At 48.9% G+C, this 57,671-nt stretch carries 43 protein-coding genes and 1 CRISPR repeat array (1 of these 44 running past the window's edge); of the genes, 24 read left to right on the forward strand and 19 right to left on the reverse strand.

Annotation, left to right across the window (positions count from 1 at the left end):
* Window positions 1–347 precede the first annotated feature (347 nt).
* Both K384_RS13905 and trpA read left to right on the forward strand, forming a co-directional pair.
* Window positions 348–1,370 (forward strand): helix-turn-helix domain-containing protein, encoded by a 1,023-nt coding sequence (locus K384_RS13905; RefSeq protein WP_084147204.1) that lies wholly within the window; start codon window positions 348–350, stop codon window positions 1,368–1,370.
* An 18-nt stretch (window positions 1,371–1,388) separates the two neighbouring features.
* Entirely contained in the window at window positions 1,389–2,183 is a 795-nt protein-coding gene (gene trpA / locus K384_RS10265; protein WP_038032052.1) for a tryptophan synthase subunit alpha, read from the forward strand.
* A 347-nt stretch (window positions 2,184–2,530) separates the two neighbouring features.
* Here the strand turns inward: trpA and K384_RS10270 are convergent, their stop codons facing one another.
* The 5 genes from K384_RS10270 to ung all read right to left on the reverse strand — a co-directional run bounded on the left by K384_RS10270 (window position 2,531) and on the right by ung (window position 7,574).
* Window positions 2,531–3,121 (reverse strand): DUF5606 family protein, encoded by a 591-nt coding sequence (locus K384_RS10270; protein ID WP_038032055.1) that lies wholly within the window; start codon window positions 3,119–3,121, stop codon window positions 2,531–2,533.
* A gap of 107 nt (window positions 3,122–3,228) precedes the next feature.
* Entirely contained in the window at window positions 3,229–5,436 is a 2,208-nt protein-coding gene (locus K384_RS13470; protein WP_051633319.1) for a GAF domain-containing protein, read from the reverse strand.
* 13 nt (window positions 5,437–5,449) lie between these two features.
* Window positions 5,450–5,977 (reverse strand): hypothetical protein, encoded by a 528-nt coding sequence (locus tag K384_RS10280; protein ID WP_038032057.1) that lies wholly within the window; start codon window positions 5,975–5,977, stop codon window positions 5,450–5,452.
* A 98-nt stretch (window positions 5,978–6,075) separates the two neighbouring features.
* Window positions 6,076–6,852 carry an enoyl-CoA hydratase/isomerase family protein gene (locus tag K384_RS10285; protein WP_038032060.1) on the reverse strand — a complete coding sequence of 259 codons (777 nt, stop codon included), beginning with the start codon at window positions 6,850–6,852 and terminating at the stop codon, window positions 6,076–6,078.
* A 65-nt stretch (window positions 6,853–6,917) separates the two neighbouring features.
* The gene (gene ung / locus K384_RS10290) at window positions 6,918–7,574 is read right to left on the reverse strand and encodes a uracil-DNA glycosylase (protein WP_038032112.1); all 657 of its coding nucleotides are present in this window, start codon (window positions 7,572–7,574) and stop codon (window positions 6,918–6,920) included.
* A 201-nt stretch (window positions 7,575–7,775) separates the two neighbouring features.
* Here ung and K384_RS10295 point away from each other — a divergent pair, with 201 nt between their 5' ends.
* Window positions 7,776–8,072 carry an SCP2 sterol-binding domain-containing protein gene (locus K384_RS10295; protein WP_038032063.1) on the forward strand — a complete coding sequence of 99 codons (297 nt, stop codon included), beginning with the start codon at window positions 7,776–7,778 and terminating at the stop codon, window positions 8,070–8,072.
* 186 nt (window positions 8,073–8,258) lie between these two features.
* Window positions 8,259–11,051, forward strand: a complete 2,793-nt coding sequence (gene acnA, locus K384_RS10300) for an aconitate hydratase AcnA (protein WP_051633320.1) — start codon at window positions 8,259–8,261, stop codon at window positions 11,049–11,051.
* A gap of 469 nt (window positions 11,052–11,520) precedes the next feature.
* Here acnA and K384_RS10310 read toward each other — a convergent pair whose 3' ends face one another.
* The 6 genes from K384_RS10310 to asnS all read right to left on the reverse strand — a co-directional run bounded on the left by K384_RS10310 (window position 11,521) and on the right by asnS (window position 17,104).
* Complete coding sequence (locus tag K384_RS10310) at window positions 11,521–11,964, reverse strand: hypothetical protein (protein ID WP_038032066.1); 444 nt, start codon at window positions 11,962–11,964, stop codon at window positions 11,521–11,523.
* A 130-nt stretch (window positions 11,965–12,094) separates the two neighbouring features.
* The gene (locus tag K384_RS10315; protein ID WP_038032067.1) at window positions 12,095–12,661 is read right to left on the reverse strand and encodes a hypothetical protein; all 567 of its coding nucleotides are present in this window, start codon (window positions 12,659–12,661) and stop codon (window positions 12,095–12,097) included.
* Window positions 12,662–12,724: 63 nt separating this feature from the next.
* Entirely contained in the window at window positions 12,725–13,240 is a 516-nt protein-coding gene (locus K384_RS10320) for a hypothetical protein (RefSeq protein WP_038032069.1), read from the reverse strand.
* A gap of 81 nt (window positions 13,241–13,321) precedes the next feature.
* Complete coding sequence (locus tag K384_RS10325; protein WP_038032071.1) at window positions 13,322–14,890, reverse strand: bifunctional GNAT family N-acetyltransferase/carbon-nitrogen hydrolase family protein; 1,569 nt, start codon at window positions 14,888–14,890, stop codon at window positions 13,322–13,324.
* Window positions 14,891–15,008: 118 nt separating this feature from the next.
* Window positions 15,009–15,665: an NUDIX hydrolase gene (locus tag K384_RS10330; protein ID WP_051633321.1), complete on the reverse strand. Its 657-nt coding sequence runs from the start codon at window positions 15,663–15,665 to the stop codon at window positions 15,009–15,011.
* Window positions 15,665–17,104 (reverse strand): asparagine--tRNA ligase, encoded by a 1,440-nt coding sequence (gene asnS / locus K384_RS10335; RefSeq protein WP_038032072.1) that lies wholly within the window; start codon window positions 17,102–17,104, stop codon window positions 15,665–15,667. The genes K384_RS10330 and asnS overlap by 1 nt, the downstream gene beginning before the upstream one ends.
* A gap of 238 nt (window positions 17,105–17,342) precedes the next feature.
* Between asnS and K384_RS10340 the strand changes: the two genes are divergently transcribed.
* The 19 genes from K384_RS10340 (at window position 17,343) to nuoH (ending at window position 38,992) form a co-directional block, all read left to right on the forward strand.
* The gene (locus K384_RS10340) at window positions 17,343–18,278 is read left to right on the forward strand and encodes a helix-turn-helix transcriptional regulator (RefSeq protein ID WP_038032073.1); all 936 of its coding nucleotides are present in this window, start codon (window positions 17,343–17,345) and stop codon (window positions 18,276–18,278) included.
* A gap of 77 nt (window positions 18,279–18,355) precedes the next feature.
* Window positions 18,356–19,156 (forward strand): CRISPR-associated endoribonuclease Cas6, encoded by an 801-nt coding sequence (gene cas6, locus K384_RS10345; RefSeq protein ID WP_038032075.1) that lies wholly within the window; start codon window positions 18,356–18,358, stop codon window positions 19,154–19,156.
* Between the two features lie 23 nt (window positions 19,157–19,179).
* Window positions 19,180–20,997: a hypothetical protein gene (locus K384_RS10350; protein ID WP_038032076.1), complete on the forward strand. Its 1,818-nt coding sequence runs from the start codon at window positions 19,180–19,182 to the stop codon at window positions 20,995–20,997.
* Window positions 20,998–21,064: 67 nt separating this feature from the next.
* Window positions 21,065–22,036: a type I CRISPR-associated protein Cas7 gene (locus K384_RS10355; protein ID WP_038032077.1), complete on the forward strand. Its 972-nt coding sequence runs from the start codon at window positions 21,065–21,067 to the stop codon at window positions 22,034–22,036.
* On the forward strand, window positions 22,033–22,866 hold the full coding sequence (locus K384_RS10360; RefSeq protein ID WP_038032078.1) for a hypothetical protein: 834 nt from the start codon (window positions 22,033–22,035) through the stop codon (window positions 22,864–22,866). The genes K384_RS10355 and K384_RS10360 overlap by 4 nt, the downstream gene beginning before the upstream one ends.
* 13 nt (window positions 22,867–22,879) lie before the next feature.
* The gene (gene cas3 / locus K384_RS10365; RefSeq protein ID WP_169737646.1) at window positions 22,880–25,567 is read left to right on the forward strand and encodes a CRISPR-associated helicase Cas3'; all 2,688 of its coding nucleotides are present in this window, start codon (window positions 22,880–22,882) and stop codon (window positions 25,565–25,567) included.
* Between the two features lie 9 nt (window positions 25,568–25,576).
* Entirely contained in the window at window positions 25,577–26,116 is a 540-nt protein-coding gene (gene cas4, locus K384_RS10370; RefSeq protein ID WP_038032080.1) for a CRISPR-associated protein Cas4, read from the forward strand.
* 5 nt (window positions 26,117–26,121) lie between these two features.
* Window positions 26,122–27,126, forward strand: coding sequence for a type I-B CRISPR-associated endonuclease Cas1b (gene cas1b, locus K384_RS10375; RefSeq protein ID WP_038032081.1), 1,005 nt, complete (start codon window positions 26,122–26,124; stop codon window positions 27,124–27,126).
* A gap of 1 nt (window position 27,127) precedes the next feature.
* Window positions 27,128–27,391: a CRISPR-associated endonuclease Cas2 gene (gene cas2, locus K384_RS10380; protein ID WP_038032082.1), complete on the forward strand. Its 264-nt coding sequence runs from the start codon at window positions 27,128–27,130 to the stop codon at window positions 27,389–27,391.
* Between the two features lie 253 nt (window positions 27,392–27,644).
* Window positions 27,645–29,263: a CRISPR direct-repeat array (repeat unit 30 nt; unit sequence CTTTTAATCGCACCAATGTGGAATTGAAAT).
* 83 nt (window positions 29,264–29,346) lie between these two features.
* On the forward strand, window positions 29,347–29,898 hold the full coding sequence (locus K384_RS13475; protein ID WP_051633322.1) for a hypothetical protein: 552 nt from the start codon (window positions 29,347–29,349) through the stop codon (window positions 29,896–29,898).
* 159 nt (window positions 29,899–30,057) lie between these two features.
* Entirely contained in the window at window positions 30,058–30,444 is a 387-nt protein-coding gene (apaG, locus tag K384_RS10390) for a Co2+/Mg2+ efflux protein ApaG (protein ID WP_038032121.1), read from the forward strand.
* Window positions 30,445–31,170: 726 nt separating this feature from the next.
* Window positions 31,171–32,256, forward strand: a complete 1,086-nt coding sequence (locus K384_RS10400; protein ID WP_051633323.1) for a c-type cytochrome — start codon at window positions 31,171–31,173, stop codon at window positions 32,254–32,256.
* 4 nt (window positions 32,257–32,260) lie between these two features.
* The gene (locus tag K384_RS10405) at window positions 32,261–33,586 is read left to right on the forward strand and encodes an OprD family outer membrane porin (RefSeq protein WP_038032084.1); all 1,326 of its coding nucleotides are present in this window, start codon (window positions 32,261–32,263) and stop codon (window positions 33,584–33,586) included.
* 46 nt (window positions 33,587–33,632) lie between these two features.
* Window positions 33,633–34,217, forward strand: a complete 585-nt coding sequence (locus K384_RS10410) for a YeeE/YedE family protein (protein ID WP_051633324.1) — start codon at window positions 33,633–33,635, stop codon at window positions 34,215–34,217.
* A gap of 29 nt (window positions 34,218–34,246) precedes the next feature.
* Window positions 34,247–34,711 (forward strand): DUF6691 family protein, encoded by a 465-nt coding sequence (locus K384_RS10415; protein ID WP_051633325.1) that lies wholly within the window; start codon window positions 34,247–34,249, stop codon window positions 34,709–34,711.
* A gap of 169 nt (window positions 34,712–34,880) precedes the next feature.
* Window positions 34,881–35,705: a DUF4905 domain-containing protein gene (locus K384_RS10420; protein ID WP_038032085.1), complete on the forward strand. Its 825-nt coding sequence runs from the start codon at window positions 34,881–34,883 to the stop codon at window positions 35,703–35,705.
* A 27-nt stretch (window positions 35,706–35,732) separates the two neighbouring features.
* Window positions 35,733–36,845 (forward strand): LysM peptidoglycan-binding domain-containing protein, encoded by a 1,113-nt coding sequence (locus K384_RS10425; RefSeq protein WP_038032086.1) that lies wholly within the window; start codon window positions 35,733–35,735, stop codon window positions 36,843–36,845.
* An 84-nt stretch (window positions 36,846–36,929) separates the two neighbouring features.
* Window positions 36,930–37,877 (forward strand): succinylglutamate desuccinylase/aspartoacylase family protein, encoded by a 948-nt coding sequence (locus K384_RS10430; RefSeq protein WP_038032088.1) that lies wholly within the window; start codon window positions 36,930–36,932, stop codon window positions 37,875–37,877.
* A gap of 20 nt (window positions 37,878–37,897) precedes the next feature.
* Complete coding sequence (gene nuoH, locus K384_RS10435; RefSeq protein WP_038032089.1) at window positions 37,898–38,992, forward strand: NADH-quinone oxidoreductase subunit NuoH; 1,095 nt, start codon at window positions 37,898–37,900, stop codon at window positions 38,990–38,992.
* Here nuoH and K384_RS13850 read toward each other — a convergent pair.
* From K384_RS13850 to K384_RS10445, 3 genes are all read right to left on the reverse strand, one after another.
* Entirely contained in the window at window positions 38,972–39,124 is a 153-nt protein-coding gene (locus K384_RS13850; protein WP_169737647.1) for a hypothetical protein, read from the reverse strand. The two genes, nuoH and K384_RS13850, sit on opposite strands and share 21 nt — an antisense overlap.
* A 343-nt stretch (window positions 39,125–39,467) precedes the next feature.
* Window positions 39,468–40,856 carry a dipeptidase gene (locus K384_RS10440; protein ID WP_038032091.1) on the reverse strand — a complete coding sequence of 463 codons (1,389 nt, stop codon included), beginning with the start codon at window positions 40,854–40,856 and terminating at the stop codon, window positions 39,468–39,470.
* Window positions 40,857–40,895: 39 nt separating this feature from the next.
* Window positions 40,896–41,867, reverse strand: a complete 972-nt coding sequence (locus tag K384_RS10445; RefSeq protein WP_038032092.1) for a polyprenyl synthetase family protein — start codon at window positions 41,865–41,867, stop codon at window positions 40,896–40,898.
* Between the two features lie 237 nt (window positions 41,868–42,104).
* Here K384_RS10445 and K384_RS10450 point away from each other — a divergent pair, with 237 nt between their 5' ends.
* A complete protein-coding gene (locus tag K384_RS10450) occupies window positions 42,105–43,520 on the forward strand; it encodes an MFS transporter (protein WP_038032093.1) in 1,416 nt (471 codons plus the stop codon).
* 11 nt (window positions 43,521–43,531) lie between these two features.
* Here the strand turns inward: K384_RS10450 and sov are convergent, their stop codons facing one another.
* The 5 genes from sov to K384_RS10475 form a co-directional block, all read right to left on the reverse strand.
* Window positions 43,532–50,725 (reverse strand): T9SS outer membrane translocon Sov/SprA, encoded by a 7,194-nt coding sequence (gene sov / locus K384_RS10455; protein WP_051633326.1) that lies wholly within the window; start codon window positions 50,723–50,725, stop codon window positions 43,532–43,534.
* A gap of 59 nt (window positions 50,726–50,784) precedes the next feature.
* Window positions 50,785–51,384, reverse strand: coding sequence for a Holliday junction branch migration protein RuvA (gene ruvA / locus K384_RS10460; protein ID WP_038032094.1), 600 nt, complete (start codon window positions 51,382–51,384; stop codon window positions 50,785–50,787).
* 111 nt (window positions 51,385–51,495) lie between these two features.
* Complete coding sequence (locus tag K384_RS10465) at window positions 51,496–54,567, reverse strand: ATP-binding cassette domain-containing protein (protein WP_038032095.1); 3,072 nt, start codon at window positions 54,565–54,567, stop codon at window positions 51,496–51,498.
* A 135-nt stretch (window positions 54,568–54,702) separates the two neighbouring features.
* Complete coding sequence (locus K384_RS10470; RefSeq protein WP_038032096.1) at window positions 54,703–55,659, reverse strand: hypothetical protein; 957 nt, start codon at window positions 55,657–55,659, stop codon at window positions 54,703–54,705.
* Between the two features lie 106 nt (window positions 55,660–55,765).
* Window positions 55,766–57,671, reverse strand: the 3' portion of a protein-coding gene (locus K384_RS10475) for a WG repeat-containing protein (RefSeq protein WP_084147203.1). It continues 722 nt past the right edge of the window; 1,906 of the gene's 2,628 nt are visible here — the last part of the coding sequence; the start codon falls outside the window, past its right edge — the gene reads right to left on this strand; it ends in the stop codon at window positions 55,766–55,768.

The raw sequence follows: 57,671 nt of genomic DNA on the forward strand, positions 1-57,671 counted from the left end.
CAACTGAGATTTTCCATTACCGGCAAACGAGGTCAATGCCATTCCTCCTGTAAGAAGACACAAAAGAGCTATCTTTTTCATCTTTTTACTGAATTTAGTTTACAATAATACAACCCCACTTTTACACCGTGGGCCAGGTACCCTTTCAGGGAGTAAAGACGGTCATTGAGCTGCGCAGCGGGAAGCTTCCCTTCTTCAATAACCGTTGCAAAGAAAAAAAAAAAAAAACGAGTCAATACTTACAATGTATTTTTTCCATCCACAACCATCAACAAAATACTTTCTTCGGGGCAGCATTTTCAAAAAGCCGCCCGTCTGATTATATTTGTGAAAGACCCTTCAAGATTATGAGCTTAGTAAGCCAAAACATACGCTACTTGCGCCGTCTGCACGGCTATACTCAAGAACGCCTTGCCCAAGCCATAGGCATCAAACGCTCGCTGCTGGCAGCCTATGAAGACGGACGTGCAGCGCCCAACTTAAAGAACCTCGTGCGTTTTGCCCGCCTCTTCGGCATTACTGTAGATGAGCTCATCACCATAGATTTGGCAAAGGTGAAGCGTGCGGCAAGTGTGGTGCCCGAAGGTATTCCCAAAGAAGGCGCACCTGCCCCCGAGGCACCTCTTTTTGAAGAAGAAACGGAAGAAGCAGACCCGGCAGAAGACGACGACGAACCACAGTGGTTGGAAGACGATGACGATGACTTCCAGGAACCTCCGGCACCCCGCTTCAAAAAAACAAACAAAGGGCACAGCGGCAAATATTTGTTCGACGATGATACGGAAGAAGACGAACCCTCTTTCAATAAAAGAAGCACGCACGAAAAGAAACGCCCTTCGGCTACCGAGCGCTATCCTACCTTAGACGAGTTGTTTGAAGACAGCCCTGTCAGTACTTCCGCAGATATACCTTTGGTGCGCAGCCATCAGCTACCCGACTATTTGGCTTATTTTGAAAACAATGACTTCGTGCAGGCACTGCCCAAAATACAACTCAGCCTGCTGGACCGTGGCAAGCAATACCGTGCCTTTGAGAGTACCGAAGAGATGGGCTTTAAAAATGCCCTGTTTATAGGTGAATATACCCGCAACTGGTACCGCCTGCACGACCGTACGCCCTGCCTGCTGCTTACCCAACGGCACGGGCTGGTATATGGGCAAGTAGAAAATCACCTGCGTGACAAAGGCTACCTGCTCATGCTCGATGGTGAATGGGAAGGCATGCGTTTCAACCTGCGCGAAATCTTTGAAATATGGCAGGTTGTCCTGTTTATCAGCCGCGAAGTGCCCATGCCTTCGGCACAAAGCGAAGAGCTGATGGACATGTGCATGCACTTACAAAAGCAATTGCAACGTTTCTTGAAAAAATAAACCGAAGTATCAACAGCTATGAACCGTTTACAAGATGTGTTCTTGCAGAAGCAAGGCAATTTATTGAATGTGTATTTTACTGCCGGCTATCCCACCCTCCACAGCACGCGCCCTCTGTTGCGTGCACTGCAGGCAGCCGGCGCCGATTTGGTAGAAATAGGCATGCCTTTTTCCGACCCTTTGGCTGACGGCCCGGTCATACAAGACAGCAGCACCCAAGCTCTGAAAAACGGCATGACCCTATCGCTGCTGTTCGAGCAGCTGGCCGGCATGCGCGATGAAATACAGCTGCCGGTTTTGCTGATGGGCTACCTCAACCCGGTGATGCAGTATGGCATGGAGCGCTTTTGTGCCGACTGTGAAAAGGTGGGCATCGATGGTCTTATTTTACCCGACTTGACGCTTGATGAATATGAGCGTGAGTTCAAACCCCTTTTTGAAAAGCATGGTTTGGCGGCTGTTTTCCTGGTTACGCCACAAACCGACGAAGCGCGCATCCGTAAAATAGATGCCCTCAGCAATGCCTTTATTTACTTGGTATCGACAGCCAGCACCACGGGCACCAAAAACGCCGCCCAATCTGCCACCGAAGCCTATCTGCAAAGAGTGGCTTCCATGCAGCTGCAAACCCCTGCAATGGTGGGCTTTGGCATCAAAGACAGAAGTGGTTTTGAGTTGGCTTGCCGCTATACCCGGGGCGCCATTGTGGGCTCGGCGTTTATCGATGCACTGCAAGGGGCAAGCGAAGAGGACTTCCCGGCGCTGTGTAAAAGCTTCGTAGAGCGATTTAAATCGCCGGTATCAACCACTTAAATGGTATTTAGCAGAAGGCTTTGCTCTTTACAAGCAGTGTTGCACAAAAAAAGGAAGGAGTACTCCTTCCTTTTCTCTTTTTGGGGATGTTACCCAAAGATAGGCTTCTTGCCCAAGTTATGTCGATTCCGGTCTTTCCGTTCCCACGGTGTGAAAAGAGGCTTGTCATTTCGAACTTCACGTAGCATGCCATCTCAAACGAGCGAAGGGAGTGAGCGATCTCAATCCTGCCAAGCTACGAGAAGCAATAGATTTCTCGCTTGCGCTCGAAATGACAAAGAAGAAAAGCCTCAAAAGGATGGAACCTTCCTATTTTCAGGCTATACATATTCTCTTCTTAATGCCGCTTATTCTTCGCTTCCTTCCGATTTCTTCTTTGTAGTGCGCTTACGGGTGGTTTTTTTCTTAGGCTGTGCTTCTTCGGCTGCCGCTTCTTCTGCCAGGGCTTCTTCGGTAGCTTTTTTCTTGGTGCTTCGCTTGCGCTTGGGCTTTTCTTCAGCTGCTTCGGCTTGCTCCTCGGCAGGTTTTTCTTCTTGCGGGCGCTCCAGCACTGCCGGTGCTTCTTTCAATAAGATTTCATACCACTTCAGCAGCTTGCGCACGTCGGAAGTAAACACACGCTCACGGCTGTATTGGGGCAGCACTTCGGCAAAGAAAGCCATTACTTCTTCATCACTGCTTGTTTTGTGATGCACGGGCAGCTGCTCACCATATTTTTCTTTCATGGTATAAAGCACCTCTACCAAAGGATAAGCCCCTTCGGCATCATCGGTATAGAATGTAATTTCTTGCAAGATGGCTACTTTTGCAGATGGCCCCAAGGGAAGCTTCTTTTTTTGCGCGTCGAGGCTTTCCACCAAAATACCATTGCGCATAGGCTTCAATACGCGATAGAGCCCGGGCTTTCCGGTTACACAAGCAATTTCTCTGAACTCCATAGAATCTTGTCTGTTTATGACTTCTCGTTTAATTAGCTCACAAATTTAATAATAAAACGCAGAGTAAGCGTTTCTTACTCTGCGTTTTTAAGTTGAAAAGGCGCTTCTTAAATACGGATGGCGTCGTCATTGTCGGTGCTGTCGTCGTCGAAGAAGCTGATATCGATGCTATCTTCTTCGCCCACGGGCACTTCGTTGAACAAAAATACATACACAATCTTGGTATCGATTTCCAGCTTGCCGGCCATCATCTGCACAGGATGCACCTTGCCTTCGGCATCAATGACTTTGCCGGTGACGCTCTGAGTAAATGACTTGTAACTTAGCTGAAAGCGTCGCTGGCGCAAGTCTATGATGTTACTGTAGTTGGTCTCTATAAGGATGTCCACAGGCTGCCCTTCCAACTCCATGCGGCGGTAACCAAAGCGCTTCAATACATAACGGTTCACTTTGGTAATGATAAAACGCTCGTTGGTAAGGATGATGCCCTCGTAAATGCGATTGATAATGCTGCGGTAAACATGTGCTTCTTCTGCAACGGCATTGAGTTTTTTCTCCAGCTCGCGAATCCACTGATCGTATTGCTGCACCTTGACCTCCAGCTCTTTTTCTTTGTTTTTGAGCTCTTCGGCGTATTTGCGTGAAGCCTCCAGCAGTTTTGCGTTGCGTTCGTTGGCGCGCACCGCCGCAATGGTCGAAGCAATACGGCTCGAAAGACGCTCTATGAACTCTATTTTATCTTCTTCTATGATGCGGATGGCGGCCAGCTCAATCACGCCCACAATACCGGTGGTATCGCTTTGCAGAGGCACCACCAGCACGTGTTTGGGCTTGCCTTCAATGAGGCTGCCCGTGATGACTTTGGGATAATCTTCCGGTATGTCTGTCAAACTTATTTTATCGCCTTCGCGCCAGGCGGCCCCCACAATACCTTCTCCCCATGCCACTTTTTTCTTCAAGTGTTTGGGGCGCCCGTAAGCATAGCTTGCTTTCAATTCCAGATAAGGGGGCTCTTCTTCATCGTTCACAATAAAGAGCGCGCCCATCTGACATTCGGTGTATTCTACCAAAGTGGAAATGATTTCATAAGCCTGCCGTTCGAGGTCGTTGTAGTTGGAACGCAAAATTTCGCCAAAGATGGCCAAGCCTTCGGTTGCCCACTTACGCTTGGCTTCTTCACGAATATATTCTGCCAGTTTTTCGTCGCGGCTTTTGGTTTCTTCCACACTTGCTTTCAGCTTGGTGACCATGGCGCTGAAGTTCTTGGCTATTTCGCCCACTTCTGTTTCATCGTCGAACTCAGCCAATGCCTGCGTAGCTTCTTCGTTGTTGATGTCTTCGGTCACGGTAGAAGTAATGGCATCGAGACGACGGATAGGACGGGCCACGGCATAGTGCTGATAGACAGCTACGGCCACGCCCATCATGAGCAGCAGCAACAGGGCGGAACCAAAGATAAGCTTGGCGCGCCACCAAAGCGTGTCGATATGGCGGGCGGTGCTTCCGGCCAGCAGGCGGCTGTCGTTGTGCAGCTGAATCATCCATTGTTTTGCTTCGGCACGCAAGCCGCTGTTGTCATCAAGCCCTATTTGTTTTTCCAAGGCCACTGCCCTGCCAAAAGCTTGCAGGTAATCGTTCAGGTTGTCTTTGATGGTCATGCGCAAGGCTGAATTCATGTTTGCCGGCAGGGCAGCTTCCAGCTCTTGTGCTGCCTTTTCTACCCTACGCACCAAACGGGCATCTTTTTTTAAAAAGAAGTCTTTTTCATAGTGGCGCATTTTCTCAAACAGCGCCAAAGCCAAAGTGTCCTGCTCTTTGAGTATAAGGTGCAGCTTACGCGCAGCCACATGCATTTGTCCCAGGGCACCGCTTGTCACAAATCCTTTTTCTTTGACACGCTCCTGCAGGCGGGCAAAGGTTTTGTCAAAGGCACGCCATTCGGCGCCGGTCCGGCTCAAAAGAGAATCGACGCCCAGCTCTACCGCCATGCGCTCATGTTGCACACCTTCTTTCTGTTCCAGCTGTGAGAGCAGGCGGTTGCCTTCCTGCTTCACTTTTTCGTATTCGAAGAGCACATGGCTTTTGCCGGTTTCCATATAATGCTCGTTGCGCTGCTCTGTTTCCAGGAATGCCTGCATAAGCGCATAGGCTCGATGAACATGGGCATTGAATTGCTCGCTGTGGGACTTAAAATCTTCATAGTGGGCAATATAGCGCACATAGAAAAAGGCAGCCCCCCCTACTGTCATGCTTACCAACAGCAGCAGCAGTGCACTTACCCACAATTTTGATTGAATATGCCTAAATTTCCACATACATTGCTTTGTTTTACTCTATCTCTTCTTCAAAACTGTAGAAGTTGGGATCCAAGGATACCGATTGCCGCCGGTATGCCTGCACAAACCAATCAATGGCAGGCACGTCTATGGCTTCCTTATTTAAATATACGTCTATTTCTTCCAAGCAGTTCGCTTCATCGCGATAAACCTCCACACTTTCCTGTACTTTCACTTCGCCTTCTTCTATCAACTCCTGCACTATTTCATCATACAAGGCCTGTGCTTTGGCTTGCATGGCTTCGGGCAGCTCGGCAAAAGCTTCCCATCCACGCCAGGCAGGCATCAGCGCTTTCAAACGCATTTCGGCTTCTTCGTGCAGCTGATAGTGGTAGAGTGTTGCCAAGGTATGCATCACCGCATCGCACACCCACTCTTTCCCTTCTTCATCGCGGCGCAAGAATAGTATATGGGCATACAGGCCGTCGTCTTCAGGTTCAAACTCGGGATGCCAAATCCATGTTTTTTCGCCTGTCTTCAGCGGCTCGAGCCAATGTGTTTCTATTCTGCTTGTTTCCATTCGTTCAGTCTTGTAAGCAATTGAAATTTAGGCATTTTACAAACAAACTCCAAATCTACCCAATTTATGAACAAAAGCGCAAGCGAGCATTCAAAAAACTACCATTCCAAAGGCTTTTTTTCAAGGAAAGCAGCGATGCCGCGGCGGCAATCATCGGTTTCGCGTGCCATGGCATTCATTTGGGCTGCATACTGCAAGCCTTGTTCAAGCGTACGTTCCTGTATTTCGGCAATCATGCGTTTGGTAAGCTCCATGGAAGAAGCCGAATTTTGTGTGCACAGCTGCAAAGCATAAGCTTTCACTTCGGTTTCAAGACGGTCTGCCTCTACCACACGATGCACCAAGCCCAAAGCCAGTGCTTCTTGTGCATCAATCAAGCGCCCCGAAAGCAGCAGCTCTTTGGCACGCCCCTCGCCTATCTTGCGCAGCAAAAACAAAGAAACGATAGCCGGAATAAAACCTATTTTCACCTCGGTGTATCCGAACTTGGCTTCGGGCACGGAAAAGGTTACGTCGCAGACGGTAGCCAGCCCGCAACCTCCGGCAATGGCATGCCCCTGCACTTGGGCTATCACCGTTTTTTTGAGCGTGTAAATCTTATGAAACAGCGCTTTCAGACGCGAAGAATCGGCCAGGTTTTCTTCATAACTATTTTTTTGAAGCTGCTGCAAATAAGCCAAATCGGCGCCGGCACAAAAAGCCTTGCCTCTTGCACGCAACACAACCACCTTTGCCTGCTCATCTTCTTCGGCACGGCAAAAGGCTGCATACAAAGCTTCTACCATTTCATCATTCAGCGCATTGCGCTTATCCGGGCGATTCAGCGTGATGTAAGCAATGCGCTCCGACACTTCATAGAGTACCATCGATTCCATATTTTTTCTTTTTAAAATTCAATACCAAATAAGAAAAACACAACAAGAGGTGCAAACCAAAGGTTTTACCACACTATAGGTGTTTGCCCATGAGCGCGGAGGTAAGCATTGGCTTTGCTAAAATGGCGGCAGCCGCGAAAACCTCGTGCCAAGGGCGAAGGATGCGGGGCTTCCAGCACCAAGTGCTTGGTTTTGTCTATCACCCTGCCTTTTTCTTGTGCATAACGCCCCCACAACAAAAACACCAAATGCTCTTTTTGCTCCGAAAGCGCTTTGATGACCGCGTCGGTAAATTGCTCCCATCCTTTGCCGCGGTGCGAACCGGCTTCACGCGCCCGCACCGTCAAGATGGCATTGAGCAGCAAAACGCCCTGCTGCGCCCAACGCTCCAGATTGCCCGATGCGGGCGGCGGTGTGCCCACGTCTTCGTGCACTTCGGCAAATATGTTGCGCAATGAAGGGGGAATGGGCACCCCATCGTTCACGGAAAATGCTAAGCCATGAGCTTGTCCCGGTCCGTGGTAAGGATCCTGCCCTATGATGACCACTTTGGTTTGGTCGAAAGGACAGGCCTCAAATGCCCGGAATATCTGCCTCCCCGGCGGATATACCGTGTGCTTGCGGTATTCTTCCTTGACAAACTGCACCAACTCATGAAAATACGGCTTGCTAAATTCCTCTTTAAGGGCTTCTTTCCAAGAAGGCTCTATTTTTACGTCTATGGCTTGCACGATACACGGTCGTTTGAATGCAACATTTTAAAGGTCAAAATTAAAAAAAGCCCGGGCATTGCATGGAAAGCGCTCACACACAAGCCAAGTTTCTATTGACAATGGCAGGAAAATTTTGCACAAATCATTGAATAAGTGATAAAATTTTGCTTTTTTTGAATGCTTCAAAACCTATTATAAAACAAAACAACTATGAGTTTAAACACACTGACTGAACGAATGAAAACCCTTTTGGGCGACAACAGCTCGCTGGGCTCCACCATCAAGTTTGTAACCGATGCAGGTGTGGTATATGTAGATGCCACCACCACCCCGCCCCAAGTGCACAATGAAGACAAAGAAGCGGAATGTGTGGTGGAACTTTCTGCCAATGATGCACAAAAACTGTTGGATGGCGACCTCAACCCCATGGGCGCTTTTATGATGGGCAAGCTGAAAGTAAAAGGCAATATGGGCATTGCCATGAAGTTCATGCAAATTGTCGGCTAAAGCCGTGGCATGCTTCCGTTCAATACATTTAGTATGCATTCCTAACTTCAGCCGCTGTGGTGACCACAGTGGCTTTTTTATTGTCTTTTTAGTGGCAAAAAATTGCTTCTCTGCTAAGAATTTTTATCTTTTGTTTTTGTTACTACAGTAGCATGAATGAACGATTAAACTTAAAACATGAATACTATGGACCTGCAAAAGTTATCACAAGAGGTACGCCGCTCTCTTGAATCGGGCGGCAAAAAGTATGATTACTATTCACTGCCTGCAGTAGAAGAGAAAGGCTTTTCTGTTCGCCGCTTGCCTTATTCCATCCGTATATTGCTGGAAAATGCCCTGCGCAATTTCGACAACTTCGGCATTACCACCGAGCACTTGGAGACATTGCTCAACTGGCAAGCAGCCGGAAGCGACAAGGAAATTCCTTACAAGCCGGCGCGCGTCTTGATGCAAGACTTCACGGGCGTGCCTGCCGTCGTCGATTTGGCTTCGTTGCGCTCTGAAATGCAACGCAAAGGCAAAGACCCGAAGAAAATCAATCCACTTATTCCCGTGGACCTGGTCATTGACCACTCCATTCAGGTGGAATATTTCGGTACGAGCTATGCCTTCCGCCGCAACGTGGAGTTGGAATACGAGCGAAACAAAGAGCGCTACCAGCTGCTCAAATGGGCACAAAAAGCCTTTAAAAACTTTTCGGTAGTGCCTCCCGGCATGGGCATTTGCCACCAAGTAAACCTCGAATACCTCGCCAAGGGCGTCATGGAAAAAGATGGCGTGCTCTTTCCCGACACGCTGGTAGGTACTGACTCCCACACGCCCATGGTCAATGGTATTGGTGTATTGGGCTGGGGCGTCGGTGGCATAGAGGCAGAAGCTGCCCTGCTGGGACAACCCATTTACTTCCTCACACCGCAGGTCATAGGCTTGAAGCTTACCGGTGAGCTGCCTGCCGGCACCACCGCTACCGACCTGGTGCTGACCATCACCCACTTGCTGCGTCAATTCGGGGTTGTGGGCAAGTTTGTGGAAGTATTTGGCGACGGGCTGGATAAGCTCACCGTTCCGGATCGTGCGACCATCTCGAACATGTCGCCCGAATTTGGCTGTACGGTTACTTTCTTCCCCGTAGATGACCGCACGCTCGACTATATGGCTCTGACCGGACGCCCCGACGAGTGGATACGCGTGGTAGAAGACTACTGCAAAGCCAACGCCCTGTGGCGCAACGCGCAAGACCCCGTAGAGTATTCACATGTGCTGGAGCTGGACTTGGGCAGCGTGCAACCCACCGTTTCAGGTCCGAAGCGTCCGCAAGACAAAATCTTGGTAAAAGACCTGAAAGAAAGCTTCAAAAAATTATTGAAAGAAGAGCATCAACGCGATTACATAGAGCCCGAAGAGCGCCAAGAGAACACATGGCTTAATGAGGGGGGCAGCCAAACGGCATTTACCGACCACCCGCAGTACAAGCCCGCCGGTGCCGAAGTAGCCGTTGAAGAAGTAAAGAACAAACAACGCACGGTACGTGTCCGCCTCAACAATGAGGAATATCTGCTGAGCGACGGTGCCATTGTCATTGCTGCCATCACCTCGTGCACCAACACTTCGAACCCAAGTGTGATGCTGGGTGCCGGGCTGGTTGCCAAAAAAGCCATTGCGCGTGGTTTGGATGTGAAACCATGGGTAAAAACAAGCTTGGCGCCCGGCTCGAAGGTAGTTACCGATTATCTGGAGCGCTCCGGCTTGCTGGAAGAGCTCGAAGCCCTGCGTTTCCACGTAGTAGGCTACGGCTGTACTTCTTGTATTGGTAACAGCGGTCCGTTGCCTGCCCCCATTGCCGAAGCTATTGAAAAACACAACTTGGTGACGGCCAGTGTGCTGTCGGGCAACCGCAACTTTGAGGCGCGGGTGCATCCGCAGGTAAAAATGAACTTCCTGGCTTCGCCTATGCTGGTGGTGGCTTATGCCATTGCCGGACGCGTGGATATAGACCTGCTCAACGAGCCCTTGGGCTATGACCCCAACCTTGAACCGGTGTATTTGAAAGACATATGGCCTACCCAAGAAGAGATTTTCGAGGTAATGAAAAAAGTAATTACCCCTGAGGATTTCCGTAAAAACTACGGGCAGATATTCGAGGGGGACGACTTGTGGCAGTCTTTGCCGGCTCCTACAGGTGAAATTTATCAATGGGACGAAAACTCTACCTATATACAAGAAGCCCCCTTCTTTAAAAACCTGCCGGAAAAGCCCGAGCCTATCGAGTCGCTGGAAGGTGCACGCGTGCTGTTGTACTTAGGCGACAGCGTTACCACCGACCACATATCGCCTGCCGGCTCGTTTAAGCCCGACTCGCCCGCCGGCCAGTACCTCACCGCCAAAGGCGTGCAACCCAAAGACTTCAACAGCTACGGTTCGCGCCGTGGTAACCACGAAGTGATGATGCGCGGCACTTTTGCCAATGTGCGTATCAAAAACAAGCTGGCAAAACGCGAAGGCGGCTACACCACCTACCTGCCTACGGGCGAAGAAATGACCGTCTTCGATGCGGCAATGAAATACCAATCGGACGGCACCCCGCTGCTGGTACTGGCAGGTAAGGAGTATGGTAGTGGCTCGTCGCGCGACTGGGCGGCCAAAGGGACCTACCTGCTGGGTATCCGGGCAGTGATAGCCGAGAGCTATGAGCGCATCCACCGCAGCAACCTGATTGGCATGGGTGTGCTTCCGCTGCAGTTCAAAGCGGGCGAATCGGCGGCAAGCTTAGGGCTCGACGGCACCGAGACCTTCAGCATTGAAGGGCTGGATGACAACATCAAGCCGCAGGCTGTTTTACGCGTAAAGGCACAAAAAAGCAATGGCGAAACCATCGAGTTTGACGTCATTTGCCGCCTCGATTCGGAAATAGAAGTGGAATATTACCGCCATAAAGGCATATTGAACTACGTGCTGCGGCAGTTCTTGCAAGAGGCGTAAACATATGCTATGCCAAGCCCCTCACATGAGGGGCTTTTTTGTTTTTTGTTTGCCCCAATGGAAATGCCCATCGGAAACGGCTACGAAGCTGTTTTCTTAGGCATGTTCAACGAAACCAAGCGGGACTGTTATTTCAAGGGTCACAAAGCCTGTCATTTCAAATCAAATTTAGCTTGTCATTTCGAACCGAATGCAGCTTATCCTTTCGAACGGGCGAAGCATAGCTTGTCATCTCGAACGAGCGAAGCGAGTGAGAGATCTCATCAAACCAAGCGACAAGAAGTAAACGAGATTTCTCGCTGCGCTCGAAATGACAGACAAAGGAAAAAGCGAGAAACAACAAAGCAGGACATTTAAAATGACTAAAGGATGAAAACAAAACAACAAAAGCGAAGCAGGAAGGAAGAAAAGACGAAATGAGCAAAGGCTTAGAATAAAAAAGCCCGGACCAAGCCGGGACAAATGTGTTTCATAGAAGTTTCAGGTCATAAAATGCAATACTGCTTTGATCTTCTTTATCGAACACCGCTATCATAGATATAACGCTTTGCTCCTCACTTATTTGTCTTTTGTAGAGAAAGATAACATACGAGTCAGACTTCTGGTCGATGGCATTCATCACCCACACTTCCCTTGATTCCGCTTCATCTTCATCTTCATTTTCCATCTTTTGCGCATCAAGGATAGCAAAACGCCAATCCACATTATTGCCGGTAATTCTAAGTATCGAATTGTCTATGTCGAGGCGAATAACATGACGCACACGGGAAGAATCCAATATTTCACCTTCGATGCTAACTACGGCAACGCCATCCGAAATAAGAACCACTTGCTGCGCCCGGGCGTGCTGCCACGGCCTTTGGCACAAAAGCGCCACCACAAGGAAAGTTACCAAACGAATAGCTGCTGTCATGGCTGTGTGTGTTTTATTTGAACATACACACAAAAGAAGGCATTTTCACCTTCCGCCATGCAGCTTTGCAAGCTTGTTAGCGGGGTTCGCAACAGAAAAAAGGTGCCGCAGAGGCACCCTCATTGCTTCTTTAATTCAAAAATTCCAGGCCGACATCATCGAAACGCACCGCGGGGGCATTGATTTCCTCGCTCCACAGGTAAACGACAACCTCCAAAGTCTCCCGGTTCTTGATCCGGTACATTTCTATTACCATAGAAACGGCTTTGCCGGTAGTAGTAAGCAAAGAAGCATAAAAAGCGTCTGTGTATTGCTCTGCGTTTGCGGGGGGCGGTCCGATGGGCTTATGATCTTCCTTGTGATCCATGGAAAGCAGTACCAAGGAGACAGGCAACGAATCACCTTCTATGTAAAACTCTGCTACTCCCCGGCTTATATTCAATATCCATATCGAAGATTGCTCTACAGACATGCTTAGCGCATTGCCGGATTGCCCGGTATTTGCTTCTCTGAAAGAGGAGGCAGCCAAAAAAATCACTTTCTGACCACGATAGGCATCAAGAAGCGAATCAGATTCTGCCTTTTGCTCGCTTTCATGCATATCTTCCGGAATTTGCCCCCAAGCAGACGGCACACACATCATGCTCAAAGCCATACAGATGGCAGTAACAAACCGGTGAAGACATTTCAAGTTCATATGAATGACATTTATATTGTTTGCATACCAATGTTTATACATGGAAGTTATTTATCCGGCTGATTAAAGAAGCGACACATAAACGCTGCCAAAGCAAAACAAGGCTTGGTCAGTATCCGGCAAATAACAGATTAGGCACACAGGACGTTTTTCACCGGATTCTTTTTTAGAGTATGTCTCCAAGATTTCCCCCTCATCCATGAGAAAACGTGTTACATCGCAAAAACTGCCATCATTTAAAAGAGCTTTTCCAATACTGATTTCATTCAAATTTTTTTCAAATAACAGCTTACCATCGTAATAGACTCTTAGCTGCCCGGTCTCTATGTTGAGCACCCAGCGCATAGAGACTGCTCCGGGTCCTTTGACAAACTCTCTCCGGGTAATCGAAGCGGCGTCCAAGGAGCCGGTAGCATTGAATGTTATTTTTAAAATGCCCACAGAGTCAGCGCTCATCACCAAGGTGCTGGCTCGCCCCTTACGAAGGGAGTCAAGCAAGGCGACTTGCGCCTGCGCCTGTTGCACCCAAAGGGAAGCAGAGGCAAGCAACAGGAGGAGAAGAAAACGAATCGCTTTCATGGCTATATGTATTTTTGAGTGAAATCATACAACAAATAAAAGCGTTTCTCCCCCTGAGGCTGCCTCTTTGCAAGCTTGCAATCAAACAGCTGGGTGCTCCATGCCGGAACCGGCAGACACTTGTTCTTGCTTCACACGCTCCACCCGGTACACATCCGTACGGCGGTCTTTGAGGTTGCGCACACTGCCGTACTGATGCAGTTCACGCAGCAAGTCCAAGTCCACGTCGGCAATCAATATCATCTCGGTATTGGGGGTGGCTTCTGCCTTCACGCCATTGGCAGGAAAGGCAAAGTCGCAGGGCGTGAACACCATCGATTGGGCATACTGAATATCCATGTTGTGCACTTTGGGCAGGTTGCCCACGCTGCCGGCAATTGCTACGTAACACTCATTCTCAATGGCACGCGCCTGTGAGCAGTGGCGTACACGCGAATAGCCGTTTTGGGTGTCGGTGAGGAAGGGTACAAAAAGAATTTGCATGCCTTCGTCCGCCAACAGGCGGCTAAGCTCGGGGAATTCTGAATCGTAGCATATAAGGATGCCTATCTTGCCACAGTCGGTGTCAAAGGCACGCAGTTGTTTTCCTCCTTCCAGCCCCCAAACCTTTGCTTCGTCGGGGGTCACGTGTATTTTTTCATATTGCTCCACCTTACCATTTCTGTGGCATAGGTGCCCTACGTTCAGCAACTTGCCTTCGTCTGTAAGCAGGGGCATGCTGCCCGTGATGATGTTGATGTTGTAGCTGACAGCGAGCTCTGAAAAGCGCTGCGAAATCACCGGTGTATATTCAGCCAAAGCGCGGATGGCATCGGCCTCGGACAGGTGGTTGTAAGCAGCCATCAAGGGGGCGTTGAAGAACTCGGGGAAGAGGGCAAAGTCTGCACGGTACGCCGACAGTGCATCCACGAAGAATTCGGCTTGCTGCATGAGGTCGTCCAGTCCTTTGTAGAGGCGCATTTGCCATTGTACCAGCCCCAAACGCACCACCGTTTTGTTCAGTTTGGGTTTTCGCTGCGGCGGCGTGTAATAGATATTGTCCCATTCCAACAAAACGGCATATTCTTGCGAAGCTTCATCACCTTCCAGATAGCCTTTCAGCACCCGTACCACATGGAAATCGTTGGACAGCTGAAAGTTCAGCACGGGGTCGTGTATTTCTTTATGCTTTACTTTTTCGATGTATTCCTTGGGGGTCAGCTCATTCGCATATTGATGATAGTTGGGAATGCGTCCGCCAAAAACTATCTTTTTGAGGTTCAGTTGTTCACACAGTTCTTTGCGGTAGTCATAGAGGCGCCGTCCCAGACGCAGGCCGCGATAGTCGGGGTGAACAAACAACTCAATGCCATACAACACATCACCATCAGGGGTATGGGTATCGAAGGTGTAATTCCCGGTAATTTCACGGTAAGTGTGATGCTCTTCGGCCAAGTCGTCTTCTACAATAATGGCAAGGGCACAGGCAGCAAGCTTGCCATCGACACGCACCACTACCTGCCCTTCGGGAAAGAGTTTTACGAGGCGCTCAATATGGCGGCGTTGCCATACGCCCGGCATGGAAGGATAGGCTGCGCGCATGGCTTCGCTCAGGTCTTCATAGTCTTCTATACGTAAAAAATCGAGTTTTACATTGTCAATAGAATGCATAAAAAAAGAGGTTGATTGATTGTTTCAATATAGAAAAAAAAGTGGTTTTTACAAGCTGCGTCCTGCCCGGAGGCGGCTTTTTTGTTTTCGTTCAGTGAAAAAAATGTAGCTAAGCGGGTCAGGAAGTTATTTCCTTCCAGATTTGCAAAAACTCATTGAGCATCATGGCAGTGGCGCCCCATATGACATGCTCTCCTACACGGAAACAAGGGATATGGTACGTTTGCCCTTGCCACCGGCGCGGGTAGGTGTCGCGGCAAGTATCGAAGCGGTGCAAAGGGATTTCCAATATTTCGGCCACTTCGGCGGGTTCCGGTGTAAAAGCAGGTGTATAGTCTATCATTGCCACCTGCGGATAGACCATGAAATTGCTTGGGGGGATATACAGCGGGCTTAGTTTTCCTATCACCTGCTCCGGCGACACAACCACCCCCACTTCTTCGGCTGTTTCGCGCAGTGCCGTATGCACATAACCGGGGTCGGTCTCATCTACTTTACCGCCGGGAAAAGCGATTTGTCCGCTGTGCACACCGGGGTATTTTTGCCGCACGATGAAAGGCATATGCCAGCTGCCGTGTTTGGGATATAAGAGCAGCAGCACCGCCCCCAAGCGTGCACCGGGTGGTGGGGGCAGGTCGCGCGGCTCCTTGTCGGGGAAGCGCTGCGGAGGGGCCATGTCTATATGGGCACGCCAGCCCGGCAGCGGGCCGCGCAGTGCCTGCCATAGTTGCTTTTTCAGATGCTCCGGGGGCGGTTGTGGCTGTCTGTTTTGCATCAGAACTCGGCGTTACCGGGTGTACGGGGGAAAGGAATCACATCACGAATGTTGCCCATGCCGGTGATGAACTGCACAAAACGCTCCAAGCCCAAGCCAAAGCCACTGTGAGGCACAGAACCGAAGCGACGGGTATCGAGGTACCACCACATTTCTTCGGTAGAGATGCCCACTTCTTCCATGCGGCGCTTGAGTTTGTCATAGTCTTCTTCACGCTGCGAGCCGCCAATGATTTCTCCGATACCCGGGAAGAGCACATCCATGGCACGCACGGTCTTGCCGTCGTCGTTCTGCTTCATATAAAAAGCCTTGATTTCTTTGGGGTAGTCGGTCAAGATAACCGGCTTTTTGAAGTGTTTTTCTACCAGATAGCGCTCATGCTCTGCCTGCAGGTCAATGCCCCATGATACAGGAAACTGAAACTGATTTTTCTTGTGCGGCTTCGACTGCAGCAATATATCGATGGCTTCGGTGTAGGTCAGGCGCTCGAAAGCATTTTCTACCACGAAGTTCAGTTTTTCGATGAGCGGCATGGGGCTGCGCTCTTCTTGTTTCTTGCTCTTTTCTTCGTCGAGCAGGCGCTTTTCCAGGAAAGCCAGGTCATCGGCGCAATGCTCGAGCACATGCCGGATGACGTACTTCACAAAGCGCTCTGCCAAATCCATGTTGTCGTGTATGTCGTAAAAGGCGGCTTCGGGTTCTATCATCCAGAATTCTGCCAGGTGGCGGGTTGTGTTCGAGTTTTCGGCACGGAAAGTAGGACCGAACGTATATACACGCCCCAAGCCCAAAGCCATGAGTTCGGCTTCGAGCTGCCCGGAAACAGTCAGGTTCGTCGGGCGCTCAAAGAAGTCTTCTTTGAAGTTTACTTCACCGTCTTCGGTCAAGGGCGGGTTTTTGGGGTCGAGGGTAGTGACCCGGAACATAGCCCCTGCCCCTTCGGCATCGGAAGCCGTGATGATGGGCGAATGCACATAGAAGAAACCTTCTTCATGGAAGAACTTATGGATGGCATAGGATACATGATGACGGATGCGAAACACAGCGCCAAAGGTGGTGGTACGGGCACGCAGGTGTGCGTTTTCGCGCACAAACTCCAATGAGTGTTTTTTGGGTTGGAAGGGATATTTTTCCGGATCGGCCGGTCCCAGTACCTCTATCTCTTGGGCTTGCACCTCCACAGCCTGCCCGCTGCCCTGCGAAGGCACCAGCTTGCCCAACACCCGCACCGAAGCGCCGGTATGCACGTCTTTCAGCTGCTCTTCGGGGATTTGGTTCAAGTCAACGACCACCTGTATGTTGTGAATGGTAGAGCCATCGTTGACAGTGATAAAAGCTACTTGCTTGCTGCCTCTGCGGTTGCGCACCCAGCCCAATACTTCCACGCTCTGCTCTTGTGGCGCCATGGCCAATAGCTCTTTGATGGTTGGTTTTGCCATAGTCTGTGTATATGTTTTTAATTGCCTCGTTTGTAAAATCTTTTCTACGCTTAGGGGCTTAAAGTTAGTGCTTTTTGAAGAAACACAAGCGGTGCCGGCGGGGAAAGTACGGTTTGGCGCTTCCGTCCTTTTCCATTACAAGCTTGCCAAAAAATGTGTAATATTTTGGAAAATCATTATTTTGTCATGCGACAGGGTACACCGTTGCCCACTACCACACACATAAAGGATTGAACCCATGATTGACAAAAATCGCCCCCGTGCGCGCGTGTTACGCCTTTTGGTGCTGCTTATTCAAAGCCCCTATGTCTATACGCTCAAAGAGCTGGCAGAGAAGATGGGCGTCAATGAGCGCACCATAAAACGAGACTTGGAAGAGCTGCGCAATGCCGGTTTTGTTGTCGATTATGACCGCAAATACCGCTATGCGCTGCGCACAGAAGAGAAAGGCAAGGAGTTGCGCGACCTGCTTTATTTTTCCGGCGAAGAGCAGGAGATGCTCTATCGTGCCATAGACAGCCTGCCTTTGCAGGCAAACAAAGCGCGCCGCTTGAAAGAAAAACTGGGCTCACTTTATGATTTCCATAAACTGGGCTTGCTGGCCTACCCCAAGCCTTTTTTAACCAAAATAGAACGCCTGGCAGAAGCACAAAAGCAAAAACGGCAGGTGTTGTTGAAGAACTACCGTTCGGTCAACTCCAACGAAACGAAAGACCGCCGGGTAGAGGTATTCGAGCTGCGGGCAGCCGAAGACCTGTGTTTTGCCTATGACCTGCACCGCCAAGGCAACCGTATTTTCCGCCCTTCGCGCTGTGGCGAGGTGGTGGTACTCGATGAACCATGGCAATATGAACATAAGCACCGCCCCCTGCCTACCGACCCTTTCCTCATTGTAGATGAGGACCAAGTAACGGTGGATGTCCGCCTGAAAACGGGCGGCTATAATCTGCTCATAGAGCAGTTTCCGCTTTGCACCCAATATTGCGAAAGGATAGATGCCGAAACCTATGCTTTTCGTTGCAAGGTCAATCATCAATTTATAGGGCTGACCAACTTCCTTTTGGGCAATCATGAGCACGTCATCGATATTGTGGCACCCGGTGAGCTGGTGGCACACTTGCAGGCACAGTTTGAAAAAATGGTTTTTCTGAAAAAAGGTGAAAAAAATTTTTGAGGTGGGACAGTTTTTGTCATACCTGCAATAGTAGATTTACTTCCATCAATCACAGATAACCAAATAAAATCATCGCAATGAGAATTCAGCTGACACTACAACATTCGAATGAAGCCAAGGTGGATTTCAACTATCAGTATCACCTGTCTTCATGGATTTACAAGACACTGGCACAAGCCGATGGCGACTTTGCCGAATGGCTGCATCAACAAGGGCACGTCTATGGCAAGCGGGCATACCGTCTGTTTACTTTCGGCAAGCTGCAGCCGCGCCGCTACGGCGTTGACCGGCAAAGTAAAATGCTGGTGCTGAAAGAAGCCCCTACCACCTTGACGCTCTCGTTTCATGTGCCGGACACCCTGCAGCACTTCGTAACCGGCTTGTTTGAACATCAACGCTTTTCGCTGGGCAGCAGGCATTACCATGTGGACTTCGAGGTGCAGACGGTGCGTATGCTGCCGCCACCGGCGTTCAAAGAAACGATGCGCTACCGCTGCGAATCGCCCATTCTGATAAGCCGCCTCTACGAGGGCAACCCCTATCCGCAATATCTGGCACCGGACGCACCGGAATATGCTTCTCTGCTGCTGCAAAACCTGCTGCGCAAATGGCGTGCATGGCAGGGCGTCACGGTGCTTAGCAATGAAGCGCCTCTCGAAGAAAGCATGCCCTGCCACCTGCCCTTCGATTTCCGCCTGCTGAGCGAGCCCCGCTCCAAGCTGCTGCGGGTCAAAACCACCGACTTGCGTGGCTATGAGTTCAGCTTCGAACTGACTGCCCCCATCGAACTGCATGAAATAGGATACTACGCCGGCTTCGGCGAAAAAAATGCCGCCGCCGGCATGGGTATGGTGCAGGTGGTGCATGATAACGATTAGAAAACAGAAAACTAAGAAAAAATATGATTACCGAAATTGTCAACTTTGTAGCCTCCCTTGAGCCTGAAGTCTTTACTTGGGGTAAAAAACTCAAAAAAGGTTTATACTTCCGTTTGCGTTTAGATGAAAATGGCACCCCGATTCAGGATGAGGTGCAAGTACGTGCTTTCAGTGCGGGAAAAAAGGAAGATATAGATGAGTTTTTAACATGGTGCATGGCAAGACAAGCACTCAGCAAGCATTCGTTTTCAGCAAACAGAAGCTTTGACTCAAGTAAAAAGATATTTATTTATACCGCATCACCATTTGCTTTTGGATTCAAAAAGAAAAGCCTTAACAAAGCATCGAAGAAAGATATAGAGTCAAGCTTAGATAACTACTTCAGGCGTGCGAAAGAACTCATTGACCCTGAAAATCAAAATCAAGTCAAATGGGCTAAAAACTTCGAGAAATTCTGTAAAGAATCGCTCTTTGATTGGCTTTCTTTATTTCCAGAATATAAGAAAATAGACGATGACACAGAGGTTTGGATTTTCTTGGATAACCCCAGTCTGGAAGATTACCGATTAACACGTGAAAGATATTTACAAGAAATGGTTTTGCTTAAAAGTGAAACCATCAACGAACAGACGCTTGGCATATCAGACAGCATTAGCAAGTTTACCGATAAGAAAATATTTATGGCACATCAGTCTGCTCCATTCTTCTATAACCGGAGAATTAAAGAGACAGAGGGTCGGGCTGTGTGGCAATTCTTTGAACTTCAAAAGAATGGTGTTTTTCCCAATCCACTACCTATCTTCATAGATAAGAAAGAGTTGAATGGTGAAGTAGTAAGACTTTACAATAATGATGAAAAAAAGTTGAGTTGGCATGAGATTATCAAGCGCTTGTTTGAATACCACCAAAGCGACCTTTCAAATTATTACCTAATATTCTTTGAAAAAAAAGCAATAGCAGACATAGATTTTGTATCATCTTTTAGTTATCGTATTGATAACATAACCATCAGCAACTTCTTTAAAAGTGCCAAGAAAAAGGTAGCAGATGTTGCTGACATTAAAATCACTAACATTTTTGAATTTGAGCTAAAAATAGCCAATACCATTTTTGACGGGCAACTCATCAAGAATAACCGCTCCATGTATTTTGCCAACATAGAACCCAAGCATATGTCCGATACGATTTATATTCTGCTACTAAAATATAGAAAAGCTTTTTATGACTATATCTACAAATCCAGAAAACAAGCCATTACCTGGCTTATATTCCATGATATCATGCGGCAAAGCATATTGGATCTCATTCGTCGGGATGAAGATATGAAAAATGACAAAGCTATTCGAGAGAAAATGGACATTTGGTTCAGTCTCTACTCTTACTTTGAGCATTCTAACCAAAATAAGATCGATATGATAAACAAAACAAGAGAAGTACTCAATCACTTGAAGCAAGCAGTTAGTTCAGACAACCAGGCGGTCATTAGAAATGACGATGATTTCGCCTTTGCTGCTGGTCAGCTTATACGTTACTTGCTGCAACACAGCAAGTCTGCACAGCGCACACACGCTCTACTTGAGCCATTTCTACAAAAAGCAAAACCGGAACAATTGAAGCTTGCGATTGCGAAAACGTTTGATACTTACAAACATGAAATCACATTGTACAGTGGTAACACACGGTATGCGTTCGATAAGCTAATGAGTGAGGTTATGGGATATACTACAGACGCCCGTGACGTAAAAACACTCATGCCCATGATACTGGCAGGCTATTTTGCTCCCTCAGTCCTTTTTAGAGACCCAAGCAACGAAACAAGTGAATCGTCCTTAATTAATTGAAAAATAGTAAGCATTCAACTCTTATATTCAGAAATATTTTTCAACAAAACTTAAAAAGAATACAACTATGGCAAAAGAATTTAAAAATCGAGTTTATGGTTTCGCTTTGGTTCGCTCGCTGAACTCAAACTACAATGCTGATTTTACACACCAACCCCGTACTTTACCCAATGGTGTCGTATATGCCACTGATAAGGCATTTAAGTTTGCTGTTAAACACTATTTAGTAAAAGAGTATCCTGTTGAAAAAATCCTCTATTTTAAAAAATGGAAAGAAGACTTTGTGCCCATGAGTTTAGAAGAAGCATATGAGTCTACTTTTCCTGAAGACAAGGACAAAAATAAAGAAACGGTAGCTTATAACCTTTTAAGCTGTCTCGATGTCCGCACCTTTGGGGCTACCTTTGCAATGAAGGGAAGTGAAAACACAAATGTGGCAATTTCCATTCATGGACCTGTACAAGTCAATCACGGCATCAATATATGGATAGAAAATAATATTTTCACAGAGCAAATCAGTTCTCCTTTTCGCAACCCAAATGAAAGGAGTGTAGATAACACTGCTACAACGCTCGGGCGGCAATCAAAGCTTGAAGAGGGGCATTACCTTCATCACTTCTCTATTAACCCACACAACCTGCACCCCATTGTACAAATATTGGATGAAGACGCTCCCGTATTGACTCATGAAGATATTCAAAAAATAAAAGAAGCCTTCCGAGTAGGCGTTAGTTACTACCAGTCTGCACAAAAAGCAGGCACAGACAATGAAGCTTTGCTTTGGGTTACGTTAAAAGAAGGCTCTAAAAGAGTGCTGCCCAACTTTACTCCCCTCGTTTCTTTAAGCAAGAAAGAAGATGGTAAACTTATCATCGACTGCTCCAAAGTAGCCAATATTCTTGACCAAAATAAAGATCAGATTGAGTCGGTAGAAATATACTATTTACCGGAACAAAGCGAGGTTAAAGACTTGCCCCAAGAAAAAGCCAAGCATTTCAACCTTATCAATGGTCAGGAAATAAAAGAGACAAGCCAATGAATAAGCTCATATCAGTAGATTTCCACGCAGACTTTGGCTGCTTAAAAAAAGCAGATACCAATGACCCGGTATATTTGACATATAACATGTTACACAGGCCGGCACTCCTTGGTATCTTAGGCGCTATCGCAGGACTCGGTGGGTTTGAAAGCCCACCGAGTAAAAAAAAGCGTAGCCAAAAGAGCCGATCTGACAAAGAAAGAGTACCAACTAGCCACCGGATAGGTGAATACTATGAGAAATTAGGAAATCTGCAAGTAGGCATACGCCCCTTAAAACACCAAGATGGAAACTTTACAAAACTTATTATTGAATATGTCAACGGAGTAGGTTATGCCAATAAAGATGGTGGTACATTAATTGTGAAAGAGCAAACCCTTTTAGCACCTTCTTACCGCTGCTACATCCTTTTTGATGAAGACAATGAAGCTTACCAAACTCTTTATGAAAATTTACACAAGAAAGATGCAGTTTACTTACCTTATTTAGGCAAAAATGAATATTCTATTTGGTGGGATAATTGGCAGGAATACGACTTTGAGCCATTCAGACCTACCGAGGAGTCTTCATTTGTTATCCACTCCATCTTTACTAAGAATGAGCCTGTAAAGGAAGGTAAACATAGACGGCGTGCCTTTAACCCCGTAAGTTTAGGTAACTTCACTTATTTTGAGCGTCTTCCGGTACGGTACGATCATCAGTTAATGCAGTACGAATTAGACGACTTCGCTTACACAGATACCCCACTAAAAAGTAACTATTCGGTAAAAGGACTATATAAACTCACAGACGAAAAAGGTAATAATGAAATCATTCAGCTCTTTTCGTGAAATATTTTGTTCTATGCCATTACCCCAGGCGTGGCTACCCAATCATCAAAAATATTGGGCACACCTGCCTGGGGCAGTGGCTCAAAAGCCAGAAACTCTTCAGGAACATATCGAATTAGTGAACCACTATGCCCTTCAAATCATAGAAGCGCACAATTTAGATGACGTTGTAAATGCAACTATAGAAGACATAATGACCAAACACGAGCTTGATGAGCAAGCTGGTTCTTACATAAAAGAAATATTTGCTTCTGCCATTCACTTTCATGACTATGGGAAAGTCAATCCTAACTTTCAGGTTCAACGCATGAATAACTGTACCCACTTTACTCCCGATAAGGAATTAAGCATAGGAAGTGAGCACTCACGACTAAGCACTTTCATTTTTTTGCATCATCACATTAAACAAATTCAGCAGAAAGGTTTTGATGACGATACTAAGACAATATTGTATGTAATTGTTTTTCTACTATCGAATGCTATTACCCGGCATCATGCCTCTACTATAGAGAATAAGATAAACCTCGACACCACACATATTCAATCTCTTAGGCAATTTCTCCCCTTATTTGCACTTGACGATATTCACGAGGATGCATCTCAATACATTGAGAAATGGCAAGCATTGTTCAACCATTTTTATGAAGTGTTCAAGCCATCCACTTGTAATTGTTTTTCAGAAGTAGCACTACTCAAGATCTGTTTTTCTATTCTAACAGCAGCAGACTTCTGTGCTACCTTCGAGTATATGAACCAAATGTCCATTTCTGATTGGGGCATCATCTCCAACACAGATAAGAAATGTTATACAAATGCCTTCTACTCAAATAAAAGCTACAATCGTGAATTGTGTCAAAAAATAGACTTCTATAACACACTTCCATTTGATGCACTACAATCAAAGAGCAGTGAGAACTTAAATATACTGCGGCAAAAGCTTGCTGCAGAAGCCATTTCAAAGCTTCGTGCCAATTCAACAAGCCATTTATTTTATTTAGAAGCCCCTACAGGCGGTGGAAAAACTAATCTTTCCTTGGCACTGGCACTTGAACTGCTCAATTTAGACGATAAGTTGAATAAAGTAATATATGTGTTTCCCTTCACTACCCTTGCTACTCAAACCTTCCGAACCATTGCTGAAACTCTTCAATTAGGCAGCCATGAAATTGTTGAATTACACTCAAAAGCAGGATTTAATGAAAAAGAAAATACCATTCACTCGGAAGAAAAGGATGCTTTTTACGGCAATAAGCGCAAAAACTATATAGCCAACTTATTTGCCAATTATCCCTTTACTTTGATGACCCACATTCGATTTTTCGATATATTAAAAAGCAATCGGAAAGAAGTTAACTACTTATTGCATCGAATGGCGAACTCGGTGGTAATCATTGACGAGCTTCAGGCTTATAGTCCAAGCCACTGGGATAAAACTGTTTTTCTGTTGTCGGAATATGCGCGCCTTTTTAATATGCGTGTCATCTTAATGTCCGCTACATTACCCTACATTGACTCACTTCTTCCTCCAAGCTCTCCTATGCGAGGCAAAGCTGTTCGTTTAATTTCCAACCGAAACGCATTTTTTAACAATCCTAATTTTGGACAAAGAGTACAATTCAGCACTGAGCTTTTACAATACTCCAAACCCAAAAGCATTGATGAGCGAGCAGCTTACCTAAAGTTTCTGAAAGAACAGGTATTAGAAAAGTCAGAAGAGTATGCACGAAAAAACAACAATTGCTCCCGAACCATTATCGAGTTTATAAAGAAAAAAACAGCCAACGAGTTTTACCGGCTTATAAAAGAAGATGCTAAAAAATCTGGTTATGAGACCTTTTTGATTTCAGGTGAAATATTGGAGCCACGACGCAGACAGGTTATTCATTTGCTCAAAAAAAATACTCACATCAGTAAAGTTATTTTAGTATCGACACAAGTAATTGAGGCGGGGGTTGATATAGACATGGACACAGGCTTTAAAGACATCAGCATTCCTGACAGCGAAGAGCAACTAGCAGGACGCGTAAACAGAAACGCCCTCAAAGAAGGGAATTGGGTTTACCTGTTTGACTTAGACAGTAAAGAAGCCGTTTATGGAAAGGATCTACGATATAAAACACTTGCCCGGGACCCCGAAGGAGGACAAAAAAGAATAAGTATACTGAATACCAAAAACTTTTCTTCCTTTTATCAGTCTGTTATTAAGCAGCTACAAAAAAACAATCAAGATCCTTTCCGGGCAGGAACACTCCAAGACTATATGAATCATTTTTGCCAGTTCAAGTTTGATGATATACACAAAAACTTTCACCTCATAGAACAATCTTCTATATCTGTCTTCGTCCCTCTTAATATACCAATTGAAACGCTTAGCACTGAAGAGAAAAAGCTTCTGGAAGCATTCCATATTTCCACCCAAGACAATTGTGTGAGTGGCAAAGATGTATGGCATATTTACGAAAGCATAGTAGAACATAATACTAATATTCAAGACTTTATGGATAACAAGATAGCTCTTAAGCAATTAAGTAGTTTGATGGCTCTTTTTACATTTTCATTCTTTACCAAATCATCCAACCATAACCTGGTTACTTATGGAAAAGATCAGCTTGGTTTCTTTTATCTTGAAAACTGGACTAACATCTATTCTTTCGAAGAAGGAATAGATTTGCAAACAATTGAGACTGATTTTATTCTATAAGTAGCCCCCATGCAGCTCACAGCCACCCATATCAACTACTACTACATTTGCCGGCGCAAGCTGTGGTTGTTTCATCATGGCATTCATATGGAGCACAACAGCGACTTGGTATATGCCGGCAAGCTGGTAGATGAGCACAGCTATGGGCGCCGCAGCACACGCGATCGCCAGTTGGAACTGCGGGCACAGTTGTGCCCCGGTGTGCAGCTGTTGGGCGTGCTCGACTATCTGGACACCGACAGCCGCACCATTCACGAAACCAAAAAATCGGACCGCAAAGAAGAAGCACACATCGCCCAGCTGCGCTTTTATCAACTCCTGTTGAAAGAAAACGGCATGGAAGGATGCCGCGGCATCATAGAATATCCTTTGTTGCGCAGCACCACCGAAGTGCCACCGCTCGATGCGGCCACCGAGGCACGGCTCCGCCAAGAGCTGCATGCCATTGTGCAGATTTTGCGCGATGCACAATGCCCGCCCCTGCAACGCAGTCCGCTGTGCCGCCAATGTGCCTACTATGACTATTGCTACATAGACGAAACCGAATAAATGCCATGAAGAAATCGTATTATCTGTTCAATCCCGGGCGCTTGAGTCGCAAAGACAACACCCTGAAGTTCGTGCCCACAGACGAAGAAGGCAACGAAGGACAAGCCCGCTACCTGCCTGTTGAAAGCGTGAAAGAACTCTACGTGTTTGGTGCTTTGGATGCCAACAGCGCCCTGTACAACTTCTTAGGGCAACAAGGCATTGCCGTGCATTTCTTCAATTACTACGAGTTCTACACCGGCTCATTCATGCCGCGCGATTATCTGCTTGCCGGCAAAGTGCAGATTGCCCAAACGCAACACTATCTGCATACAGCCAAGCGCCTGATGCTGGCACGCCTTTTTGTGGAAGGTGCTGCATTCAACATGCTGAAAAACCTGCGTTACTACGCCTCCCGCGGCACGCCCCTGCACACCCCCATTGCCCAAATAGAAGGGCTCATGCAACACATCGAATCAAGCCACGACATAGAAACCCTCATGGGCATAGAAGGCAACATACGCCAAATTTATTACGAGTGCTTTGAGCACATCGTGTCCGGCTTTGCCTTTGAGCGGCGCAGCAAACAACCCCCTGCCAACGAACTCAATACCCTCATTTCGTTTGGCAACATGCTGTGCTATACCCTCTGCCTGCGACAGATATTCCACACCCAGCTCAACCCCACCATCAGCTTTCTGCACGAGCCGGGCATGCGGCGCTACAGCCTGTCGCTCGACCTTGCCGAAATATTCAAACCGCTGCTTGTCGATCGCACCATTTTCAGTGTGCTCAATAAAAAGATACTGCAGGCTTCGGACTTCCGCCGCGAGCTGAACCGCTGCGTACTGCGCCCTTCGGCTGCCAGAAAATTTGTAGAGCAGTGGGAAGAACGCCTGAAAACGACCATCCGGCACCGCACCCTCAATCGGAAAGTCAGCTATGAACACCTCGTGCGCCTGGAATGCTACAAGCTCATCAAACACATTTTGAATATTCAAACCTATAAACCCTTTAAAGCCTGGTGGTAAAATGTATGTCATTGCCGTATATGATGTAGCCCAAGAGCGCACGGCCAAGATGCTCAAGCTGTGCCGCCGTTATTTGCATTGGATACAAAACTCGGTCTTCGAAGGCGAAATCACCGAAGCCAAACTGCAACAACTCATCTATGAGGCGCGTAGCCTCATGGACCCCGAAACCGACAGCTTCATTATATTCAGCAGCCGGCACGGGCACCGGCTCGATAAACAAATCATAGGAAAGGAAAAAAACACAACAGACAACTTTTTGTAAAACACTGAAAAACAAATGTTTAACAAAACGAATGTCGTCGATGTACACTCAACCGGCGTCCCTATCAGCAGACAGGAAGAAGCAAATCGAAGAAGCTATGGCACAATCAACTGACAATCAATGAATTACAAAAGTCGTCGTACCCCCGGCAAAATTGCACTACTCCCCATCGACGACTTTTTTCTCTCCTCCTTCACAAAAAAGTGCCCCCTACCCTTGCAAAAAAGCACTTTTTGCTTTATATTGCTTACGGCTTTTAATCGCACCAATGTGGAATTGAAATGATGATTAGCCAGCGCTGCGTGGATGATGGCGGTGCCTTTTAATCGCACCAATGTGGAATTGAAATACTTCTTCGTAGCGCTTAAAAACGGGCGTTCATTCTTCTTTTAATCGCACCAATGTGGAATTGAAATTTAAATTGGTGAGCAATAATTCTATTTCGGTGCCTGCCCTTTTAATCGCACCAATGTGGAATTGAAATGTTCCAAGTTCGCCAGGGCTACGTGAGTCACAAGGACTTTTAATCGCACCAATGTGGAATTGAAATATAATTAAAACCACTAAGGCGTCATTTCGGCGCCTTTCCTTTTAATCGCACCAATGTGGAATTGAAATTTCGTCGATAACTACCAGTAAATTATTGAACATCACGCTTTTAATCGCACCAATGTGGAATTGAAATTCCACTTCCAAAAGTATGTCGGTGCCGTGCAGGGCTTTTAATCGCACCAATGTGGAATTGAAATTAGCCCCCGCCCTTTATTCCCTTGCTCGAACGGGTCTTTTAATCGCACCAATGTGGAATTGAAATTTACCATACCATCTTCTGCCACGATAACCGTACCATCTTTTAATCGCACCAATGTGGAATTGAAATAAATAATCATATTGGGAGGCATGGCGTCCAACCCGTCTTTTAATCGCACCAATGTGGAATTGAAATTGGCTTTAATTGATTATAATAGCGTAACCTCGGCTTTCTTTTAATCGCACCAATGTGGAATTGAAATAGCTGCTTCTGTCGTGCGATAAAAGCCTCTTGTAAACTTTTAATCGCACCAATGTGGAATTGAAATCCGGTGATATTGCCTGCTTGCGCTTTGTCACCAAAACTTTTAATCGCACCAATGTGGAATTGAAATCGAACTGCCCCGCATCATTATTTTTTTTACCCCCTTCTTTTAATCGCACCAATGTGGAATTGAAATGCCATATTTTACTGAAATACAGGAACTTAAAAACGCTTTTAATCGCACCAATGTGGAATTGAAATGTGGTGTTGATACAGGGAACCCGGGCAAAGTCTTGCTTTTAATCGCACCAATGTGGAATTGAAATTCTTCTTTCAGCCCTGCCCCCAGTATATCATTCATGGCTTTTAATCGCACCAATGTGGAATTGAAATTAGGGCGTTGAAGTCTTTTTTGAGTTGTTTCAATTCGCTTTTAATCGCACCAATGTGGAATTGAAATTTTTATATGATACCCAATATAAATTACTCTGAGTTGCTTTTAATCGCACCAATGTGGAATTGAAATGCTATATCACCCATGGCAGGGAAGCGGCGGTATTGCTCTTTTAATCGCACCAATGTGGAATTGAAATCGCAGGAAGGTTATTCTCAGATTGTAAACGATAGTAACTTTTAATCGCACCAATGTGGAATTGAAATTGTCTGTGGGGCTTAACCCCGGAAGCTCTACTATTTCTTTTAATCGCACCAATGTGGAATTGAAATAGTAATGGCACCCCTTATGTTAATGGGAGGCTAAACTTTTAATCGCACCAATGTGGAATTGAAATTCCTTCCTTATGTAGATGAAGAAAAGGTGGACACTTCTTTTAATCGCACCAATGTGGAATTGAAATAGACATAGATTTATCAATCAGCTTTTATGAATCGGCTTTGTAGGTACCGGGCTTTATTGGCAAAAGGAATACTCCTTGTTGCAATGCATATTTACGGCATATCTTCCCTGCAGGCGCAGGGAGAACCCTATAGCATCGCTGAATATGGACATGTGCCTGCCGTGGAAGGTGATTTTAATGGCGATGGTGTCAAAGAGTATGCATGGCTGTATGCCGCTCCCAGTGTAGAGATGGGTTGTGTATATGAGCCTTGCGTGGGATATGTCATTTTTTCCAACCCCAACTTAAACCCCATAGAAGTACAGAGTGCGGTCAGTGGTTATTTGGTCAACGAAGGCGATTTAACCGGCGACGGTGCCGATGAAATAGGCGTATTGCCCATGTGGTTTACCAGTAACTACAAGTTTTATCACCTGTTTAGTTACAACCGCGCAACTGCCACATTCGAAGCACTTATTGAGCCCATTACCATCCGGCTCGATATGTACTTAGGCGATACATGGGAAGAAACCCTGCAAAATTTAGTAGAAGGTGTATCGTCCAAACCGCTGGTTTTACTCATACATCGTGTAGAAACAGACTTGGAAGGGCGTTCTTCATGGGTAAAAGAACGCATTGTTTTTCGAGAAAGATAAACGCCCGGTGCCTTTTTGCTGCCCCATATCCGGTATTTGGCACATAACCCCCTCAAAAACAAAAAATTAAACACTTTTTCCTACATTTTCTTGTGTGTCGAAGGCAATCTTAGTACCTTTATTTTAAAGAACAACTTCACTCACAAGAACTGCAACGCTATGGTTACACAAGTTACGGAGGGGGTGCGTGTCAGTGTACTAACCGAATACCAACCCGACTACTCGAGTCCTTTGCATGCCCACTATGTCTTTGTTTACCGCATTATCATCGAAAACCAAAGCCCCTACACCATTCAATTGATGCGCAGGCATTGGTTTGTCTTCGACTCCAATTGGATGATAAAAGAAGTGGAAGGAGCCGGCGTGCGGGGCAAACAGGTGGTCATAGAACCCGGGCAAAAACACGAATACGTATCGGGCTGCAACCTGCGCACCGATATAGGCAAAATGTATGGCTACTACCTGATGCGGCGCCTGCTCGACAACAAAGAGTTTCATGTGCAGATTCCGCAGTTTACGCTCATTGTTCCCTATAGACTCAACTAAGACTGCCCGTCTTTTTTCTGAAAAGGCTCTTTCGTAAGAAAGGGCTTTTTTGTTTGCCTCTTCTTTTTGCCTCCTCCTTCTTTCTTTGCCTTTGTGGCTTTTCTCATCCCCTTATCGTTTCAAGTTTTCTTTTAATATCCGGGCATTACTTTGCCGTTTCGAGTGCCCCCTTTTGTCATTTCGAGCGTTAGCGAGAAATCTCTTTTGCTTCTTGTAGCTTGGCTTGATTGAGATCTCTCACTCGCTCACGCTCGTTCGAGATGACAAGCTGCATTCGGTTCGAAAGGATAAGCTACGCTTACACCCCGTTCGAAAGGACATACTCCGCCGGGCTTCATTCGAAATGAAAAGTAGTTTTTTCAAGGTCTTTTGCTTTTTTCAAGCACCTTCTTTTCTCTTATCACTTCGAGTGCCCCCTTTTGTCATTTCGAGCGTTAGCGAGAAATCTCTTTTTTGGGGAAAAAGGCATGGTTTGACGAGATGTCTCACTTCGTTCGACATGACAAAAGATAAATTTTGGTTTAATGAGCTTGAGTTTTCTCACCTCACTGCATTCGGCTCGAAAGGACAAGTGCCCTGAGGTTCAGCATGAAAAACTACGACCTGCTTCTGCCATAAAAGGGCACGGCAAGCTTATTCCGGTAACAAAACAAGGCAAACTTTTTTCATATGAAAAAATGTTTATATATTTGCCTATTGAAAAGTATTCTCAAATGAAGACAAACCATGAAAACATCTGAATTCATAGCCAAGTTGCTGCAAATCATCGTGCTGTTGCTTTTTGCTTTTGGGCTGGTGGTCATCATCCTCATGGGATTGGACGTATGGCTGCTGCAAGAAAACAAACAATTGCGCCAACAGGTAGCACAGCCCGCACCTGCGCTCACGGTGCCCACCATGACGGCAGCAAACACTGCCCAAGCCGGCACGAAAGACTTTTTCAAAAAGCCCGATTTGAGCAGTCTGGGCAACAGCCCCTACGACAGTTTGGTACGCTATGGCTATGCCCTCATTCACGAGACTTACAAATATTTGGGACCGGATGCCCCCAATCCTAAGATGCGTTATGCGGGCAACCGCCTGGCATGCCAAAATTGCCACCTCGACGCCGGCACCAAGTATTACGGCATTCCCTATGTAGGTGTGGTGGGGCGCTTTCCGCAATACCGTGGGCGTGAAAACAAAGTAGGCAGCATAGAAGAACGCATCAACGGCTGCATGGAACGCAGTATGAACGGGCGCTCCTTGCCTGTCGATAGCCGCGAAATGCGCGCCATGGTTGCCTACATGCAGTGGATTAGCCGTGGCGTGCCCACAGGCGAAAAAATCAAGGGCACAGGCTTGCCGGACATCACCCTGCCCGACCGCCCTGCCGACACCCTGCGCGGCAAAGAGATTTACGAGCTGAAATGCGCTTCTTGTCATGGCAAAAACGGCGAAGGCGTGCGCAACCAAGCCGGCGGCTATCAATACCCGCCCTTGTGGGGACCCGACAGCTACAACGACGGCGCCGGCATGCATCGTCTGATCACTGCTGCCAAGTTCATCAAAGCCAATATGCCTTTTGGAGCTACGGCCGATGCCCCCATGCTCAGCGATGAAGAAGCCTACGACGTAGCCGCCTTCATCAATGCCTATCACCACCCACGCCCCCCCAAGCCGGGCAAAGAGAAAGATTATCCCGGCAGCCTTGAACGCAAACCGGTATCGGCGCCCTATGGACCATATGCCGACACTTTTCCGCCCATACAACACAAATACGGACCTTTCCCGCCCATCATTGAGTTTTATGGTGGCAAAAACGTGAAATAAAACCATGCGCACTTATTTTGTTCTTATCCTCACTTACTTTACCCTTCATGCTCAACTGATGGCTCAGCAAAAGCCTGCTGCCGACAGCCTGCCCCGCCTGCAGACTTCGGGCGAGTGGCGCAATTATTTCTTGTATGAACTGAACGAAGGTGCACCCAAAGATTTTTATGCCCTGACTACCGGCGGGCATCTGAAAGCAAGCCTGCGGGCAGGCAAACGCTGGGAAGTAGCGGCTGCTTTTTACAGCGCGCAGCTTATCGGCGGCAACTTCGATACCCCCGACCCCCTTACAGGCAAAGGCAGCCGCTATGCCATCGGGCTGCTTGATGTAAATAACCCCGGCAACCGCCATATCAGCGACATAGGCGAAGCTTATGTGCGCTTTCATGCCAAGCAATGGCAGGCAGCGTATGGGCGCATGCGCATCAAGACGCCCTTCTTCAACCCGCAAGACGGACGCATGATTCCGACCCTTGCCCAAGGGGCGCATCTGCAATGGAAAAACCAACAATGGCTGCTGGAAGGCTATGGCATTCAAGCCGTGTGGGTACGCAATACCGATGGTTGGCGCAGCATAGAAGAGAGCATAGGTCTGTATCCCTCGGGCAGGGCTGCCGACGGCACCCCTCATGCTTATGCCGGTAACATAGACAGCGACTACCTGTTTATTGTCCATGGGGGGCTGCATGGCAAAAGCATACGGCAAGACTTTTACGCCTACGCCGCCGACCGTCTGTTCACCCTTTACTATGCCGAAGGAAGCGCCCGCCTGCACCCTCAATGGACGGTAGCTTGGCAGGGGCATTATCAAAACAAATGGCAGGGCGATGCCAACACCGCCACGGACTGGTACTACTTCCCCGCTCAAGGCTACAACTATAGCCTCGGGGCAAAGGTGTCTTACACGCCTGCCGCCAAGCACCACTTGGGCATCAGTTACTTGTATTTGAACGGCAATGCCCCCTTCACCTTTCCCCGCGAGTGGGGACGCGACCCGTTTTTTACCTTTCAAAGACGCGAACGAAGCGAAGGGCTTGCTTTCACCCAAGCAGTCGTGCTTGAGCACCGGACGCATTGGGGCAAACACTGGCAGCTGCGTACCGACTGGGGATGGCACCAAACTCCCGCCCCCGGCAACTATGCCTCGAACCGCTACGGCTTGGCTACCTATCAGCATTTCAATACGGAGCTAAGCTACCGGCACGCACACTGGAACCTTTCGGCGCTCATTACCTACAAAACGCCCCTCACACAAAAGCTCAACGATGCACAGCGTTTCGGAAAGCTCAACCTGGCTTTGTTTCACTTGCTCGTAAGCTATAAATTGTAATAATCAACATATTTTCATATATTTGCAAAAAAAATCCTGAAACTGTATGGAACAAATCTGGAATCAATTGTTCGTAGAAGCACAAGCCTATCTGCCCTGGTACTGGGCAGGCGCAGGCATTGCCCTTGTGATGTTGGCACTCTTATGGCTGGGCGAATCGTTTGGTGTTTCTTCTAACTTCCGCACCATCTGTGCCATGACCGGCGTAGGGCGCCGTTGCGACTTCTTCGACATCGATTGGCGCCACCAAAGCTGGAACCTGAGCTTTTTGCTGGGAAGCATGGCGGGGGGCTTCATTGCTTACCACTTCATGTATCCCGAAGGCGCAGCTTTGAACCTGTCGGAAGCTACCCGCACCTTGTTGGCCTCCATGGGCATCGACCCGCAGCAGGGCTTTTATCCTATGGAAATCTTTTCTCTTGAAAACCTCGGCAGCCCTGCCGGCTTGGTGCTTACCATCGTGGGCGGCTTTTTGGTGGGCTTCGGTGCCCGCTGGGCCGGTGGTTGCACCTCCGGGCATGCCATCAGTGGATTAAGCAATCTGCAGTTGCCCTCACTCGTAGCCGTGATAGGCTTTTTTATTGGCGGGCTCATAAGCACCTATCTAATCATTCCATTCCTTTTGGGATAATGTTGAACCTCTAAAGTTGAAAGTACACAATGAAAGTAGCAGATAAACCCATCGAAAATAAAAACAAAAAACCGGCATTGCGTCAGCTGATTAGCTTCTTTGTTGTAGGCATTGCCTTTGGCGTCATCATGGTGCAGGCAGAGGTCATCTCTTGGTTTCGCATCTTTGAAATGTTTCATTTCCACGCCTTCCACATGTATGGTGTCATTGGCACAGCCATAGTGCTCGGCATATTCATCCACTGGCTGATACGCAAAGGCATCATCCGCAACGTGCGGGGCGAGCGCATCGTAGTGCCGCCCAAAGCCCCCACTTATAAGCGCTACCTCTTCGGGGGCATCTTCTTTGGTTTGGGCTGGGCTATGACCGGTGCCTGCCCGGGCCCCATGTTCATTGGCTTGGGCGCCGGCTTCCTGCATTTTGCGCTTATGATTGGTGCTGCCGTGCTGGGCACCATGGCCTACGGCTTCCTGCGCGATAAACTGCCGCATTAAGCGCCTTACTTTTTCTGCAATCAAAAAAAGCCTGCCGTCTGTGGTAGGCTTTTTGCCTTTATTACCAACTACTTGGCTTTTTTATTTGTGCTTTTTACTTTTTTCCCAAAAAAAGTAGCTTATTTTATATCATTACACTTTCCTCTTAAGCAAGTGAAAAAACATTTCTATGAAAACAGTAGAAAACCTTCCGGTCAACTTTCATCATGCCTTCAAGCTACCCATCTGGCGTGTCCTTACCGACGACGTAGAAGACCTTTTGGTAGTAGAGTTGCGCGACAAGAAAGAGCGTAAAACCTACTTTTCGGTTATAGACCTGCTTAAGCACAAATTATTGTGGACAGACAAAAGCTTCGATGACCCTTGGTGGATAAGCATGGGCGCCGCCCATAAAGGCAAAATCGTCTTTTTTTATTACGAAGACGAAAAGCAGCCTACCCAACGCGGTTTCTTTGTATATGACGTATTCAGGCAAACCAAAATATGGGAGAGCCATGAATATGCCTATTACACTTTGCTCAAAGAAGAAGATGCGTTGGTAGTATTTAAGCGGGGCGAGTTGTTGCCCAAATACAGCGCTCTGGACCTGCATACGGGCAAACCGCAGTCTATCAACAATCCTAAACAGGGCATCCGGCGGTTGTTCGAACAAATGGCTGTCAGCCCGCTGCAATACAACGAACACCACCCCCACTTCGATACACTCACACAGTTCATTCAAATCTTTGCCAAAGACAAATACCCACAAAGAGTCATTGACTACATCGAGCTGGACGACTGGCATATTTTAGGCTACTACTTGCCAAACGGCAACTACTTTGATTATTACCTGCTGGTAAGCGATGCCGACGGCACCCCCTACCTTCACTTTATGCTGGATCATAAGCTGCGGAATACCTATGCCGACTTGTTCTTTGTGCTAAAAAATGAACTGATTGTTATTAAAAATCGTACGGAATTAATATCTTTCCAATTAGAAAGAGAAGAAAAATAATTCCAACAAAGAAACAGACAGTAAGCTATGCGATACATTTTATCACTTTTGAGTGCTTGCGTGCTTTTTGCTTTTGTGTGGACCGGCAATTTCACGGCACATGCCACCCCCATCCCTGCCGATTCGGTGCGCCTGGAGGTGTCGAAAGACGGCACCCAAGCATGGATTATTCATGAAGTAGAACCTAAAGAAACGCTTTACTCACTGGCAAAAAGATATGGAGTAAGTGTGGAAGAAATACAAGCAGCCAACCCCAAGTTGCAAGTGCTGAAGATAGGTGATTTGGTACGCATCCCTTACAAGAAATACCGGCCCGTGCTCTATTCAGCACAGCGCGACACACTCAAAGGAGTAAAGAAGCATACCGTGCAAGCCGGTGAAACCCTCTACCGCATCTCCAAGCAGTATGGAGTAGAAGTAGAAGACATCAAGCGATGGAACCAACTTGCCGATAACAGCATTTATGCCGGGCAAGTGCTCATTGTCTCCGACCCCCGGCAAACCACCTATGCCAGCAAACAAGAAAACAGCGCGGCTATCGTGCATGAAGTGCAGGAAGGTGAATACCTGTACGTGATTGCGAAGCGTTATGGCGTGAAAGTGAGCGACATTAAAGAATGGAACCGCCTCGAAAGTGACGCCTTGGATATAGGACAAAAGCTCACTATTTATCCCAAGAAACGCCCTGAAACAACACCGGCTCCCGAGCAAAATACACCCAAGGAGCAACCGGCACCCAAAGAAAAACAAGTAAAAGAGACACCCAAACCAAAAAATACGGAGCCATCCGTTGCAAATGAAAGCCAAGTGCCGGATGAATCACACACCCCCGAATATGAAGACGCCGTGCAAACTGTGGAAGTAGCCGGCTACAAGAAAATCATAGAAAAAGGAATGGGCGAAGTGATTGAAGACGAATCGGTGTCGAGCTATGTGGGTTTGCACAAAGACGCGCCCATAGGTACCATCATCGCCGTAAAAAACCAAGCCAATGGCGAGAATGTGTTTGTCCGCATCATAGGCAAGCTGCCCGAAGCGGATGTGCGCAACAAGGTGATTATCAAAATATCGAAGGCTGCCTATGAAGCCTTAGGCGCCAAAGGCAAACGTTTCCCCGTAGAAGTCTCTTACATTCCATAAACGAACACACTCACAAGCCGAAAGCTCTGCTTACAAACGGTAAGCCGGGCTTTTTTCATATGCTAAAAGCAATACTTCCGTTCCATGATAGATCTCGACGACATTCTACCCGGGCAGTTCAAGCGCATAGACATAGAAATTGAACGACTGCCCTCTCATACCTTGATTGACATGCCCGTTTTTATTTACAAGGGAAAGGCTGCCGGACCTACCCTGCTGCTCACTGCGGGCATCCACGGCGATGAAATCAACGGCATTGCCATCTTGCGGCGCCTCATTGCCGAAGAACGGCTGCAGCCCGATGCGGGCACCGTCATTGCCATTCCGCTGGTGAATATCTACGGTTTTTTGCAAGGCAGTCGCACCCTGCCCGACGGCAAGGACCTCAACCGCAGCTTTCCGGGGGCACCCACCGGCTCGCTGGCACGGCGCATTGCCCATGTGCTCATGAACGAAATAGTACCCCATATCGACTTCGGCGTGGACTTCCACACCGGCGGTAAAGCCTTGAGCAACTTTCCGCAGTTGCGTTGTGTCTTCAAAGAGACACAAAACGTAGCGCTTGCCAAAGCTTTTGCACCCCCTTTTATACTCAATTCCGGGCTGATAGAAGGCTCTTTCCGCAAAGCCGCTGCCAAGCTGGGCAAACCTGTTTTGGTGTACGAAGGCGGCGAATCGAGCCGTATCGACAAGCTGTCTGTAGAAGAAGGCATTGCCGGCGTGATGCGCCTGATGCACCGCATGGGCATGATTACGGGCGATCCTCCACCCCCGGCTGTGTATCCTACAAAAGTATTACAAAAGACCAGCTGGCTGCGCGCCCGCACAGCCGGCATTTTCCATAGCTTGGTAGAATATGGCGACTATGTAAAGAAGGGGCAACGCCTTGCCGAAATCACCGACCCCTACGGCAGCGTGCGCATCCTTGTGAAAGCCCCCCATGAAGGCTATATCATCGGCTTGAACAACAACCCGGTAGTCAATGCCGGCGATGCGCTCATTCATTTAGGCTATGATTTACTACTTTTGTAAAGCAGCAAAGAAGATACTACATGGACACACTGCTTGCCTTCGGCATCTATCTGGGCTTTGTACTGGTCAATGTGCTTATTGTTTTTTATGCAGAGCGTAAAATAGCCGCTTTCATCCAAGACCGCATGGGACCCACCGAAGTAGGTCCTTATGGCTTGCTTCAGCCGGTAGCCGACCTGCTCAAGTTTCTGCAAAAAGAAGACATCGTGCCACAAGCTGCCGACAAGTGGCTGTTTCGCATCGCGCCTTTTTTGATATTCCCGGCTGTTTTTGCCGGTTTTGCGGTGGTTCCTATAGCGCCGCCCATACAACACGCCTCTTTGGAAACAGGCTTATTGTTTCTGTTGGCCATCGTATCACTCGACGTCATAGGCATTTTGATGGCCGGCTGGGCTTCGAACAACAAATTTTCACTATTCGGCGCCATGCGTTCGGCAGCTCAAATGGTTTCCTATGAAGTGCCGCTTACCATGAGCTTGCTTTCGGTGGTGGTGCTCTATCAAAGTGTGGATTTGAGCTTCATTGTGCAGATGCAGGGAAGCCGGGCACCAAGCTCCCTGCACTGGCTGGGGCTGCCTGCCCTGCCGGCCGATTTGCGCGCTTATGGGGGACTGCTCACCTGGAATATCGTGCGCTTTCCTTTCTTGCTGGTGCCTTTTTTGGTTTTTTACATCACCTCCTTGGCAGAGTGCAATCGTGCACCTTTCGATATTCCCGAAGGCGAGTCGGAAATCATTGGTGGTTATCATACCGAATATTCCGGCTTTCGCTTTGCCGTCTTCTTTCTGGCAGAATACGGCATGATGATTTTGGTGAGTCTTTTGTCCGTGATTTTATTCTTTGGCGGATGGCATACGCCTTTGCCCAACCTCGGCTTTTTACGCCTCAATGACTGGACGGCCGCAGGCACTTCCGTAAGCGGCACCATCTGGGCTGTGGTGTGGCTCTCAAGCAAGATGCTGCTGCTGGTCTTTTTCCAAATCGTGATGCGCTGGACCTATCCACGCCTGCGCGTAGATCAGCTCATGACACTTTGCTGGAAGGTATTACTCCCCATTGCCTTGGTCAGCTTGTTGTTTTGCAGCCTGTGGCGCCTATGGATGGTGCTTGGGTGAGTTATGCAGCAAATAAGCGATGACAAGAAAGCCCACGCCTGTCAATGCCGGCGGCAGTAGTTTCATGACAATGCCTATACCTATCATGGCAAGGGCTATGATGACCAGGAAAATAAGCAGATAAGTGCGCATGGTTTGTTTTTTTGGTGTTAGTCTGAAGATACTAAAAATGAACAAAAGCTGTCAGCTCAAATGAAGCGAGGCACTTTTTCAAATCACATGTGCTTTATCGCGTCGAACGGAGCATAAGCTCATTCAACCAAATTCATCTTTTGTCATGTCGAACGGAATGAGACATCTCGTCAAACCATACCCCAAAAAGGGATTTCCCGCTTACGCTCGAAATGACAAAGGGGAAACCGAAGTGATAAGGAAGAGAATTCGAAACGACGAGGGAAAAGCTCGAAATGTATCATGGACACTAAAGGACAAAAAGCGCCACAAGTGGCGCTTTTTGCTTCTGTTGCTTATGCCCTTATTTTGCCAACTCCTTGAAGTGTTGATAAAAGAGCGGTACGGTCTCTATACCTTTGTAGAAGTTGAACAGACCGAAGTGCTCATTGGGCGAATGGATGGCATCCGAGTCCAAACCGAAGCCCATAAGCACACTCTTCAAGCCCAAGATTTCTTCAAACAAAGCTACGATAGGTATGCTTCCCCCGCCACGTGTGGGGATGGGCTTTTTGCCCCAAACCTGCTCGAAAGCACGGCTTGCCGCCTGAAAGCCGGGCGAGTCGATGGGCGTCACCACCGGCTTACCGCCATGGTGCGGATGCACCTCTACCTTCACATAGGGCGGCGCAATGGAAAGGAAATGTTTGGTAAACAGCTCTGTGATTTCGTCGGGGTCTTGGTCGGGCACCAGGCGCATGCTGATTTTGGCGTGTGCTTTTGAAGGCAGTACAGTCTTTGCACCTTCGCCCGTATAACCACCCCAAATGCCGTTTACATCCAAGGTAGGACGTATGGAAGCCCGTTCGATGGTGGTATAGCCTTCTTCGCCAAAGAGAGCTTCAACCCCCAAGTCTTTCTTATACGCCTCTTCGTCGAAAGGTATTTGTGCCATCAAAGCCCGCTCTTCGGCGCTCAACTCCTGTACCTTATCATAAAATCCGGGGATGGTGATGCGCCCTTTGGCATCTTTGAGCGAAGCTATCATTTCGCACAGCACGTTGATGGGGTTGGCAACGGCCCCACCATACACACCCGAGTGCAGGTCACGGTTGGGTCCGGTCACGGTTACCTCCACATAAGAAAGCCCACGCAAGCCGCATTCGATGGAAGGGGTATCGTTGCTGATGATGCTGGTGTCGGAAATAAGTATCACATCGGCTTTCAACATATCTTTGTATTCCCTCAAAAAGGGCTCAAGGTTATCGGAACCGCACTCTTCCTCCCCTTCAATCATAAACTTGACATTGCAAGGCAGGTCGTTGGTCTTCACCATGGTTTCGAATGCCTTGACTTGAAGATACACCTGCCCTTTATCGTCGCAGGCACCGCGGGCAAAGATGGCGCCATCCGGGTGAATGTCTGTCTTTTTGATGACAGGCTCGAAGGGCGGACTCTCCCACAGCTCGTAGGGGTCGGCCGGCTGCACGTCGTAGTGCCCATAGACCAGTACCGTAGGTGCTTGGGGGTCCACTATTTTTTCGGCATACACAATAGGATGTCCGGCTGTTTCGAAAAGCTGTGCTTTGTCGGCGCCGGCTTCCAATAACTTATCGCGCAAAAAGACGGCAGCCCGCTTTACGTCATCCTTGAACTTAGGATCGGTGCTCACCGACGGAATGCGCAGAAAATCAAACAGTTCTTGCAAGAACCGCTCTTTGTTTGCTTCGATGTATTGTTGATAGTGTTGCATAAATAAATGTAAGTTTTTGAAAAAGACGGGTATTGAAAATTACACTTTACGGACAAGAAGCTTTTGCATCAGTTGCTCCAGCAAAGCCACGAAGTCGGGGCGGCAGTGCGAACGCAAGGTATTGAGTGCCTTTTCGGCTTTCCGGTGATATAGCTGCATCTGCTCTTCCACCAAAGCACGCACGCCAATGGCGTCGTATATTTCTTTGACTGCCTTCACCTTTTCGTTGGGGTCGAAATTTTCTGTATTCAGCCAAAAGAACAACTGTTTTTGTTGATGCTCATCGGCGCGCTCCAAAGCCTCAATCAACAGCAAGGTTTTTTTGTTGGCGACAATATCGCCTCCGATGCGTTTGCCGAAGTCCTTCTCGGCATATACGTCCAACAGGTCGTCTTGCAACTGAAAAGCCAAGCCCATATTGACGCCCAGCTCATACAGCCCCTGCTGCTCGGCCAAGCCGGCTCCGCCCACCAAAGCTCCGGCTTGCAGACTGAATCCCAACAGGACGGCCGTCTTAAGGCGTATCATCTTAAGGTATTCTTGGCGGCTGACCGTTGCCCTTTGCTCGAAATCCATGTCATACTGCTGCCCCTCACACACTTGCAGTGCGCAGGTATTGAACAAAGACAACAAACGCACCAGTTCGGCAGTAGGGGTTTGAATCAACTGCTCATATGCTTTGACCAGCATGGCATCGCCCGACAAGATGGCGACACTCTCATTCCAGCGGTGATGCACGGTAGGCTTACCCCGGCGTATGGGGGCTTTATCCATGATGTCATCGTGCATCAGAGTGAAGTTGTGAAACAGCTCTATAGCCAAAGCGGCGGGGGTGGCTTTTTGCCACTGCTCATCGAACAGACCACAGCCTATCAAAGCAAGTACCGGACGAATGCGCTTACCGCCCAATGAAAGAATATAGCGTATGGGTTCATAAAGGTTGGCGGGGGCTTCGGGGTAAGGTATTGCTTCGAGTGATGTTTCAATGTGCTTACGCAAAGAGTCTATCATGCATTCTTCATTTTGCCCTCAATTTAGAAAAAAAGCCCTCAATAGCCAAGCAGGCAAGCGCTGCCACCCAGCACAAGCCAAAAGGCGTGGCAAAGGATTGAGCTGAAGAGCGCCATGCCCTTTTATGTACCGCCTGCCCCTTCTGCCGGCATGGCACTATTCAGCGCCTCCGTTTGTTGATTGATTAGTAAAAAGCAGCCCCATCGTTTTTATCTTCACTAACTGCCTTTTGCCTTCATGAAAAGTTATCAAGACTCCGGAAAAGTCAAGCGTGTTCTTCCCTTTATTTTGGCCACTGCCATCTTTATGCAGATGCTGGACTCCACCATACTCAACACTTCGCTTCCTGCCATTGCGCGCGACCTGAACGAAGCCGTTGTGGATATGCACATGGCCATTGTCAGCTATGTGTTGACGGTGGCTCTGCTGATGCCGGTCAGCGGTTTTCTGGCCGACCGCTATGGCACACGCCGTGTGTTCATAGCAGCATTGGCTTTGTTTGCACTGGGTTCGCTGGCATGCTCCATGGCGCAGAACCTCACACAGCTGGTGCTGGCACGCGTGTTACAAGGCATGGGCGGCAGCTTGATGATACCGGTCGGAAAACTGGCACTTATCAAAGCCTTTCCCAAACACGAATTTCTGCGTGCCATCAATTATGCCATCATTCCCGCTTTAATTGGTCCTATTCTGGGACCACTGGTAGGTGGTTATATGGTTGATTACCTCTCGTGGCATTGGATTTTCCTCATCAACCTGCCCATTGCATTGGGGGGCATCGTACTGAGCCTGTATTACCTGCCCGACTACCGCGCCACCTTTGCCAAGTTCGACTTCAAAGGCTTCCTATTGTTTGGGACTGCCTCTTTTTTGCTCTCCGCTTCGCTGGAACTGCTCAGCAACAGCTTGCGGCTCACGCCCATTTTGCTGACGCTGCTGGTGGGTTTGGCATTGCTTTATGCCTATTACCGGCATGCCCGCCGCCAAGCGTATGCCCTTTTTCCGCTCAATTTGTTTCAGGTACGCACTTTCCGCATCGGTATCCTTGGTGGCTTGGCTACGCGTTTGGGTATCAGCTCGGTGCCTTTGCTCCTGCCGCTGATGATTCAACTGGCTTACAAGCAGTCGGCGGTCGTGTCGGGCTGGATGGTAGCCCCCATGGCACTCACTGCCATGCTTAGCAAGTCGATGGTCGTGCGTGTTCTCAACCGCTGGGGCTATCGTCGTGTGCTGGTGGTCAATACGCTCATCATAGGTTTGCTTATTTGCAGCTTTGCCCTGCCCGGCGCACAAGCCTCCATTTACTGGCATTTGCCTTTGATTGCCTTGCTGGGCTTTTTCAACTCTATTCAGTTCACTTCCATGAACACCATTTCGGTAGCCGACCTGCGCCCCTACCACACAAGCAGTGGCAACTCTTTGGTGTCTGTCAATCAGCAGCTGGCTATAGGCTTTGGGGTGGCTTTCGGCTTGGTGGTGCTCAAAAGCATGGAACAACAAACATGGCTTACCGGCAACGACACGCATGCGGCTTTCCGCTATACTTTCTTGATTATTGGTTGCCTTACCATGTTGTCGGCTTGGGTATTCAGTCAATTACACGAGCGCGACGGGCAAAACCTGAAAACCAGCCCTTCGGGCACTACTGCCTGAGTATCCGGGCATCATTGCGTGAAGTTGTAGCGCAATTGAAAGCCAAAGGCAGTGTCTTTACGTACGAAAGCATTCGACACGCGCGGCGTATTGATAAGGCGCTCGAAATAAACCTGGCAAGTCAAGCGCTGATCCACATTGTAGGTAATGTTGGGGCGCAGCTGGAAATTGCGGTTACCTGCCGTAAATACGTTTTCTTCACCTATGCGCCGCTGTATGGTGCGCGTGTCGCGAATAGCAAAGTCCACTCTGAAAACCACGTCGTTTTTCAGCACGATGCGTTCCCGGTCGCTATTGCGGAAGGGCAGTTTCATGTTGCGGGCTGTGTAGCCCAGCCCTATGATGAAGTCCTCGTTGCGTGATTCGGTCACCTGCGTGTTTGAAAGGTTAAGAATCATTTCGCGCCCTTTGTTGTAATCTACGCGCAGGCTTAGGTTGCTGTTGGTGCGCAGGTTCACACCAATCAAAGGATTGAAACGCTCCGACAAGCGCACGCCATTGAGCACATATACCGGCACATAAAAGCCTTGGTCGTTGAGTGCCGAAGGCAGCAGGTAGTTGTATTCAAACACCTGTGCGCCAATCAGCTCTTCGTCTTGGTAGCGCAAAGAAGAAGTATAGTTGTTGATTTGGTATTCTGCCGTATAGTTGTGCGACAAAGAGATGTTGCTGAACCACTGCTTCAAGAACGACAAGCGGCTCAATCCGTTATAGGTAATGCGCCAGTTGGGCAAAGGCAAGGCCGGAAAAGCCGACAGGTCCACCGACTGGGGCGACTGCCCGCTGTAAGCGGCCATGAAAGCCGGCACCAACACATCCTGCCCGTTCAGGTCATAGCTGCCGGCGTTGGGGTTCAGGCTCTCCAAGCGCTGCCGGACCACCTGCCGGTTGGCTACAAACCGCTCAAAGGTATTGGAAACCAAACCTTTGTCGCTTCTTTCAAAGGCGGTATTGATAAGAATGGTGGACACCGTGTAGCTGCCCGTGCGCACCGGCGACAACGAACGGAAGCTGTTGGTGGCAGGGTCATAGCGGTAAATTTCATTGTAGCCCACCGTACGCGAACGCTTGGCGTCAAGTTGTATTTTAAAATCCCGGAAAGGCTCCAGGTTTGCCTGTGCCGTCAGGTTTTCGGTTACGGTTTGTTGAAAAGGCTGGTTAATCAATAGCCCTGTGGTGTCTTCTTTTTTTACCAGCCAGCCATTTTCGGCAGCGATGCGGCGAATATCCGGGTTTTGGCTGCCCAAAACGAACTCCCAACCGGGGGCTTGCCATGCTTCATCCATGCCCAGGTATTTGGGACGCGGCAAGAAACCGGGCAGGGTCGTCCCTTCTTGTTTCGAGTAGTTCACGTTCACATTGCGCACCATCATGAGCGGCCGCAAAATGGCTTTCAGTATTTCGCGCCCTTTGCCCACGGTGGTGTCTTTTTTCACTTGTGTGCCGGGGCGCCGGGGCTGATTGATTTCATTGAGAATCTTCACTTTGTTGTACAGCTTCAACAGGTCGGCACGTGTGCGCACACTCTGCTCGCGCGCATTCATCACCACGTTGCCCACGCTGTCTTCCAAGCCCAAAGAAGCTGCCTGCCATTGGTAGTTGACCGTATAGGCGGCATCGGCACTTAGCCAATCGGTCAGGGGCAGCTTGTCGAGTGGCAGCTTATAGTTTGCCGATACTGTCTGTTTGAAGTTTTTCATACGCCCCAAACGCTTGATGTTTGCCCACACCGAGTCGCGGTTGGCTTGGGTGTCTATTTCGCCTGCGGGCTCGTCGATGATGGCAAAAGCATCGGCATTATAGTTCAGGTTCAAGCTTTTGGTAATGGCAAACTGCAGGCTGTAGAAGCGATTGAAAGTGTAGTATTTTTCATAAAAGGGGGCAAACTGAAAAGTCGAAAAGTCGGCATCACGGAACTGCGTGCGTGTGAAAGTGCGGTCCAGCTCACCGCGCAAATTGATGGACGTAGGCTGCATGATGAGGTTGAAATCGCGCACCAGACGCAGCCAAGGCGATTGCAACCATGCCACATTCTTGAACGGCTCCCACGGCTTGGGTTGAAAGCTGAAGTTATAGCTCAGGGCATTGCGCCAGCGCTGTTGTTTATACGAAGCGGTAGTCATGTCGCTGCGCTCTATTTCGCTGTAAGCCCAGCTATAGGCGAAATTGGAAATGTCCCACAAATGAGGTTTCGCATCGGGATTGGTTTTCAGCTTGCGCACATTGGTGAAATTGATACTGCGGCGCGTTTCGTTGGTTTCTACCAACTGACGGTACTGGCGCCGCTCGGCGTCGCTGTCGAACTTCTGAACCGAAGCATCAAGCTTCACATCGGGGTCCAGGGGGTCATATTCGGGTGAAATGTTGGTGCGCTGATAGCTCACAAACAGCGGGATGCGCAAGCCGGCTTTGGCAGGGAAAAACTTATCCAAGGCAATGGTTGCCTGCACATCGAAGCTCTTGGTGTTGTTCAAGGTGCGCTGATAAATGCGCTGGTTCAAGCCACCAAAGCCGAAGGTTTCCAGTTTGGCATTGGCAGTAATATTGGCAAAATCAGCCATCTGCACATTGAGGCGCGAAGTAGCCGCCACGCCCTTGGTTTGGTCATAGCCCGTGGCTCTGAACTCATCGAACCACACACACACGGACTTGGCCTGTCCGTCGTCGCCGCTTGCCAACTTGGGGTTTTTGATGCCCAGCATCAAGGTGGTTACCGCACTCAAGTCGGGGTTCCCTACTACCGTGATGCGGTATTTGCCCACTTGACGGGTGTAGGGAATGAAAACGTCTTTGCGGAAGCCACGTTCGTTGTTTCTTGCCACTTTGGTTGCCACCAGTTCATCCAAGGCTATGTCGAGTTCGTTGGCACTCTTCCAAATGAGCTCTTGGCGTGCTTGGCGCGAAGGGGCACTCAACACTTCCTGCAGGGTGGTCAGTTCCAGCGGCACTTCTATTTCATAATAGTTCTGTGTGAAGTCGGTGCCCACACGTATGATGGCTGACACCTCGCCGTCTTGTGTCACGCCCGTCAGGTCGTGGGCGTGAATATACATTTGCAAGCGCTTGTAGAACAAAAAGTTGAAGCTCACATTCTTGAAAGCAGCCCGTGCGTCGCCGTCTTGCAAGTCTTCCACACACAGCTGAATCGATTGTTCGTTCAACTCGCGGTTGTTGATACTGGTTACATCGCGGTCGCGAATGGCGCCGGGCGGCAAATCATAGGGCATGCTTTCGCCGTCGATGGCTGCGTTTTCTTCCAAGTTCACCGTAGAAAGCACGAAAGAGGGGTCGTAGGGCTCGGAAGGCAACTGGTAGCCCTTCTGACTCAGGTCGCCCAAATAACGGCGCCACTGATTGGCTACCAATTGAAACTGCGCCATGCGCAGCACTACCGGCTGCGCAAAGCCGGTCAGATACAAACGTATGAAACGGATGGATTTAAATCCTTCAATATTGCCTACTTTGCCGTCGGGCTCGCGGATGGGAATACGGAACTGATACCACGTGACCTTGTCGCCTTGGGTAATGTCGGGGTCAGACACTTCCACTTTATCCACAATGTAGTTTTTGCCCACTACCAAATCTTGCGGGCGCAGCGAAATACGGTACTCATAATAAGCGTCGAGGTCGTTGAGCGTATTGTCTTGGTTCAGGTCTTCGTTGTCGGGCAGGTTGGTACCGGCAGGCGTAATCAAGCCGCTGCCTGCATTTTCCGGCGAGTTGCCTTCCGTGTTGTTGTAATACTTGTAACGCTCAATGATTTTGGCATTTTTGGCATCCCAGCGGCTGTCGAAATAAAAACGGAAGTTGTCGGCTGAGGGGTCTTCGGCTATCACGGCACGCAAAGCCGGGGGCAAGCTGTTCAAAAAGCCTTGATAAAAATCCGGTTCTTCATCGTTGCGCACGCCGTCTAAGCCCACATCTTGCAGGGCACGTGCGCCCGGCTCATTGCTGAAGGCATTGATAAGGAAAGGCTGGTTGGGCACATAGCCCCAAGTGGTTTGGTCTTTGCTTCCGTCAGTCGTTACGGGCAAGCCGTTTTCAAAGAAATGGCGGCTGTCGGGAATCACGTCTTCACTGATGGTGCCCAGGTTGAAATACAGCTCGCCGCCGGTGGTGTTGTTCGTGCCATTGGTGCCGTCCACAATCACGCGCCCCCGTTCACCGGAAATAAAGGGGTCGAGCAACCAGAATTCGATATACTCTACATTGGCATTGTCGAAGTCCACTTGGTTGGTGATGGCATGGGTGATAGCTCCAAAGTTCTGCGTGGGGTTGGGCAGCTTGCCGTCGGGGGTCAGGTTGGGGTTGAAGTTGTAAGGACCACGCTCATCGGGGAAGAAAGCGAGGTCAAAGGTTGTTTCGTTGGTAACGATGTTGTTGAACTGACGGTTGGGGAAAATCTCCTGCGGCACCACCGGGCGCATATAGTGGTTTTGCAGGTCTTGGTCGCTGATATTCGAAGGGCGCCCGTTGGCACCACTACGGAAGAAGGTGTTGTCTATATTGTACCAAGCCAGCAATGCACGGCGGTAGTTGGCTTTCAGGGGGTCGGGGTTTGCCGGGTCTATGAACTGCGGCGGGGTGGCGCCCAGCTTCCAACGCAAATTGGCGGTGCGCCCCAGGTCAAAGGGGGTACGGGTGCCTTCGAAGTCATCGATATAAGAGACGGCGCCACTGAGACGGGCAGCCCCGGGGCGCAGCTGTGCCACTTCGGCCTGAAAAGTAATGCTCGATTTCTCTTTGGTTTGCACCAGCGGCAAGGCATCGGTAAGGCGGGTCAGGAAGCGGGATTCTTTCTTGAGCGACACGTCGGCGCCTATCATGGTGTTGTTGATGGCTTCTGAGCCCATCGCCACACGGGTCAGAATAGGACGCTCGCGCAGGTTTACAATGGTAGCACCTATGTTCACGTCGCGGTCGAGGGCATAGTCGAAGCGGGCGCCCATGTAGGTGCGGGTCTGCAGGTTAAAGAAGTCGGCTTTTTCGTAATCGATGGTAATTTCTTTGCCCGATGCCAAAATGGCTTCGTTGATGATGGTTACTTGCCCGGTGCTGTAATTCACAATGTAGTCGGTGCCTTCGGTAAGTTGTATGCCGCCGGCTTTCACAATCACCGAGCCTTGCGCCACATTGATGCCGGGCAGGAACACACTGCTGCCCGAGCTGCCTTCATACTGCCCCACCAGAAAGAATTTGTTTTTATTGGCGTAGTTATTTTCGGCGTCGTTGCGGGTGGTTTCATACAGCTCTTCAAAGACATACTTGTCGATGAGTTGGGCTTCTGTGGCCGGGTCGAAGTATTGCTTCAGGTGCTGCCCAAAAGGCTCCAGCACGGGGAAAATAATCAGCCCCTGATTGGTGTTGATGGTGATGCCTTCCACAAAGTCGAAATTACCATCGCCTATGGAATTGCCTTGTGCATCTATTTGCCGGTCGCCGCGCGGGTTCAGCTCGTCCAAGCCCAACAGCTTGAGTAAAGGCACATTCTTGGTTTGAGTGCCTTCGTGCAAGGCGGGGTTGTCGAGGCCGGTCAGGTCATCGCGATAGATGACGCGCAAACGGAAGTTTTCCTGCTTGATTTGCGAAGCATTGAGCGAATAAATGTTCTTCATCATCAGGTCCCAAGTGGGCAGGTCGGTGCGAATAGCCGCCGGGCGCAGCATTTTCAGGAAAATAGCTTCACTTTCGGGGCGGTTCAGGTAGTCATCCGAAAGCTCGCCCACGCGGTAGGTGCGCCCGTTGTAGGTATATTCAAAAGCCACTGCCAACACTTCGTCGTTGCGCAAAGGGGTATTGAGCGTAATATAGCCCAGTTGGGGATGGAAGCTGTATTCGGTAGGCTCCAGCTTGCGTGCCGAACGCAAAACGGTAAAGTCATCGCCATTGCTTAGTCCTTGCGCCTGCAGCGCACCAATGACCTGCTCCACATCTCTATAAACGGCATTGGACGTAAGGTTGGCAAAGAGCTGGTTGGCATCGTTGTTTGCCGGTTGCTGCGGGTTGCCACTGCCTATGAAGGGGTTGCCGCTGCGGTAGGGGCTGCCTTCGCCCAGGTCGGTGAAAGCCACTATATTGCGCAGCCCCGTAGCCGTATTTGCCCGGTTGGTTACATACACTTCTACGCGGGTGATGAGTACGCCCGAATTGATAAGCGGCAAGGTACGCAAAGCCGGCTCATAACGGTTGCGGTGAAAGTGCGAAAGAAAAAAGTGACGGTTTTCGTCGTAATTGCTGGCGCGTATCTCGTACTTACGCACCTGCGCCCCGCCCTGTATGGATATCTGATCTGCCGTAGAGCGCTTTTGCGAAAAGATACCCTGCACACGCAAGCGCCCGAATTGCAATTCGGTTTTTACACCGAACAGGCTCTGGCTGCCTTGAATCAATGAGGTAGGCAGGGCAAAATTGACATTACCAAACTCTATCTTGCGAATGATTTCTTCGGGGTATCCGGTGTATTCTACTTTGAAGTTGTTTTCGAAATCGAAGCTGGCTTGTGTGTTGAAGTTGGTCGTAATGCGCAATTTGTCGCCCACTTGCCCGGTCAGGTTCAAGTTGGCTTGCGGGTCGAAGTCAAAGGTGCCGGTGCGCTGGCGTGCCGCCGGAATAGCCGGGTTGGCAATACGCTGCGAGCGGTAGGCAAAATCCAAGTTCACATAGCCGGTGGGGCGAAATTCTATGTAATCACCGCCAAAGATTCGCCCGAACAAACGGTTGGTAACCGGAATACGGGGGCGAAAACCTTTGGCGGTCGTTGTGGTGGACTCTTCGCTTACGCCGGCGCCTTCGCTCCGCCAAAAGTCTTCTGCTGCCCGCCGCTCTTCTATGCGGAAGAGGGTGTCGTAAGGCAAGAGGGTGGGATAACGGTAAGGCACATTGCCAATGCGTTCATCTATGTAGAAATAGCGCAAGCTGGTATCGAGGCGCACTTCGCGCTGCAGGGCAGAGGGCTGCAGGTCAAACAACGAGCGGCTGGGGCGGTAAGAAAAAGGGTCTGCCCAGCGATAGCGCGGACGAAAAGCGGGAAAACGCTCCGGCTTGTACTTCTTCAATGTGTCGAGGGTGTCTTTGGGCAGCACCACTGCGGGGGTTAGTGCCGCATCAGGCATGCGCTCCTGCGGCACAAATGTTTTTTGCTGCAACGCCAAAGCGGTAATACCAAACCAAAGAATCAGAGATAAAGTTATATTTCCGAGCGTCAAGGCTGTTTCTTTTTTGACTTTATTTCACTACCTGTTTTTTATCAAAAACGACACCGCAGCTACACGTTGAGTGCCCGTTTTATCAGTTCTTCCAAGGCTACTTCTTCGCCCTTCAGGTTTTTGAGCACCGAACGCACATTCTTCTCGGCAGTGGCTTTGGGCAAGCCCAGCACCACCAAGGCCTGCACGGCTTCTTCCTGCAAGCGGTAGTAAGGCTGTGCGTGTGCATCGTCCAAAACAGCTTCCGGCATTTGCTTGCGCACTTTGTCTTTCAGCTCTACCACTGCCCGCATGGCTGTCTTTTCGCCTATCCCTTTGATGGCTTTCAGACGCTTCACGTCTTCCTGCGCAATGGCTGTTGTCAGCTCTTGCGGGTTCATTGCCGAAAGCATCATCAAAGCGGTATTGGCACCGATACCCGACACACTCATAAGCATCAAAAAAAGCTCTTTTTCCACCACCGAGGCAAAACCATACAAGCTATGAGCGTTTTCTTGTACGTGAAAATGCACGTATAGTTGCTGTTCTTCGCCCTTTTTGGCACTTATCTGTGCATAAGTGTGCAATGATATTTTGATAAAATAGCCGACGCCCTGCACATCAAGCACTACATGAGTAGGCTCTTTCTGAACTAAAACACCGCGTATATAGGCAAACATAAAATATTGTTTTGAGAGCAAACACAAATAACTTGAATTATTCTAACATTCAAGCATTTTCGCAAGCTCCAAATCTAAGGACAATGCAAGAGAAAAACAAAAAACACGGCTTCACATATTGTCCGTAGGGCGCCTGCGACGCATCTGCCATTGTTCCAGCCATAGCATACTTCTTTCCAGCAAGCGCACATAAAGTGCCCAGTAAAGCAGCAGACTCATCAACCATATGACCAGCAGATTGACATAAAAGGTATCCCATGCCCTGCCCCACTGCCATTTGTTGGGGGCAAAAAAGTGCGAAAAGAAGCCTTCGCCATCCAAATAAGCCAAATATACATTGGGGCGGAAACCTTCGGTGGTCAGGCGCACAAAGTTGCCCATGTCGATATTGTTCACAAAACGCTCTACCGCTTCGTTGTGTGTTTGCAGGTGCAGGGCTTGATAGGCTTGCTTGGCAGAGTCGGTACGGCTTTGCTGCCCGGTCCAACGGCGCAGACTCAAACGCGCCAGCTCGCCCCGCTCCATGTAATAGGCACGCAGGTGGCGCAAGAGGGAATCAAGCATGGGGGTGATGGCAGACAAACGCTCTACCCCGCTCTCTTTCAACATGTTGACCACAGGCACATAGCGGGGGTGCTGCCGCAGGAAATGATCGTTTTCGATGGTTTTACCAATCATCGATGCCCAATAAGCCGGACGCTGCCCCATGGCTATGGAATCATGGGCTGCCCGCAGACGCTCATATAAGAAGATGGCTTTGTACTCACTTTCGGCAATTTGTTTCTTCCATTCATATTGCGGACGCATAAAGCTGTTGTCGCGAAACTGCTCAAGCATCAGGGCTTCAAAAGCCCAACGGGATGCCATCCAATGGCTGATGGCGGGAATATGGGTGGTAGTATGTGCCACCAAAGAGGGGTTCATGCGGTCGAAACGCACCACCACACCGCCCAATATCAGTTGAGGAATAAGCAAAACGGGAATGGCTATGTAAATCACCGCCGACTTCTTGAAAGCAGAAGACAGGTTCAGTGCCAACAGGTTGGCAAAGCAAGCCGTCGAAAACAGCACCAGCCAATACTCATCGAACAAAGCCCATTCGATGCGCATGGTCAGGTTGCCTACCAAGACCAGCAGGGTGGTTTGCACAGCCGACATAGCGAACAGCACGGCTGTTTTTGCCAGCAGATAACTATGACGGTTCAGCGCCAAAAAACGCTCGCGAAACAAAATGCGCCTGTCTTTGAGTATTTCTTCCGCCCCGATGGTCATGCCCATGAACAACGCAATAATGACCGCCACAAAGATATAAGCCGGTAAGTTGCTGTTGTGATACAGTGTGTAATGGCTATGCCCTTCTTCCAAAGGATAATAGCGGTTGATATAAGCCAGCAGAAAAGCCAAAGCAGGCGCCTGAAGCAGCGCAAGGGTAATGTAGGAAGGCGAGCTTAGTTTGATGCGTGCATCGCGCAGCGCAAACAAAAACCACTGCTTCAGGAATGAAGGGCGCACCAGGTGGCTCTCAAGAGGCTTTAAGACACCTTCGTCTTCCTCCGTGGTGTTGTTTTCTTCGAGGTACTTCTGAAAAAGCGCATGCCACTGCCGGGGGGTGCGCTTGCGCCTGTTGGTAAAACGTCCATATTCATCAACCACCCGCATTTCGATGATGTCGAAAATCTGCTCTACGTCGATATTGCCACATTCATGGCATTCGATATGCTCGCTGTTGACCTGATTGGCTGCTTTCTTAAAATAAATCAAGGCATCGGCCGGCTTGCCCGAATAAATCAAATAGCCGCCCAAGTCAAGGATATAGAGGCTGTCGAGCATCTTGAATATATCGGACGAAGGCTGATGCAGGACCGTAATCACCAGCTTGCCTTTCAGTGCCAATTCTTTGAGCAGGTCCATCACGTTTTCCGAATCGCGCGACGAGAGCCCCGAGGTGGGTTCATCTACAAAAAGCACGGAAGGCTCACGCAACAGCTCCAAGGCTATGTTCAGGCGCTTGCGCTGCCCCCCACTCAATATGCGGTCTATTTCATTGCCCACAGCCAGGTGGCGCACTTCGTACAAGCCCAAGTCTTGCAGCGTCTTTTCCACTTTTTGTTTGATGTCTTCTTCCGGCAGGTTGCCAAAACACAAACGGGCAGCATAATAAAGGTTTTCGTACACCGTCAGCTCTTCAATGAGCAGGTCTTGTTGTGGCACGAAACCAACGATGCCCGCCATCTCTTCGGCATGCACGTCCACGCCATTGATGGTGACCGTTCCTTTCGAAGGCTTTTTGATTCCTGCCAGCAGTTCAATCAAGGTAGATTTGCCGCTGCCACTTGCCCCCATGATGCCCACCAGGTTGCCCCCGTATTCTTTCATGGACAAAGGCTTGACGGCATCCACGCCCGACGGAAAACGGTAGCTGATATTGCGGGCATGCAAAACAATGGGTTGGCGGTGCTGCTCTTTCAAAAAGAAACGCACCACGTCGCTATAATAGATGGGCTCAATGCGCCCCCCGCGTATGCTGCTGCCCGGTGGCAAGGGGTAAATATGCAGCGGGTGCATGAGCACGCCGTTCAGGTAATACTCCTTGTCGCCAATGTATTTCACAAAATAAGACTCCACGCTGGGCACCCGCAAAATCAAGATTGCGCCCTGCAGCTGTGGCACTGCCATGGCATGCTCAAAGACAAGCGGCGGCAGCGGTGGTGCTTGCAGGCACAATAAAAGTGGTTCTTGCAAGTGGGGCAAAGGGCTTTCCTCCATCACAAAGCGCTTGATGGCCTGATATTCACCGGGTTCTATATTAAACACCGTAGCCACTGTATCCACGAAGTCTTCCTCCTGCGGGCTGATGCGATGATCTACATTCACCAGTTCAAGCAGGCGAATCAATACAATGACCTTCTGCTGTTGGGTAAGCTCTTTGATGATTTGCGTAGTCAAACGCAACATGCGCGACGAAAGGCGCACCGGCGTAAGCTTCACTCCTTCTTCATAGACATTGGATGTCCGCTGAGTGGCATATTGTTCAAATATCTCGAAGTACTTGGGCACGTCTTGTTGGTTCAGCTGTTGATTCAAGAAATCATACACCAACTCGCGCTCAACTTCGGTCACACCGTCCAGGCGGGCAGTGATGCCGAACAGTTGCATCAAAGCTTTCAGTACTTCTTCACTCATAAAGACAAGATTTGTTTCTCAAGATAATGTCCACACAAAGAAAAACCAAGCTTCAGCAGCCCGGTAAGGTATATAAACAAAACAACCACCCTGCTGTTTGGGCGGGTGGTTGTCAGATACTCCATTTTTTATCGCTTAGGGCTTTACAATCATCTCGCGTATTTTGCTTATCTGCTTATAGATGGCTTCGAAGGTAGCTTTGTCTATTTTCACCTCCTTCACGCTGTTAATCACCACCTCTTCGGTCAGTTGTTCTATGTTCTGCACCTCGGCTATGTCCACGATGGCTTCTTCTTCGCTGCTTGCTTCCACCACTTCCACCGGGGCATAGAGTTCAAGCAGCTTTTTCAGCTCGGCAGTGATGGCTTTTACCTCCTCCACGTCGTCGATTTTCTCGAGCATGGCAATGATGTTTTCCAAAGAGCTTTTTTGCGCGCCAATGCGATAAATCAGAGGACGGTATTTTTCGTTTTCGAAGTAAGCGGGCAAAGAAGTCAAGATGTTGCCACCGCCATAAAGCCCTTCAATCCAAGCGCCCGTAACGATAAGAGCGGCCAAGTCGGTTTTTTCGTTTTCGCGCAAGTACTCATCAATGGAATAGTAAGCCTCGCGCGTGATGGTCAGCAGCGAGTCACGGTTGCTCAGGTTGGCTTCAAAACGTTTGAGGTAGGTGTTGGTTTCTTCGTTCAGTATGTTGAGCTGGTCCGAAAGCTGCTTGGCTGTTTTCAGGTATTGCAGGGCTGCTTCGCTTTTCATGTAAATAGACTGATACCCTAAATCGGACAGATAAACGCCCAAGTTCAAAGCAGCCTTTTCAGGACGGCCCAGGTATTGATTCACCCGGTCAATGGGGTTGAGCCAAGTGGCTTGGTATGCCAAGTCGGCATGATTGATATAAGAAACGAAATCTACGGGCGAAGGAAAGTGCGCCGTTACTTTTTGAATATCTTCAACCGTCACGCTGTCTTCGGCTGTTTGTTCAACAGCTACGGTATCGGCTTCTTCCACCTTGCCTTCCTCCTGATTGCTTTGGCAGGCAAACATAGAGGCCATAGAAACTCCCAATAAAAGTATTTTCCACTGACGATTCATATTTTTTTCATTTTTTGAACCCGGTACAATAATTACAAGCAATATAAGAAAATAGTTGTTTCCTTGAATGAATTTAAGAAAAATATTCGACCGTGCACACGCGGCATCAATCGCAATCCCACTCGAAAAGCTCCTCTTCCCGCATCAAGGTCTCAAAAAACACTTGCCCGTCAAGGTCTTTCCATGCAATGCGCCACCGTGTTTCCTGCGCATCGGTTGCCTGTTCACTCCGAAGCACCCACTTGCCTTGCACACAATAGGGCTGTACGTAATCTTCCGCACAAGCCATCCATGAGCCATCTTTCCATATCCGGATTTGTTTGCCTTGATACAATAACAGCAGTCGCGAGTTTTCGCAATCGAAGCTTTCCACTCTGCTACCTTCCCAAAATACCTGCCCGCTCAACGGATTGACAAGCTGCCATTGCAAGCCTGCCTTCACCAGAAACAAGCTGTCATGAACAGCCTCTATGCGTTCATAACGAAAAGGCAGCAGTTTTTTGCCTTCGGCATCTATGAGCCCCCAATTGCCTTGAAGGCGCGCACGCCAATAGCGCCCCTCGGGGTGAAGCAAAGCTTCAAATTGTGGTTCTATAAGCACCTGCCCGGGCACAAACACCCCAAAACGCCCCCGTTTCATCAAGGGAATGGTGCCTTCAATCAAATCGCCGATGCCTTCGTATTCGATGGGCAAAACCACCTGACCGCTGGTATCTACCAAGCCCACACGCCGCTTGACATGCACTTTTATAAGGTAGTTGTCCAACATATATGCAGCCTCATAACGGAAAGGCAGGCGCTCTTGTCCGTAGCGGTCAATTACACCTATTTTATCGCGCCGGTCGCGCATTTGTATAAAATAGCGGCCGGCATCATGGGAAGTGCGCAGCAGCTGAAAGTCATGGTAGTCGCTTCTGTCTTGCCATGCCCTGTTTTCGAGCAAAAGCATTGTTTTTTTGCCTGCCTGCACAAGCACCGCCGAGCCTAAGAAGTAGGCAGTATCGGCAGGCTGGCGGAAAAGAGCTTGCCCCAGATAGTCGTAAATATGCCACAGGCTGTCGCGGCGTGCCACGATATAGTGCGTACCTGCCCGGGCATAGTGGAAGGTGTCGGCCACCAAAGGGCGCCCGCTCATGCGCAACAAACACACGCCCCGGCCGGTGTGCACTATCCAAGTGTTTTTCTTCAAATCTACTTCCTTGTAAGTCACATCTAAAGCCACCTGCAACGAGGCATCGAGTGCCCCATAGGCATCTCCTGCCCTCACCTTTAAGTGATGGGCTTCCAGTGGTGCCACTTCGTCGAAAATGGCCAGGGGGTAATACACCTCGCCTTGCTGCAGGCTTTCCAGTTGCTGCAGCGGCAGCAATTCTGCGCTGCCGGCCTTATGCAATACCAGCAGCGCCTCCTCTCTCCAAAGCTCTATTTTGTCGTATTCGAAAGGAAGCAACACACGCCCGTACACATCGAGCAGCCCCCAGACGCCCCCCCTACGGGCAAGAAAAGTATGATTGACAAAAGGCTCCAAGCGCTCATAAACGGCATCAATCAACCACATGCCGGTAACATGCACCAAGCCTTCACCGGCAGCCGTAGCCACCCACGCCAAGCCATCGCCGAGCCACTCCAAGTCTTCAAACAAAGCCCCGAAAAGCTTCTTGCCGCGCCTGTCGTAAATGCCCAAGCGCCCGTGCCGGTCTTCCACGACAATGAAGTCGTCGGTGATGGGCGCGCAACCGTATTCTTTCCACAGTCGTTCCAAATGGGGCGGAATCAATATGTTGCCATCGGGCCCGGCCACGCCCCACCATCCATCCTGAAAATAAGGAAACAACCACTGCTTGCGCAAGGGGGCGTATTCTTTCCAATAGAGCACTTCCGGCTCGTGGGCATAAGCTGCAAGCGGCGCCCACCGGTCGTGAAACATGGCCAGGCAGGCAGCCAATTGCAGCGCATGACGCCGCATGGAACTTTGCGGGTAGTTCTCCAGAAAGTGCAGGAAATCTTCCGGG

Origin of the sequence: Thermonema rossianum DSM 10300 (assembly GCF_000426825.1) — a bacterium.
In the GTDB taxonomy this organism is placed as follows: Bacteria; Bacteroidota; Bacteroidia; order Cytophagales; family Thermonemataceae; genus Thermonema; species Thermonema rossianum.

Excerpts from the sequence above, each read along its gene's own strand:
- K384_RS13905 (WP_084147204.1), top strand. The coding sequence starts at position 348 with ATGAGCTTAGTAAGCCAAAACATACGCTACTTGCGCCGTCTGCACGGC.
- trpA (WP_038032052.1), top strand. The coding sequence starts at position 1,389 with ATGAACCGTTTACAAGATGTGTTCTTGCAGAAGCAAGGCAATTTATTG.
- K384_RS10270 (WP_038032055.1), bottom strand. The coding sequence starts at position 3,121 with ATGGAGTTCAGAGAAATTGCTTGTGTAACCGGAAAGCCCGGGCTCTAT.
- K384_RS13470 (WP_051633319.1), bottom strand. The coding sequence starts at position 5,436 with ATGTGGAAATTTAGGCATATTCAATCAAAATTGTGGGTAAGTGCACTG.
- K384_RS10280 (WP_038032057.1), bottom strand. The coding sequence starts at position 5,977 with ATGGAAACAAGCAGAATAGAAACACATTGGCTCGAGCCGCTGAAGACA.
- K384_RS10285 (WP_038032060.1), bottom strand. The coding sequence starts at position 6,852 with ATGGAATCGATGGTACTCTATGAAGTGTCGGAGCGCATTGCTTACATC.
- K384_RS10295 (WP_038032063.1), top strand. The coding sequence starts at position 7,776 with ATGAGTTTAAACACACTGACTGAACGAATGAAAACCCTTTTGGGCGAC.
- acnA (WP_051633320.1), top strand. The coding sequence starts at position 8,259 with ATGGACCTGCAAAAGTTATCACAAGAGGTACGCCGCTCTCTTGAATCG.
- K384_RS10310 (WP_038032066.1), bottom strand. The coding sequence starts at position 11,964 with ATGACAGCAGCTATTCGTTTGGTAACTTTCCTTGTGGTGGCGCTTTTG.
- K384_RS10315 (WP_038032067.1), bottom strand. The coding sequence starts at position 12,661 with ATGAACTTGAAATGTCTTCACCGGTTTGTTACTGCCATCTGTATGGCT.
- K384_RS10320 (WP_038032069.1), bottom strand. The coding sequence starts at position 13,240 with ATGAAAGCGATTCGTTTTCTTCTCCTCCTGTTGCTTGCCTCTGCTTCC.
- K384_RS10325 (WP_038032071.1), bottom strand. The coding sequence starts at position 14,890 with ATGCATTCTATTGACAATGTAAAACTCGATTTTTTACGTATAGAAGAC.
- K384_RS10330 (WP_051633321.1), bottom strand. The coding sequence starts at position 15,665 with ATGCAAAACAGACAGCCACAACCGCCCCCGGAGCATCTGAAAAAGCAA.
- asnS (WP_038032072.1), bottom strand. The coding sequence starts at position 17,104 with ATGGCAAAACCAACCATCAAAGAGCTATTGGCCATGGCGCCACAAGAG.
- K384_RS10340 (WP_038032073.1), top strand. The coding sequence starts at position 17,343 with ATGATTGACAAAAATCGCCCCCGTGCGCGCGTGTTACGCCTTTTGGTG.
- cas6 (WP_038032075.1), top strand. The coding sequence starts at position 18,356 with ATGAGAATTCAGCTGACACTACAACATTCGAATGAAGCCAAGGTGGAT.
- K384_RS10350 (WP_038032076.1), top strand. The coding sequence starts at position 19,180 with ATGATTACCGAAATTGTCAACTTTGTAGCCTCCCTTGAGCCTGAAGTC.
- K384_RS10355 (WP_038032077.1), top strand. The coding sequence starts at position 21,065 with ATGGCAAAAGAATTTAAAAATCGAGTTTATGGTTTCGCTTTGGTTCGC.
- K384_RS10360 (WP_038032078.1), top strand. The coding sequence starts at position 22,033 with ATGAATAAGCTCATATCAGTAGATTTCCACGCAGACTTTGGCTGCTTA.
- cas3 (WP_169737646.1), top strand. The coding sequence starts at position 22,880 with ATGCCATTACCCCAGGCGTGGCTACCCAATCATCAAAAATATTGGGCA.
- cas4 (WP_038032080.1), top strand. The coding sequence starts at position 25,577 with ATGCAGCTCACAGCCACCCATATCAACTACTACTACATTTGCCGGCGC.
- cas1b (WP_038032081.1), top strand. The coding sequence starts at position 26,122 with ATGAAGAAATCGTATTATCTGTTCAATCCCGGGCGCTTGAGTCGCAAA.
- cas2 (WP_038032082.1), top strand. The coding sequence starts at position 27,128 with ATGTATGTCATTGCCGTATATGATGTAGCCCAAGAGCGCACGGCCAAG.
- K384_RS13475 (WP_051633322.1), top strand. The coding sequence starts at position 29,347 with ATGCATATTTACGGCATATCTTCCCTGCAGGCGCAGGGAGAACCCTAT.
- apaG (WP_038032121.1), top strand. The coding sequence starts at position 30,058 with ATGGTTACACAAGTTACGGAGGGGGTGCGTGTCAGTGTACTAACCGAA.
- K384_RS10400 (WP_051633323.1), top strand. The coding sequence starts at position 31,171 with ATGAAAACATCTGAATTCATAGCCAAGTTGCTGCAAATCATCGTGCTG.
- K384_RS10405 (WP_038032084.1), top strand. The coding sequence starts at position 32,261 with ATGCGCACTTATTTTGTTCTTATCCTCACTTACTTTACCCTTCATGCT.
- K384_RS10410 (WP_051633324.1), top strand. The coding sequence starts at position 33,633 with ATGGAACAAATCTGGAATCAATTGTTCGTAGAAGCACAAGCCTATCTG.
- K384_RS10415 (WP_051633325.1), top strand. The coding sequence starts at position 34,247 with ATGAAAGTAGCAGATAAACCCATCGAAAATAAAAACAAAAAACCGGCA.
- K384_RS10420 (WP_038032085.1), top strand. The coding sequence starts at position 34,881 with ATGAAAACAGTAGAAAACCTTCCGGTCAACTTTCATCATGCCTTCAAG.
- K384_RS10425 (WP_038032086.1), top strand. The coding sequence starts at position 35,733 with ATGCGATACATTTTATCACTTTTGAGTGCTTGCGTGCTTTTTGCTTTT.
- K384_RS10430 (WP_038032088.1), top strand. The coding sequence starts at position 36,930 with ATGATAGATCTCGACGACATTCTACCCGGGCAGTTCAAGCGCATAGAC.
- nuoH (WP_038032089.1), top strand. The coding sequence starts at position 37,898 with ATGGACACACTGCTTGCCTTCGGCATCTATCTGGGCTTTGTACTGGTC.
- K384_RS13850 (WP_169737647.1), bottom strand. The coding sequence starts at position 39,124 with ATGCGCACTTATCTGCTTATTTTCCTGGTCATCATAGCCCTTGCCATG.
- K384_RS10440 (WP_038032091.1), bottom strand. The coding sequence starts at position 40,856 with ATGCAACACTATCAACAATACATCGAAGCAAACAAAGAGCGGTTCTTG.
- K384_RS10445 (WP_038032092.1), bottom strand. The coding sequence starts at position 41,867 with ATGATAGACTCTTTGCGTAAGCACATTGAAACATCACTCGAAGCAATA.
- K384_RS10450 (WP_038032093.1), top strand. The coding sequence starts at position 42,105 with ATGAAAAGTTATCAAGACTCCGGAAAAGTCAAGCGTGTTCTTCCCTTT.
- ruvA (WP_038032094.1), bottom strand. The coding sequence starts at position 51,384 with ATGTTTGCCTATATACGCGGTGTTTTAGTTCAGAAAGAGCCTACTCAT.
- K384_RS10465 (WP_038032095.1), bottom strand. The coding sequence starts at position 54,567 with ATGAGTGAAGAAGTACTGAAAGCTTTGATGCAACTGTTCGGCATCACT.
- K384_RS10470 (WP_038032096.1), bottom strand. The coding sequence starts at position 55,659 with ATGAATCGTCAGTGGAAAATACTTTTATTGGGAGTTTCTATGGCCTCT.